This is a genomic window from Ligilactobacillus sp. Marseille-Q7487 (assembly GCF_949152225.1).
Lineage (GTDB): Bacteria > Bacillota > Bacilli > Lactobacillales > Lactobacillaceae > Ligilactobacillus.
Genome location: NZ_CASCJC010000001.1, coordinates 57672 through 115342 on the forward strand (window position 1 = coordinate 57672; position 57671 = coordinate 115342).

General features: G+C 35.5%; 51 protein-coding genes (2 of these 51 cut by a window edge). 38 read left to right on the forward strand and 13 right to left on the reverse strand.

Annotated features, from left to right (window positions below):
- From QM017_RS00265 to QM017_RS00280, 4 genes are all read left to right on the forward strand, one after another.
- Positions 1-141, forward strand: the end of a protein-coding gene (locus QM017_RS00265; RefSeq protein ID WP_282708450.1) for a PTS transporter subunit EIIC. The gene continues 1191 nt to the left of window position 1, outside the view; 141 of the gene's 1332 nt are visible here — the last part of the coding sequence; its start codon lies off the left edge, out of view; the stop codon is at positions 139-141.
- 20 nt (positions 142-161) lie between these two features.
- Entirely contained in the window at positions 162-2771 is a 2610-nt protein-coding gene (locus tag QM017_RS00270; protein ID WP_282708452.1) for a glycoside hydrolase family 38 C-terminal domain-containing protein, read from the forward strand.
- A 25-nt stretch (positions 2772-2796) separates the two neighbouring features.
- Positions 2797-4062, forward strand: a complete 1266-nt coding sequence (locus QM017_RS00275; RefSeq protein ID WP_178196709.1) for a glycoside hydrolase family 125 protein — start codon at positions 2797-2799, stop codon at positions 4060-4062.
- A 110-nt stretch (positions 4063-4172) separates the two neighbouring features.
- Positions 4173-5204 carry a beta-eliminating lyase-related protein gene (locus QM017_RS00280; protein WP_282708453.1) on the forward strand — a complete coding sequence of 344 codons (1032 nt, stop codon included), beginning with the start codon at positions 4173-4175 and terminating at the stop codon, positions 5202-5204.
- A gap of 50 nt (positions 5205-5254) precedes the next feature.
- Here the strand turns inward: QM017_RS00280 and QM017_RS00285 are convergent, their stop codons facing one another.
- Together QM017_RS00285 and QM017_RS00290 are read right to left on the reverse strand one after the other, a co-directional pair.
- Positions 5255-5965 (reverse strand): GntR family transcriptional regulator, encoded by a 711-nt coding sequence (locus tag QM017_RS00285; protein ID WP_282708454.1) that lies wholly within the window; start codon positions 5963-5965, stop codon positions 5255-5257.
- Between the two features lie 14 nt (positions 5966-5979).
- Positions 5980-7227: an alpha-L-fucosidase gene (locus QM017_RS00290; RefSeq protein ID WP_282708455.1), complete on the reverse strand. Its 1248-nt coding sequence runs from the start codon at positions 7225-7227 to the stop codon at positions 5980-5982.
- A 166-nt stretch (positions 7228-7393) separates the two neighbouring features.
- Between QM017_RS00290 and QM017_RS00295 the strand changes: the two genes are divergently transcribed.
- Positions 7394-8731 carry a PTS transporter subunit EIIC gene (locus QM017_RS00295; protein ID WP_282708456.1) on the forward strand — a complete coding sequence of 446 codons (1338 nt, stop codon included), beginning with the start codon at positions 7394-7396 and terminating at the stop codon, positions 8729-8731.
- A 169-nt stretch (positions 8732-8900) separates the two neighbouring features.
- Here QM017_RS00295 and QM017_RS00300 read toward each other — a convergent pair whose 3' ends face one another.
- The gene (locus QM017_RS00300) at positions 8901-9677 is read right to left on the reverse strand and encodes a class II aldolase/adducin family protein (protein WP_282708457.1); all 777 of its coding nucleotides are present in this window, start codon (positions 9675-9677) and stop codon (positions 8901-8903) included.
- A 166-nt stretch (positions 9678-9843) separates the two neighbouring features.
- Here QM017_RS00300 and QM017_RS00305 point away from each other — a divergent pair, with 166 nt between their 5' ends.
- The 5 genes from QM017_RS00305 (at position 9844) to QM017_RS00325 (ending at position 16219) form a co-directional block, all read left to right on the forward strand.
- Positions 9844-10602, forward strand: coding sequence for a DeoR/GlpR family DNA-binding transcription regulator (locus QM017_RS00305; protein WP_282708458.1), 759 nt, complete (start codon positions 9844-9846; stop codon positions 10600-10602).
- Positions 10603-10736: 134 nt separating this feature from the next.
- Positions 10737-12524 carry an L-fucose isomerase gene (locus QM017_RS00310; protein WP_282708459.1) on the forward strand — a complete coding sequence of 596 codons (1788 nt, stop codon included), beginning with the start codon at positions 10737-10739 and terminating at the stop codon, positions 12522-12524.
- 17 nt (positions 12525-12541) lie between these two features.
- Complete coding sequence (locus QM017_RS00315; RefSeq protein WP_282708461.1) at positions 12542-13966, forward strand: FGGY-family carbohydrate kinase; 1425 nt, start codon at positions 12542-12544, stop codon at positions 13964-13966.
- A gap of 19 nt (positions 13967-13985) precedes the next feature.
- Entirely contained in the window at positions 13986-15185 is a 1200-nt protein-coding gene (locus QM017_RS00320) for an MFS transporter (protein WP_282708462.1), read from the forward strand.
- Between the two features lie 14 nt (positions 15186-15199).
- A complete protein-coding gene (locus QM017_RS00325) occupies positions 15200-16219 on the forward strand; it encodes an alpha-L-fucosidase (protein WP_282708463.1) in 1020 nt (339 codons plus the stop codon).
- A gap of 174 nt (positions 16220-16393) precedes the next feature.
- On the opposite strand, the gene QM017_RS00330 is transcribed toward QM017_RS00325, so the two are convergent.
- The 3 genes from QM017_RS00330 to QM017_RS00340 are packed head-to-tail and all read right to left on the reverse strand — an operon-like array spanning position 16394 to position 19111.
- Entirely contained in the window at positions 16394-16873 is a 480-nt protein-coding gene (locus QM017_RS00330; RefSeq protein WP_178196703.1) for a PTS glucose transporter subunit IIA, read from the reverse strand.
- A gap of 29 nt (positions 16874-16902) precedes the next feature.
- Positions 16903-18399: a PTS transporter subunit EIIC gene (locus QM017_RS00335; protein ID WP_282708464.1), complete on the reverse strand. Its 1497-nt coding sequence runs from the start codon at positions 18397-18399 to the stop codon at positions 16903-16905.
- A gap of 19 nt (positions 18400-18418) precedes the next feature.
- Positions 18419-19111, reverse strand: coding sequence for an N-acetylmannosamine-6-phosphate 2-epimerase (locus QM017_RS00340; RefSeq protein WP_282708465.1), 693 nt, complete (start codon positions 19109-19111; stop codon positions 18419-18421).
- Positions 19112-19271: 160 nt separating this feature from the next.
- Here QM017_RS00340 and QM017_RS00345 point away from each other — a divergent pair, with 160 nt between their 5' ends.
- Positions 19272-20087 carry a MurR/RpiR family transcriptional regulator gene (locus QM017_RS00345; protein WP_178196697.1) on the forward strand — a complete coding sequence of 272 codons (816 nt, stop codon included), beginning with the start codon at positions 19272-19274 and terminating at the stop codon, positions 20085-20087.
- Between the two features lie 129 nt (positions 20088-20216).
- On the opposite strand, the gene QM017_RS00350 is transcribed toward QM017_RS00345, so the two are convergent.
- Positions 20217-21101: an AraC family transcriptional regulator gene (locus QM017_RS00350; protein ID WP_178196695.1), complete on the reverse strand. Its 885-nt coding sequence runs from the start codon at positions 21099-21101 to the stop codon at positions 20217-20219.
- A gap of 153 nt (positions 21102-21254) precedes the next feature.
- Between QM017_RS00350 and QM017_RS00355 the strand changes: the two genes are divergently transcribed.
- The 6 genes from QM017_RS00355 (at position 21255) to adhE (ending at position 32102) form a co-directional block, all read left to right on the forward strand.
- A complete protein-coding gene (locus tag QM017_RS00355; RefSeq protein WP_178196693.1) occupies positions 21255-22535 on the forward strand; it encodes a PTS transporter subunit EIIC in 1281 nt (426 codons plus the stop codon).
- A gap of 45 nt (positions 22536-22580) precedes the next feature.
- Positions 22581-24794 carry a beta-glucosidase BglX gene (bglX, locus tag QM017_RS00360; protein ID WP_282708466.1) on the forward strand — a complete coding sequence of 738 codons (2214 nt, stop codon included), beginning with the start codon at positions 22581-22583 and terminating at the stop codon, positions 24792-24794.
- A 234-nt stretch (positions 24795-25028) separates the two neighbouring features.
- Positions 25029-25253 carry an uberolysin/carnocyclin family circular bacteriocin gene (locus QM017_RS00365; protein WP_282708467.1) on the forward strand — a complete coding sequence of 75 codons (225 nt, stop codon included), beginning with the start codon at positions 25029-25031 and terminating at the stop codon, positions 25251-25253.
- Between the two features lie 395 nt (positions 25254-25648).
- Positions 25649-27043 carry a tRNA uridine-5-carboxymethylaminomethyl(34) synthesis GTPase MnmE gene (gene mnmE / locus QM017_RS00370; protein ID WP_282708468.1) on the forward strand — a complete coding sequence of 465 codons (1395 nt, stop codon included), beginning with the start codon at positions 25649-25651 and terminating at the stop codon, positions 27041-27043.
- 16 nt (positions 27044-27059) lie between these two features.
- Entirely contained in the window at positions 27060-28973 is a 1914-nt protein-coding gene (gene mnmG, locus QM017_RS00375; protein WP_282708469.1) for a tRNA uridine-5-carboxymethylaminomethyl(34) synthesis enzyme MnmG, read from the forward strand.
- A gap of 456 nt (positions 28974-29429) precedes the next feature.
- Positions 29430-32102, forward strand: coding sequence for a bifunctional acetaldehyde-CoA/alcohol dehydrogenase (gene adhE / locus QM017_RS00380; protein WP_282708470.1), 2673 nt, complete (start codon positions 29430-29432; stop codon positions 32100-32102).
- A gap of 90 nt (positions 32103-32192) precedes the next feature.
- Here the strand turns inward: adhE and QM017_RS00385 are convergent, their stop codons facing one another.
- Complete coding sequence (locus tag QM017_RS00385; protein ID WP_282708471.1) at positions 32193-32870, reverse strand: DUF4811 domain-containing protein; 678 nt, start codon at positions 32868-32870, stop codon at positions 32193-32195.
- On the reverse strand, positions 32870-34351 hold the full coding sequence (locus QM017_RS00390; RefSeq protein ID WP_282708472.1) for an MDR family MFS transporter: 1482 nt from the start codon (positions 34349-34351) through the stop codon (positions 32870-32872). Before QM017_RS00390 ends, QM017_RS00385 begins: the two co-directional genes overlap by 1 nt.
- Positions 34352-34540: 189 nt before the next feature.
- Here QM017_RS00390 and QM017_RS00395 point away from each other — a divergent pair, with 189 nt between their 5' ends.
- From QM017_RS00395 to QM017_RS00415, 5 genes are all read left to right on the forward strand, one after another.
- The gene (locus tag QM017_RS00395; protein WP_282708474.1) at positions 34541-34984 is read left to right on the forward strand and encodes a MerR family transcriptional regulator; all 444 of its coding nucleotides are present in this window, start codon (positions 34541-34543) and stop codon (positions 34982-34984) included.
- A complete protein-coding gene (locus tag QM017_RS00400; protein ID WP_178196679.1) occupies positions 34984-35373 on the forward strand; it encodes a VOC family protein in 390 nt (129 codons plus the stop codon). The genes QM017_RS00395 and QM017_RS00400 overlap by 1 nt, the downstream gene beginning before the upstream one ends.
- A 159-nt stretch (positions 35374-35532) precedes the next feature.
- Positions 35533-36105: a hypothetical protein gene (locus QM017_RS00405; protein WP_178196677.1), complete on the forward strand. Its 573-nt coding sequence runs from the start codon at positions 35533-35535 to the stop codon at positions 36103-36105.
- A gap of 10 nt (positions 36106-36115) precedes the next feature.
- Positions 36116-36769 carry a class D sortase gene (locus QM017_RS00410; RefSeq protein ID WP_282708475.1) on the forward strand — a complete coding sequence of 218 codons (654 nt, stop codon included), beginning with the start codon at positions 36116-36118 and terminating at the stop codon, positions 36767-36769.
- A gap of 14 nt (positions 36770-36783) precedes the next feature.
- Positions 36784-37632, forward strand: coding sequence for a hypothetical protein (locus QM017_RS00415; protein ID WP_282708476.1), 849 nt, complete (start codon positions 36784-36786; stop codon positions 37630-37632).
- A 61-nt stretch (positions 37633-37693) separates the two neighbouring features.
- Here the strand turns inward: QM017_RS00415 and QM017_RS00420 are convergent, their stop codons facing one another.
- Positions 37694-38254: a M15 family metallopeptidase gene (locus QM017_RS00420; RefSeq protein ID WP_178196671.1), complete on the reverse strand. Its 561-nt coding sequence runs from the start codon at positions 38252-38254 to the stop codon at positions 37694-37696.
- 180 nt (positions 38255-38434) lie between these two features.
- Here QM017_RS00420 and QM017_RS00425 point away from each other — a divergent pair, with 180 nt between their 5' ends.
- The 6 genes from QM017_RS00425 to QM017_RS00450 all read left to right on the forward strand — a co-directional run bounded on the left by QM017_RS00425 (position 38435) and on the right by QM017_RS00450 (position 43407).
- Positions 38435-39016 (forward strand): DUF1700 domain-containing protein, encoded by a 582-nt coding sequence (locus QM017_RS00425; RefSeq protein ID WP_282708477.1) that lies wholly within the window; start codon positions 38435-38437, stop codon positions 39014-39016.
- Positions 39017-39029: 13 nt separating this feature from the next.
- On the forward strand, positions 39030-40010 hold the full coding sequence (locus QM017_RS00430; protein WP_282708478.1) for a DUF4097 family beta strand repeat-containing protein: 981 nt from the start codon (positions 39030-39032) through the stop codon (positions 40008-40010).
- Positions 40011-40036: 26 nt separating this feature from the next.
- Positions 40037-40354, forward strand: a complete 318-nt coding sequence (locus tag QM017_RS00435) for a PadR family transcriptional regulator (RefSeq protein ID WP_282708479.1) — start codon at positions 40037-40039, stop codon at positions 40352-40354.
- Positions 40355-40368: 14 nt separating this feature from the next.
- Positions 40369-40629 (forward strand): PspC domain-containing protein, encoded by a 261-nt coding sequence (locus QM017_RS00440; protein WP_178196663.1) that lies wholly within the window; start codon positions 40369-40371, stop codon positions 40627-40629.
- A gap of 554 nt (positions 40630-41183) precedes the next feature.
- Positions 41184-42851: an aryl-sulfate sulfotransferase gene (locus tag QM017_RS00445; protein ID WP_282708480.1), complete on the forward strand. Its 1668-nt coding sequence runs from the start codon at positions 41184-41186 to the stop codon at positions 42849-42851.
- A 61-nt stretch (positions 42852-42912) separates the two neighbouring features.
- Positions 42913-43407 (forward strand): hypothetical protein, encoded by a 495-nt coding sequence (locus QM017_RS00450; protein ID WP_178195164.1) that lies wholly within the window; start codon positions 42913-42915, stop codon positions 43405-43407.
- A 37-nt stretch (positions 43408-43444) separates the two neighbouring features.
- Here QM017_RS00450 and QM017_RS00455 read toward each other — a convergent pair whose 3' ends face one another.
- The gene (locus tag QM017_RS00455) at positions 43445-43750 is read right to left on the reverse strand and encodes a metalloregulator ArsR/SmtB family transcription factor (RefSeq protein ID WP_178195162.1); all 306 of its coding nucleotides are present in this window, start codon (positions 43748-43750) and stop codon (positions 43445-43447) included.
- Between the two features lie 149 nt (positions 43751-43899).
- Here QM017_RS00455 and QM017_RS00460 point away from each other — a divergent pair, with 149 nt between their 5' ends.
- Positions 43900-45774, forward strand: coding sequence for a heavy metal translocating P-type ATPase (locus QM017_RS00460; RefSeq protein ID WP_178195160.1), 1875 nt, complete (start codon positions 43900-43902; stop codon positions 45772-45774).
- Between the two features lie 72 nt (positions 45775-45846).
- On the opposite strand, the gene QM017_RS00465 is transcribed toward QM017_RS00460, so the two are convergent.
- Positions 45847-46788 carry a nucleoside hydrolase gene (locus tag QM017_RS00465; protein WP_282708481.1) on the reverse strand — a complete coding sequence of 314 codons (942 nt, stop codon included), beginning with the start codon at positions 46786-46788 and terminating at the stop codon, positions 45847-45849.
- Positions 46789-47028: 240 nt separating this feature from the next.
- On the opposite strand from QM017_RS00465, the gene QM017_RS00470 reads away from it, so the two are divergent.
- The 7 genes from QM017_RS00470 to QM017_RS00500 all read left to right on the forward strand — a co-directional run bounded on the left by QM017_RS00470 (position 47029) and on the right by QM017_RS00500 (position 54484).
- A complete protein-coding gene (locus QM017_RS00470; protein ID WP_282708482.1) occupies positions 47029-48057 on the forward strand; it encodes a BMP family protein in 1029 nt (342 codons plus the stop codon).
- Between the two features lie 129 nt (positions 48058-48186).
- Positions 48187-49701, forward strand: a complete 1515-nt coding sequence (locus tag QM017_RS00475) for an ABC transporter ATP-binding protein (protein ID WP_282708483.1) — start codon at positions 48187-48189, stop codon at positions 49699-49701.
- Positions 49702-49731: 30 nt separating this feature from the next.
- Positions 49732-50802, forward strand: coding sequence for an ABC transporter permease (locus QM017_RS00480; RefSeq protein ID WP_282708484.1), 1071 nt, complete (start codon positions 49732-49734; stop codon positions 50800-50802).
- Positions 50802-51761, forward strand: a complete 960-nt coding sequence (locus QM017_RS00485; protein ID WP_282708485.1) for an ABC transporter permease — start codon at positions 50802-50804, stop codon at positions 51759-51761. Before QM017_RS00480 ends, QM017_RS00485 begins: the two co-directional genes overlap by 1 nt.
- Positions 51762-51970: 209 nt before the next feature.
- Complete coding sequence (locus QM017_RS00490) at positions 51971-52552, forward strand: DJ-1 family glyoxalase III (RefSeq protein ID WP_282708487.1); 582 nt, start codon at positions 51971-51973, stop codon at positions 52550-52552.
- Between the two features lie 149 nt (positions 52553-52701).
- Positions 52702-53568: an endonuclease gene (locus tag QM017_RS00495; protein ID WP_282708488.1), complete on the forward strand. Its 867-nt coding sequence runs from the start codon at positions 52702-52704 to the stop codon at positions 53566-53568.
- Between the two features lie 79 nt (positions 53569-53647).
- Complete coding sequence (locus tag QM017_RS00500; protein ID WP_282708489.1) at positions 53648-54484, forward strand: hypothetical protein; 837 nt, start codon at positions 53648-53650, stop codon at positions 54482-54484.
- A 51-nt stretch (positions 54485-54535) separates the two neighbouring features.
- Here QM017_RS00500 and QM017_RS00505 read toward each other — a convergent pair whose 3' ends face one another.
- Positions 54536-55624, reverse strand: a complete 1089-nt coding sequence (locus QM017_RS00505) for an Mbeg1-like protein (protein ID WP_178195138.1) — start codon at positions 55622-55624, stop codon at positions 54536-54538.
- A 173-nt stretch (positions 55625-55797) separates the two neighbouring features.
- On the opposite strand from QM017_RS00505, the gene QM017_RS00510 reads away from it, so the two are divergent.
- Positions 55798-57123 carry an MATE family efflux transporter gene (locus QM017_RS00510; protein ID WP_282708490.1) on the forward strand — a complete coding sequence of 442 codons (1326 nt, stop codon included), beginning with the start codon at positions 55798-55800 and terminating at the stop codon, positions 57121-57123.
- Between the two features lie 129 nt (positions 57124-57252).
- On the forward strand, positions 57253-57671 hold the beginning of the coding sequence (locus QM017_RS00515) for a MupG family TIM beta-alpha barrel fold protein (RefSeq protein ID WP_178195134.1). It continues 670 nt past the right edge of the window; 419 of the gene's 1089 nt are visible here — the first part of the coding sequence; its start codon is at positions 57253-57255; its stop codon lies off the right edge, out of view.

The following is a 57671-nucleotide window of genomic DNA, read 5'->3' on the forward strand; positions in this document are numbered from 1 at the left end:
TGGATTTTAGGGGCATTCCATATAAGTCCAGTTATTTTAACGTTAGTCTTAGTAATTTTAGACGTTTTGATTTATTCACCATTTGTGATTATTAACCAAAGAAATGAACGTCAATTAGCTCATCAACAAGGTTTAGTTTAATTAGAAAAGAGAGTTAAACAATGAAAAAAGTACATGTTATTGCACATACACACTGGGATTTCGAATGGTATTTTACACGCCAAAATGCACAGATTCAATTTGCTTATCATATGGATGAGGTTTTTAGAGCTTTAGAGCAAAATCGATTGGATTATTATTTATTAGATGGACAAATGTCGATTATCGATGATTATTTGAATGCTCAACCAGATAAAAGAGAGCTTTTAGTTAAATTTGTTAAGGCTAAGCGCCTATACATTGGACCTTGGTATACGCAAATTGATGAAATGGTAACTTCAGGTGAAGCTATTGTGCGTAATTTACAATTAGGCCATAAGCTAGCTAGTGATTTAGGTGGCGTAACTAAGTTAGGATATTTACCAGATTCATTTGGTCAAGGCCAGGATATGCCTAAGATTTATAATGGCTTTGATATTACAGCAACCGTCTTTTGGCGTGGTATGCCTAAAGAAAAAAATGCGCGTTACTTCTATTGGACCTGTGAAGATGGCTCAAAAGTCTTGGCTGCTAACATTAAAAACGGCTATTACGCAGGGATCGAATTAGTCGAATCTGATGATTTTAATGCTTTGTTAACGAAAATCAGCACGGATACGGACGTTGATGATTTAGTTGTTCCGGTGGGTGGCGACCAAAGACCTGTTGATTTCAATCTTAAGCAGCGTTTAGCATTGGCAAATGCAAGTCAAAATGACTATCAATTAGTTGAAAGCACCTATCCACAATACTTTGAACAATTAGCTAAAAATCAAGATTTGCCAATTTATAGTGGGGAGTTCGTTGATCCTAGTGCTTCTAAAATTCATCGAGGAATTTACTCTTCACGTGTTGATTTGAAGTGTATTTATGATGAATTAGAACGTGTAATGACATACGTTGTTGAACCTTTAATGACGATGGCACAATATCATGGAATTGAACAGAAATTTGGTATTGTTGATGAAATTTGGAAGACCATTGTCCGTGGGCAAGCACATGATTCATCTGGTGGATGTAACAGTGATGAAACCAACAAAGATATTTTTAACCGTGCTGTCAATGCGTTACAATTGGCTAATTCCTTGCGTGATTACCTTTTACGTAAATTAAGTAGTAAGGTACCTGCTGATTTGGACTTGTTCTTTTGGAATCCCCAACCAGTTGCACAAAAACAAGTTTTAACATTTAAAGTAAATACGCGCAGTGAAACATTTAAGTTATCCGATGTGCATGGCAAAGAAGTTGTTTTTGAAGTTTTACAACAAGAAAAAATTGATGCAGCTGTTACACGACGTGATGTTAGTCAAATGGTGGCAGATATTTTTTATGAAACAACAATTGCGCTTGAAACGACGCTTCCAGCAACCGATTGGATTGGGTTTAAGGTGGTTCAAGAACCAACACAAATGTTAACACGCCAAAATGCAACATTGATTGAAAATGAGTTTTACACGATAAACTATACCAATGGTGGCTTAGAGTTGTTTGATAAGGCGACAAATCAAGTATATGCTGACTTTTTGAACTTTGAAGATGGTGGAGATGAAGGCGATACCTATGATTATTCGCCAGCGTTTGAAGATTGGATTTTAACATTAGACCTTAAAAACGTTAGTGTCCAAGCTTTAGCGGGTAAATTTAGCAGTCAATTAACTATTAATGGAAGCTGGCAGCTACCTTATGATTTGAAGCAACGTGCTGCTAAAGTAGCACAAACTAAGGTTGATTACTGCTTGCATCTAACCTTAAATAAAGGTGATAAGACGATTGGCTTTGAGTTTGAAATTGACAATACTGTTTTAGATCATCGATTGCGTTTAGTTTTAAATACTAATGTTTTAGCTAAGTTTAGTTATGCCGATACACCGTTTGGGACAATCAAGCGTCCAGTTATGGATATGCATTTGAATGATTGGCAAGAGATTGGTTATCATGAAGAACCAACAGCGCTGCGTCCGATGATTCATTTTGCTAACGTACATGATGATGTTAAGAGTTGGTCGTTTATCGGTCTAGGGCAAAAAGACTTTGAAGTAATTGGCGAAAAATTTGATAAGTTAGCCATTACGATGTTACGTGGAGTTGGATTCTTGGGACGTCCTGATACCAAGCGACGTCCAGGAGATGCCTCTGGTTTACAGACTAAATATGTACCAACTCCAGATAGTCAATTAAATGGTGTGCATACTTTTAAAGGTGGGATTTGCTTGGATGAAAGCTATATGCCAACTATTTTACAAGCAAGACACCGTCAACTCGCGGTTGGGACGTTAGGCTACCAAAATCAAGCCGTAAACCGCTTTACAACCCCAATTCAGTATTTTATGATTAATGAGAATCCAACTGCTTTACAACACTATCCATTATGTGAAGTCAAAGCTACGGGGTTAGTCATCAGCTCATTTAGTGTGACAAGTGACTACAGTGGTCTAGTGATTCGGTTATATAATCCAAGCAAGGAAATGTTAAAGAATCCAGGGCATTTGCAATTAGCTCAAACAAGCAATGTGAGTGCTTTGAATTTAAACCATGAAGTGCGCAAAAACTTAGCGACAGAAGTTGAGTGTTTTGAATTACCAGACTTTGCTCCCGGAGAGATTCAAACCTATGGAATCTATCCATTAGGTTAGTAGAATAAAGATTGGAGATAACCAGATGATTGAGATAACAAAAGTGGCTCAAAAACTCGATGAATATGCGGCACAAAAAACTTTGCCAAGTAAACGTAGTACAGAAATGTTTCATAATATTTTTAGCGATGCAATTAAAAACGCAACTGAAAAAGGACCAGATGACACTTATTTTGTAGCAACTGGTGATATTCCAGCAATGTGGCTCCGTGATGCGACTTTCCAAGTGTTACCTTATTTAGAAGTTTTAGATGAAATTCCTGAATTAAAAGAAATCATCTTGGGTGTTTTAAAATTGGAATTGCGCTACGTACAACACGATCCGTATGCTAATGCTTTTAACCAAACGGCTAGTGGTGCACACTGGAGTGATGATGAAACTGATATTGCGGTATCTGATTTAGTGTGGGAACGTAAATTTGAGATTGATTCGCTTTGTGCACCAATTTTTCTAGCACTTAAATATCATCAAAAGACCGGTGAAACAGCTTTGTTTGATGATGAATTTTGGCAAACCGTGGCATTGATCATGGATACCTTTGAAACAGAACAACATCACGAAACGTCACCATATTATTTCAAACGTGTTGATTGTCCGGCGACCGATACGTTGGTAAACGATGGGCGTGGAACACCGGTTGGTTATACTGGGATGATTTGGTGTGGCTTTAGACCAAGTGATGATGCGTGTGAATATGGCTATCATGTTCCAAGTAACATGTATGCAATTAGTGTTTTACGGCCACTTTTGACTTTGATTCCAGCAGATTTGGTGGATTTAAAGCAACGCATCGAACGCTTGATTGCTGCAGTAGAACAAGGTATCAAAGATTTTGCAATCGTAACTTTGGAAAATGGCCAACAAATTTATGCCTATGAAGTCGATGGTTTAGGCAATGTGAATTTAATGGATGATGCCAATGTGCCAAGTTTGTTATCCTTGCCATTTTTAGGTTATCTTACTAGCGATGACGAGTTGTACCAAGCGACACGCCAATTCATTTTAAGTGCGCAAAATCCTTATTATTACAGTGGTAAGATTTTAGAAGGCATTGGTAGTTCGCATACACCTGAGCATTATGTTTGGCCTGTTAGTTTAGCGATGGAAGGTTTGACAACGCCAGATGTGTTAGTCAAAGCCGCTAAATTACAAGCAATCGCAATGAGTGATAATCAAACAAAACAATGCCATGAAAGTGTTCAAGTCGATGATCCGACTCAATATACACGTGAATGGTTCTCTTGGTCAAATATGACATTTTGTCAGTTAGCATTGGAAATTTGTAAATAAATTAAAGGCTACAATCTTTTTTAGGATTGTAGCCTTTTTATTGGCATTTTGTGAAATATTTTGCTAGTATATTCTAAAAAATAATTTAACTATTAGAAAAGAGGGCCATCATGCTATCATTTGAAAATGATTATTCAGAAGGGGCACACAAACAGATTTTAAAACGTCTATGTGAGACGAATGAGCAACAAATGTTGGCGTATGGTAGTGATCGTTATTCGGCGCGAGCGGCCGAAAAAATAAAGGTCTTATGCCAATGTCCGAGTGCCGAAGTTTATTTTTTGATGGATGGTATTCAGGTTACAAAGATTGTCGTAAATACCTTACTTAAAACTTATCAAGGAGTAATTGCGGCAGATATCGATCGAATTGTGGCGCCAGATGCAAGTGCAGTTGATTTTACTGGCCATAAGGTTTTACCAATTAAACAAAATAAAGGTAAGATTGATATTGAAGCTTTACGTGTATATTTGGATAACTTTTTTTCGCAAACTACTAGTTATGAGCAGTTAGTTGAGCCGGGGATGGTATATGTTTCGCAACCAACAGAATGTGGAACATTATACAGCTTAGATGAATTGACTCAAATTGCTAGTCTATGCCATCAATATCAATTGCCGTTATACTTAGGCGGAGCACGCTTAGGATATGGATTGATGAGTTCGCAAAATGATGTGAGTTTAGCAGATATTGCGCGTTTATGTGATGTTTTTTATATCGGTGCGACACGCATTGGTGCATTATGTGGTGAGGCGCTTATTTTTACTAAGCATAATTTACCTGCCAATTTCAATTTATTGATTAAACAACATGCGACATTATTGGTTAAGAGCCGTTTATTAGGAGTTCAATTTGATACATTATTTGCAACTGATCGTTTGTATTTTGAATTGAGCAAAAAAGGCGTACAAGCAGCATCCTTACTTAAGGAAGGTTTAAAACAAAAAAATTATCAACTTTGTTTAGATTCACCTACTAATCAAGTTTTTGTTATCATAGACAAGAAAAAAGCCCAGCGTTTGGCTAAACACGTTCATTTTAAAACACCTAAGATTTTAGATGAACAAAGAGTTGTAGTTCGTTTCATGACAAGTTGGGCAACAAAACAAGAAGATATTAGGAAATTACTGTCGTTATTGTAAAAAAACGTTTCATCGTGATGTAAAAATCATGATGAAACGTCTTTTTATTTTTAAGGAGTTGTTTGAATTTTAAATCCCCAATATTCAGGAAGTTTATAGCTGATGACATAATCTAATACGCGGTTTTTCTCGGGTAAGAAGGTTTGTCTTTCTTGAATAATTAGGGCTAAATTCTCATTAGTTTGAAAATGTTGTAACACCTCTGGTTCACTTACAATTCTGGCGGTTGTTTGTTGGCTATACGGCAAAGTATAAGGATTTAAATCAAAATCATCATGAATTCGCTGATAAAGTGAACTGAAAGATGTTAAATCATGTAATTTGTTTACATCGATGAAGTCCGGTATAACATATGAAATCGTATATTGCACAATTTTACGGTCGATATATCGCAGACGCTTAACTTCAAAATAGTTAGCCCCTTTAGGGAGATACAGTTTTTTAAGTATTTGAGTATTATTTTTGAGTGCAACACTCAAAACTTTAGTAGATTCTGCTTTGCCATTAGCCATATTCAAGTCAGTATATGTCACTGGCGCATCATGATTTTCTTTAGAAACAAAAGTTCCTTTTCCTTGGATGCGAGTAATTTTATTGGAACTAGCTAAGATATTAAGTGCTTTAACGGCTGTAGTGGAGCTAACGTTAAAACGATTTTTAATATCTGCTTCACTATAAAAAGGATCGCCTTGATGGAAAAGTTTACTGTCTAGTTCGGCACACAGTGTATCGACAATCATTTGATATTTTGGCACTGGCATAAATTCTCAACCTTTCAAGCTAAAGTGGCCTTGGCTACACGCACGACATAATCACATCCATAACGGTACCCGGTGGCATCTAAGGTTATTATACCTTTTATTTCATCTTGAACATAGGAAAGATTTTCTTCATTATCTATCCATTTTAAATCACTTATTTTAGAGTTAAAATTGAAAAATGTTCGCGGATTGGTATTTTCTCCACCTAAGACAACATTGCTGTTACCAACAACGCGTAAATCATGGATAAAAATATAAGCCGTTTTAGAATTTGTTGTTAAAATAAAATCTTTAGGATTAGTAGAAGATATTGCCAAACTTGGACGTCCGTAATAAAAGGCAGATCCATAAAGCTTAGTCCATTTTCCAATTAATTCCATATAAGCTTCATCGATTGGAGGGATTGAACCATCACCGTTTAAACCGATATTAATTAAAATATTAGCTCCAACTTTACGAGCATGGCAAATATTTTCAATGACTTCTTTAGGTGATTTGAAATCAATATCATTAGAAGCTACGCCCCAGTGTTGATTTAAGGTTAAAGAAATTTCACCAGCAACATATTTTTGACCACCGATACCATGGTTAACTGTATCAGGAATATGGCGTTCATAAGTAACTGCATCAATTTCGGGATTACTGATTTTTCCGCGATTTTTTAAACCGGTATTATTGATAATCATGGCTTCAGGTTGATATTTTCGGATTGTCCCGTAAAGTTCATCTAGTTTCCAATTAGCTTCTTTTTTATTCCAATTGCCATCAAACCAAAATCCTCCAACTTTACCATAGTTTTTACAAAGTATTTCAACTGATTTACGTAAATATTCTAAGAAGTTATCGAAATTTTTTTCATAATCTGGATGATGCCAGTCATAACTAGCCATATAAAAGAAAGGTTTGATGTTTTCTCGATTGCAAGCATCAACAAATTCTTTAATTAAATCACGTTTAGCAGCACTGTGGAGAGCATCGAATTGGCTAAGTCCACAAGTGTCATATAAAAAGAAACCTTCGTGATGTTTAGTTGTTAAACAAATATATTTAGCTCCCATATTTTTGGCAACCTTTACAATCTTTTGTGGATCAAATTTTTCTGCAAAAAACTTAGCTGTCAGTTGTTCATATTCTTGTTGAGGCAGTTCGTGAATAAATTCAGTCCATTCGCCTTGGTCTAATAAAGAATAAAGTCCCCAGTGAATGAATAGTCCCAATCCCATGTCTTCGTATTCTTTGATTCTAGGTAACGGTTGTAACATAAGCAAACCTCCTTGATAATAACTTACAATGTTAATATTAACACAATATACAATTATTATCTACAAAAAGTTATAAAATATATATTGTAAACGGATACATTGTGTGTTAATATTTCTATATAATAAAGTTAACGTGTTAACTTGTAAAAGAAAGGAGAAATTTCTTATGAATTTTACTGACAAAATGGAAAAATATTTAGTCCCTGTGGCTGCGAAATTAAGTGCTAACAGGTATTTAATTGCATTACGTGATGCTTTTGCTTTTTTAGTTCCTTTTGTTATCACGGGATCTATTTTTGGACTAATCAGTTGGGTTGTTTTAGATCCCAGTGGCACAGTTATGGGTGATGTTGGGTTAAATATTGGTCATATGATAACTGGTCTTTCGGGTAAAGCATATTTAGCATCAGGATTTGTAGTAATTTTAAATAAATTAATTTATATGTGTAATGCAGTTATTACAGGTAGTTTTAGCGTCATCGCTTTAATGTTGACATTATCATTATCAATGAAAGTCGGTGAATTAAATGATGCTGACCCAAAGATGACCAGTTTGATAGGCCTTTGTTGTTATCTAATTTTGTTACCACAAAGTATCGTTCAAACTTTAGCAAATGGTAAAAAAGTAACTTTTGATAGTGCGTATAGTGTAACTAATTTTAGTTCTTCTGCAATTGTAACAGCTATTATTGTTTCGTTTGTATTCGTAGGATTATTTACAAAACTACAAAAAAATAAAAAATTGCGAATTGTTTTACCGGACTCGGTTCCCCCAGCTGTTAGTGAATCATTTTCAAGCTTGTTACCAATTTCGTTGACACTTTCTTTAGCTGGTTTGGTTTGTGGTCTTCTTTATTGGTTAGGCTTACCTTCTTTGAATGATTTAATTTACAATATTATTCAAGCGCCGTTGACCGGATTTTCACAAGGTATAGGATTTGGCATATTATATGTTTTCATTCAACAAATCCTTTGGTGGTTTGGGATTCATGGTGGTAATATTACATCACCAATTGAAGGTGCCGTTTATTTACCAGCACAAGTTTCTAATATGACTGAACATACACATTATATTTTTACCAATTCCTTTTTTGGAGCAATCGGTTGTCATAATTTAGGTTTATTACTTGCGATTTTTGTTTTTTCAAAGAAGGCAGATTGGCGTGCAATTGGTAAATTGGCTATTGGACCTACAATCTTTAATATTGGGGAACCATTGATGTTTGGATTGCCAATCATGTTAAACCCTATTTTATTAATTCCATCTATTCTTGCTCCAATAATGAATGTAATCATAGGATTTCTTGCGATGAGTCTTAAATTGGTGCCAGTGTTTAAATTTTCTGTTCCGTGGACAGTTCCTGCAGTTTTGAATGGTGCGTTGGGTACTGGATCAATTAGTGGCGGAATCATGCAAGCGGTATATGTGCTGTCTTCTTTCTTGATTTATGCACCGTTTGTAATTGCGTATAACAAAATTGATTTAAAAAATAGTGTATCTTAATTTTTATATATTTCTTAAAATAAAAAGGGGTTGGTAGTTAATATACCAACCTCTTTTCGTATATGTATCGCATTATCTTGTTTAAATATAATTAAAATGAGATAATTAAATTAGTGGAAAACTATGTGATAATATAAAAAGCCAGGAAGTTATCCTGGCCTTTTGGTTTTTAAATTTCAAAACTAGTACGTGTTAAATTATCTTGGAATTTTTGAGGAATATTAATCTTGTTATATTCAGGTAAAGCAATTGGTGGAATTGTGCCATCTGGCAATGCTTCTTTATAATTTTGTCCACAAGATTGATAATCATCTAGCAGGCCAAGCTTAATAAAGATAGTTTGTTGATATGCAATTTTTGCATTCCATTCTAGTGTTTCCATAATACGAGCTGCGATGTGTAATTCGGAAGCTGTAATTAAAATGCCATGACTATTTAACAAAAAGACATTTTCTACAGCTTTATCTCCTAATTCTAGCAATCCATTATAGACCGTGTCTGCCAATTGTTGGGTACAGGCAGGCGCGAATGGTAGACAACGAATGCGTCCTAGTTCTCTGGTAACTTCGGTAACATTTGGCATATCTTGTCCGATAGTTGCCCAAAACATTGATTCAGGAGCATGTGAATGATAGACGCATCGGATATCTGGATGGGCTTTATATGCTTGTTCATGCATATTAACTTCGCGTGTTACGGTACCAACACCATCAATTTTTTCTAATGTTATTGCATCGATAACTAAGATTTGAGCTGGATGTAAATCTGAATAATATGTTTCTGACATAAAACTTGGTGTCATTAAAATATAGGGATGACCGGTTTGGTCAAATACTTTAATTGACATATTTCCACCAGCAACATTAGTGTCTTTGCGATCGAACATTTTTTTGACAGTGTTCGCCAAATCTGCACGTTCAGTTTCAAACATCATTTTCATAAGCAAAAACTCCTTTAAAAAATTTTGCGGATAAAAGAAACCGCTTTATTTATAATTATAGCTTTTTGAGAATAGAAAAGAAGTTGGGCCAATGCTTTTGGATAAATTTCAAAATAATCAACTAAATATGTTTATTTGTGTTTAAAAAAGTTCAATATAGGGGGTTAAAGAAGTGTATCAAAAGGAAAGACTTAGCAAGTTAATGGAAATTATTGGTCAGAAGAAAATAGTTGATATTAAGGAACTAGAAAGAGATTTGTTTGTAAGTCGTTCGACATTGCGTAGAGATTTGATCGTTTTAGAAAAAGAGCACAAAATTATTAGAAATTTTGGCCAAGTTGAATTAAGTACTAATACTAATATCGAATTTGGTTATAATGTGCGCAGTAATGATCATGAATGCGAAAAAAGGCTAATTGCATCGGCGGCTAGTAATTTTATTGGTCAAAACCAAGCGATTTTTATTGACTCTAGTAGTACATGTAATGCCTTATATCCATATTTGAAAAATAAGCGTTTGGTTGTAGTAACAAACGGCTTGAATTTAGCTCAATTACTAGTTGAAGAGCCAAGTATTGAAACGTTTATTTGTGGGGGGCATATTAAAAGTATGTCTGGTTCAATTTTAGGACAATCAGCCGAGAAATATTTAGAAAATTTTCATGCTGATATTTTATTTTTATCATGTTCAGGAGTCGATGAGACCGGAGTGTATATGGCAAGTGAGGAACAAAGTTTTATCAAACGCAAAATGATGGAACTATCAGATCAAGTAATCTTGTTGTGTGATTCATCAAAAATAGGTAAAAAAGATTATTTTCGCATGTGTATGTATGATGCAATAGACGTATTGATTACTGATAAAGAACTAAATAAACGATTTGCTGCGACTTTAGAAGATTGTCAAGTTGAGCTTTTGGTAGTTGAATAAGTTTGATTTTTTTTGAATATAAAAAGCAATGCAATTTGGAGTGAGTTCAACAAGATTGAACAGTCTTGCTCCTTTTTGAGAAAGCGTTTTATACTTGTGGATAGAAGATAAATGATGAATGGAGGTTGTAATTTATGTTAAGTTTTAAATATCCTAAAATTGGTATTAGACCAACGATTGATGGTCGCCGTAAGGGTATTAGAGAATCATTAGAACAGCAAACGATGGCGATGGCAAAAGCAGCAGCGTCTTTGATTGAAAGTGCTTTAAAATATCCTGATGGTACGCCCGTTCAAACTGTTATTGCAAATACAACAATTGGTGGGGTTAAAGAAGCTGCGATGGCAAAGACTAAGTTTTCGCAAGAAAATGTTTGTGCAACGCTTACGGTAACACCATGTTGGTGCTATGGTAGTGAAACTATGGATATGACAAATGATATCCCTCATGCGATTTGGGGATTTAATGGTACAGAACGACCAGGTGCTGTATATTTAGCTGCTGTATTAGCATCGCATGCTCAAAAAGGGATTCCAGCATTTGGAATTTATGGTCATGATGTTCAAGATGCTAGTGATATGTCAATTCCACAAGATGTACAAACTAAGATTATTAGATATGCCAAGGCAGCTTTGGCTGTTGGACTAATGCGAGACAAAGCATATCTTTCTATCGGAAATGTAGCGATGGGTATTGGAGGTTCAATTGTTGATGCTGATTTCTTCCAAAATTATCTAGGTATGCGCAATGAATATGTTGATATGACAGAAATTGTACGACGTTGGGAAGAAAAGATTTATGATTCAGAAGAATTTGAACGTGCATATCAATGGGCTAAGGTACATACACCTGTTGGACCAGATATTTACAACGAAGATAATCCTGAAAAATTTACTGCTGAACAAAAAGATGAACAATTAAAGAAATGTATTTTGATGACAATGATTGTTCGTGACTTAATGGAAGGCAATCCACGTCTGGTAGAATTAGGTTTTAAAGAAGAAGCAGATGGACATTACGCATTAGCGGCAGGTTTCCAAGGACAAAGACAGTGGACTGATCATTTTCCAAATGGTGATTACATGGAAGCGATGTTAAATTCACAATATGATTGGAATGGTTTACGTGCACCGTATATTGTAGCTACTGAAAATGATGCTTTGAACGGAGCATCTATGCTTTTTAATTACTTGTTAACTAATAGACCGCAAATATTTGCTGATGTTCGGACGTACTGGAGTGCAGAAGCGGTTAAACGTGTGACAGGACATAAACTTACTGGGATTTTAGAAAGCGGTTTCTTGCATTTGAGCAATTCTGGAGCGCAAACATTGGATGCGACGGGTTGTGAAATGGAAAAAGGAAAACCAGTTATGAAGCCGTTTTATGAATTAAGTGAACAAGAAGCTAAGCAAAATTTGGAAAATACACGCTGGATACCTGCTAATATTGGGTATTTCCGAGGTGGAGGTTTTTCAAGCAACTATTTAACAAAAGGTGGCCCTGATGGGATGCCTGTGACAATGTGTCGATTAAATCTTGTTAAGGGTTTAGGACCAGTATTACAAATTGCAGAAGGTTATGCTGTTGATTTACCAGAAGATGTGTTTAGTAAAGTCAATGAACGTACAGATCCAGGTTGGCCATCAACTTTCTTTGTTCCGAGATTAACTGGAAAAGGAGCATTTAAGTCAGTATATGAAGTAATGAATAATTGGGGTGCCAATCATGGAGCTATTAGCTATGGACATATCGGTGGTGATTTATTAACGCTAGCTTCAATGTTAAGAATTCCCGTTAATATGCATAATGTAGCTTCAGAAGATATTTTTCGTCCAAAAGCATGGTCATTGTTGGGAACAAGTGATTTAGAAGCTGCTGATTTTAATGCTTGCCAAACGTTTGGTCCACTATATAAGTGATTAAGGAGTTGGTGGGTGTGAACATAACGAATGTTATTGCAGTTGATTTGGGTGCTAGTTCGGGGAGATTGATTTCAGGATCTTATGACGGTGAAAAGATTACTTTGGCTGAGCAATTCAGGTTTAGCAATCAACCGATTGAACTTTTAGATTCACTTTACTGGGATTATTTACAGATTCTCCAAAAGATTAAGGAAGGTCTAGTTTGTAGTGAACGCACGCTTGGTAAACTTACTAGTTTAAGTGTCGATACTTGGGGTGTTGACTATGGATTGATAGGAATCAATGGAAATTTGTTGCAAGCACCTTATAGCTATCGTGATGGACGTGCAACAAAATATCTAACCGAATTTACAAAAAAAGTATCTGCTGAAAACTTATTTGCATTGACTGGTACACAATTAGATGCAATTGACTCAATTGTGCAATTGTTTGCAGATTTACAACTTAATCCACATCTTGAAAGACAAATCGCTCATGTTGTATTCATGCCTAATCTAATTAAGTATTTTTTGAGTGGAAATTTAAGTTCCGAATGGACAATCACTTCAACCAGTGGATTATTAGAACAAAAAACACGCAAGATAAGTTCTGTTTTGTGTGAAAAACTAGGATTCAATAAAGAGTGGTTTATAGATTTTACAGATAACCAAGATTTAGGTCTGCTAAGAGACAAGATACAAACTGATATGAATCTAAAATCGGAACTTAAAATCTTAAATGGTGTGGGGCATGATACCGCCGCAGCTCTGGTAAGTTTGCCAGTTAAACCCGATGAATGGCAAAAAACAGCTTTTATCAGTTGTGGAACTTGGTCGATTGTAGGTACACAAACACCCGAAGCAATTGTGTCACAGGAGGCTTTTAGTGCGGGTTTAACTAATGAAGGTTGTCAGGGACAAAAAAATCGATTGCTAAAAAATATCACAGGATTATGGATTGTACAAGAGCTACAACGCGAATGGGCAACAAAAGGTGATAAATTAAGTTTTGAGGAAATGACTGCGCTAGCCATGGAAGCTTCAAGCATTCAAAGTAAGATTGATCCTAATGCACAAATTTTTACTGATTCTGGTAATATGCAAGAACGAATCAATGAGTATTTGAAGTTTACACAACAACCCCTTCCAAGAGATAAGGGAGAATTATTACGACTAGTGTATGAGAGTTTAGCAAATAGCTATGCTAAAGCAATTACGGAATTAGAGAAGATCACAGGTAATGAGATTGAAGACGTTTATATGTTTGGAGGTGGAATCCAAAATAAATTGTTAGTTGATCTTACTCGAAAATATACTAAACGTAATGTTAGTTTAGGAGCAGTTGAGGCGAGTGTTTTAGGAAATATAGTTGATCAGTTAGAGATTTTAGGGAAGATAACCTCCGCTAATAAAGAGAGTGTTTTAAAGAAAACTTATGAACAATTAGTGTTGGGGAAGTAATGGAAAGGATGGTTGATTTATGGATACAAACATTAAAGATACACGAATGCTGACGATAGGGATTTTATCGATATCATTTTTAATGTCGGTTAGTAACGCTGTTTCTGGGACCGTACCTTTGATGCAAGAACATTTTGCATCGATGTCCCAAGCAAGTATTGAAATGTTGGTCGTTATCCCAACCGGTGGGGTTTTGATTGGGACAGTTATCAGTGGGTTGATCTCTAATTATTTAGGTAAGAAAAATACTGTTTTATGTGGTTTGATTATTTCGTTGATTAGTGGCGTGTTACCAGCATTTATTTATAATTATCCGTGTTTGTTCATGTCGCGCCTTTTCTTTGGTGTAGGTGCAGGTATCTTTACACCGCTAAGCGTTTCTTATATCACCGACGTGTTTGCTGAAGAAAAACGTAATAAGTTACTAGGTTGGCGTAACTCGGTTGGAGCAATTGGGGACTCGTTGATGTTATTTATTGCAGGGTTTTTGATTAATATCAGCTGGCATACGACCTATTTAGTATTCTTAGCACTTTTGATCCCAATTTTCTTAGTACAATTTTTCGTGCCAAAATCATTAGATAATATTGAAAGTTCTAATGATGGTAAGTTAGAAGAAGTTTCAGCAGAAGTAAGTAAAAAGAAACCAACAACTAATCTTAAAGTTATTAAATTAGCAATGATTTTCCTTTTTGCACAACTATTTTATAGTGCAATTTCGTTGAAGTTTGCGACATATCTTGTTCAAAATGATATCGGAACTGCTGCTGATGCAACACGAATCTTTGGTGTTTTGGTCTTTTGTTCTATTATCTCAGGGATTATTTTTGAAAAGATTGTCAAAGCTTCTGGTAAATTTACCGTGGCTATTTTTGATATCGTAACTGCCCTTACAATGATGTTGATTCCATTTACAACCTCTATTCCATTCTTATTGGTTTTGGTTTTAATTTCAGGTTTTTGTAATGGGATTATCAATCCTGCTTTGACAGCACGGATGGTTGCTTATTCTCCGGAAGGTTCAATGAACTTGACTACTTCAATTATTATTATTGGAATTAACATTGGTTCATTGGTTTCACCATATTTCTTCCAATATTTAGGCGAATTAATTAATAATTCTGGTGCTGCAACATTGATTTTTTGGGGTGGTGCGTTGTATATCTTGCTGGCATTATATGATGTCTTTACGGTTAAGAAAGATAAATTAACCTTATAGGAGGATGTTAAAAAATGAATGAAAATATCAAATGGTTCAAAGAAGCACAATATGGCATGATGATTCACTGGGGATTATATTCGTTATTAGCCGGTGAATATCGTGGTCAATCATCAAGTTCATATGCAGAATGGATTCAATCTAAATTACAAATTCCTAATGCTGAATACGAAAAATTAGCAACAATTTTTAAGCCAATTTACTTTGATGCTGATGAAATTGTAGCTTTAGCTAAAGAGGCTGGAATGAAATATTTGGTAATAACAACCAAGCATCATGATGGCTTTGCAATGTATCATTCTAAAGTTGATACTTATAACATTTATGATGCAACACCTTTTAAACGTGATATTATTGGCGAATTAGCACAAGCTTGTCAAAAAGCTGGACTTAAATTTGGCATTTATTATTCACAAGATTTAGATTGGCATGATCCAAATGGTGGTGGTTATTTATCCAATGACATTGAGACTGCCGGTACGACTTGGGACAATAGTTGGGACTTTACTGGTGATAAAAACTTCGATATTTGTTTTGAAAACAAGATTATGCCACAAATCGAAGAAATCATGACTAACTATGGTGAAATTGCTACGGCTTGGTTTGATGTACCAATGACTTTAAGTGATGAACAAAGTCAGCGAATCTATGATACGGTCAAAAAACTACAACCAAATTGTTTAATCAATTCACGCTTAGGTAATGGTAAATATGATTATGTTTCTTTAGGTGATAATGAAATTCCGCAAGATTTAACCCAAACAGAAGGTGAAGTTGATTATAATGCAGTTGATGGCTTGAAACCATCGCCAACTGGCTTATATGAAACAGCTGCAACAATGAATGATTCATGGGGCTTTTCATACCATGACCAAAACTGGAAGAGCCCACAAACAATCTGTGATTATCGCAAGCATCTTGCTGATTTAGGCATCAACTATTTATTAAATGTTGGCCTAGATGGTCTAGGACGTGTACCACTGATTGCACGAGATAACTTATTAGCTGCTAAAAAGTTGATGGATGAAAAATAAAGATATTAAAAAGAGATGTGAAGTAACTCTTTAAAAAAATTAAGTGAACCTCTAATTTGTATAAGCAAGTTAGAAGTTCACTTTTTTATATAAATAGGACTTTTAAGGAATATTATAAAAATCCTCCTTATTAGAGTTTTTTGATAGTAAGGAGGATTAAGTTGGAAGACGTTTTTATTTTAGAACAACGTCCCCACATATATTTGAATGAGTTATATTTTGGGTAACAATATTTAAATCGTTAATCTTGTCTTGTGATGTAAATATTGTTAAAACAGTATCTTGTTTACCAGAATTTTTAATTTCTTCTCGATTCATCTTAACTAATAGTGTTTCAGAAGTAACTTTTTGTCCAACAGTAACTTTCACTTCAAATGGTGCACCTTTTAACTCTACCGTATCAAGGCCGAGGTGTAATAAAACTTCTATTCCTTCTGCGTTTTTCAGTGTAATAGCATGTTTTGTTGGGAAGATTGAAATAACTTCACCATCGATAGGAGCGTAAATATCATCACTTGTCGGAATAACTCCAAAACCATCACCCATTAATTTTTGTGAAAAGACTTCATCTTCAACTTTGGAAAGCTCAATAATTTGACCATCAACAGGTGAAAAAATATCAATTTTCTTTTTTTTCTTTAATAAACCAAACATTATTTTTTCTCCTTAATAAAAATGTTTTTTTACTCTTGACCTAAAATTTGATTAATTTCTTGACTTAATAAATCAGCTTTACCACCAAATACAGCTTGAATTCCACCGTTTACTTCAAAGACAGCGGTGGCGCCTAATTTTTTAATGGTATTTTTATTTACAATTTTGCTATCTGATATAGCAACACGTAAACGAGTTGCACAAGCTTCAACTGATTCGATGTTTTCTTTACCACCAAGAGCAGAAATAATGATTTTAGCTTCTTCATTTAATGAAGAAGGTTCTTCGGTAAGTTCAATTTCTTCTGAATCCTCACTTTCCATTCCTGGAATGGCCACTTTAAATTTGCGAATACAAAATGAAAAGACTACATAGTATACGATTGCCCAAGCAATACCAAACGGAATAAGTTTCATCCAATTTGTTTTGTCTTCACCTTGTAAGATACCAAATAATAAGAAATCAATGAAACCACCAGAAAATGAATTACCGATACGAATATTTAAAATATCAGCAAAGAAGAAAGAAAGCCCATCCAAAAATGCGTGAATTACGTATAACCAAGGAGCTACGAATAAGAAAGTGTATTCCAATGGTTCGGTAATTCCTGTCAAGAATGAAGTCAAACCACCACTAAAGTAGAGTCCACCGTTTGCTTTACGATTTCCTTTAGGAATTGCATGATACATTGCAAGAGCTGCAGCAGGTAAACCAAACATCATAGTAGCAAAGCGACCAGCAAAGAATCGAGTACCATAGGTGAATAAACCAGTGTGATTTGGATCTGCTAGTTGTGCAAAGAATATATTTTGTGCACCAGAAATGGTATGCCCTGCAACAACTTCAGTGCCACCTAAAGATGTATACCAAAAGAGTGGATAGATAGTATGATGTAAACCAACAGCACCAGTTAAACGAAGTAAGAATCCATAAAGGAATGTTCCAAAAGATCCCATATGAGCAATTTCTTCACCCGTAACTTTTAAGACTCCTTGAATAGGTGGCCAAATGATATAAAAAATACCTGCAATAATAATTGCTGCTAAAGAAGAAACGATTGGAATAAAACGAGAGCCACCAAAAAAGCCTAAAAATTGAGGCAATTCAATTTTTCGATAACGATTATGCAAATAAGCAACGGTTCCACCAATTACGATTGAGCCAACAACACCAGTATCAATCGTTGCATTTTTAGCAGAAAACATTTGTAACAATCCACTAATTGTAGCTGTATAAACTAAATAAGCAACACCACCAGCTAAACCAGCAGTCCCTTTGTCGCCTTTTGCTAGGCCAATAGCTATCCCAATTGCAAAAATAAGTGCAAGATTAGTAAAAACAGCGTTACCTGCAAAGTTCATCATTTTCAAGATGGTTTGTAGCCATGCCTGATCTAAAAAAGGGTATGCTTTTACAGCACTATCATTACTTAAAGCACCACCAAGTCCTAGTAATAACCCTGCGACTGGTAAAATGGCGATTGGCAACATAAAGGCTCGTCCAAGACGAGAGAAATTTTTAAACATAATAACAACCTCCTAAAAATTATTTTTTTAATTCATTAACAAAACGTTGAGTAATTTCCATTGGACGTGTAATCGCCCCACCGACAACAACTCCAGAAACTCCTAAATCATGCATCTTCTTAGCTTCTTGTGGAGTATGAATTTTACCTTCAGCAATAACTGGGATATTTTTATTTACAAGTTTTTCTACTAGTGCAAAGTCAGGGCCATCAAGTTTAGGGCTTTCATCAGTATATCCACTTAACGTTGTACCAACAAAGTCAATTCCTGCTTGAAATGCATTGAGCCCCTCTTCGTAATTAGAAATATCTGCCATAAACAATTGATTAGGATATTTTTCTTTGATTTGTCGAATAAAATCATTGATGTGTAAGCCATCAAATCGTTCTCTTAAAGTACAATCAAGCGCAATAACCTCTACACCAGTTTCAACAAGTTCATCAACTTCACGTATAGTGGCAGTAATAAAAGGCTTTTGAGGAGGATAATCACGCTTGATAATCCCAATCACAGGTAAATCAACTACTGCTTTGATTTCTTTGATATCTCGTACGGAATTTGCACGAATTCCAACTGCTCCACCACGCTTGGCCGCTATTGCCATTAGTGGCATAATCCCACCTTTATCAGTGTAAAGTGGTTCTCCGGGTAAGGCTTGACACGAAACAATCAAACCATTTTTGATAGTGTTAATAAATTCTTCTTTCTTCATTATCCAACAACCTCCAAAAAGAATTAACTATGGATAATTTATCCAAAATTATTATATCTTTATTTTCACTCCATGTAAACCTTTTTTTGGATTTTTTTGGAGGGTGATATAATGTATAATATAAAATAACTAGAAGCAAACAAGGGAAAGGGTGCTAAAAATGAGTTTTGCGACGTTAGTTCAACAAAATTATTACACCTTGACACAATCCGAAAAAAAGGTAGCCGATTATATTTTGGTGACGGGCCCAGAGATTGTTTTTCAAACGATGGGCGAAATCAAAAAGCATATCCGGGTTGGCGATGCTACCATCATTCGCTTTTGTCAAAAACTGGGTTTTTCAGGTTTTTCCGATTTGAAAATCGAAATTGCCAAAGAAGATTTGAATAAAGGAGAACGGCTTCTTAATGAAGATGATTATTTAAAACATGTTAGTCCGTTGATGGAGATGATTAAACTAACGGCGGCAAATTTGGATAAGGTTCAAGTTAAGGATGCGGTAAAGTTAATTGCGCAGGCCAAACACATCTATATTTTTGGCGTAGGTGGCAGTGGTCACTCTAGTTGCGAATTGGAGAGCATGTTTTTGCGGGTAGGAGTCAAGGCCCAAGCCGTAACCGATCCGCATTATCAAGCGCAATTAGCCTCGATTCTAACGCAAGACGATGTAGTAATTGCATTTTCACTTTCGGGCAAAACGATTGATGTCTTAGATGCGGTCGTGACCGCTAAAAATAATCAAGCTAAAGTGATTGTAGTCACAACGTATTTGCATTCACCTTTGGCCCAACAAGGTGATATTGTTTTAAAGACCTCGGTTGACGAGTTTTTAAACGGCGGTTCGTTGGTCGGTAAATTATCCCAACAAGTAGTTTGTGATTTGTTAGTCTGGGAATACGAGCAAACGCAAAACATCGATACGATTTCTTTGCGTGAGAAAGTTTTACGGTCGATTTTGAATAAACGAACAGATTAGTTTAATGAAAATAAATTACTATGTGTAAAAGTTGTAATTTTAATTTATGTCCAGTGATTATGTAGTTAATGTAAGAAGAGAAAGCCTATAAAAAATATTTTTTATAGGCTTTCTCTTTGTTTTTTAGAACTATATATTATTTTTGTAAAAGTCTTGATTGTTATTGATTGAACTTTGAGATTTATAGAACTTTCGAATTTGACTAGGAGATTTCTTATAGTTTTTATAAAAGACATTATATAAATTTCTATAATTATTAAATCCAGATTCAATAGCTATATCTTCAAAATTAAGATGGGTATAAATAATTTTTTCATATGCATCATTAAGACGTACAGTCTCTAAAAAATTATGAAAATTCATTCCGATGCTATATTTTATTAATTTGGAACAGTAGTTTTCAGAATAACCTAAATAATCAGCAATATTTTTTAGACTTAACTTTTCTTTAAAATGTTCATTAATATAGTCAATTATTTTATTTGTAAGGAAGATATCTGAGATTGTTCCAGAATCAGCTGTATTTTCGCAGTAATTATCATATAACATTGTTAGAAGTAAAAAAATATAAGCTTGTGTGATAAGTTTATCGCCGATATTTCTCGAATTTGTATCACCAAGTCGGGTTAAATTATTTAATAGTAACAAGTCTGATTTGGTAAGAGTATTTTTTATAACGGTGTTTAAGTTAAAAATGAATTCTTGTCCATATTTTTGCTCAGTTAGATCTTTGAGTAAATTTAATGGAATCTGAATACATAAGATAGAATTATTACATGGACTTTTTGTAGTATGTGTGACATAAGGGTTTATAAAAATAGCATCATTCTTTTTGAGAACATAATGATTACCTTGTAACCAGACTTCTAATGAACCGTGAGAGCAAAATAAAAATTCTCCATTTTGATGCCAGTGTTGTGGAATTATTCTATTAGTATCTGAAGCATGAAATGTAAAAATTGTAAAATTTAAGTCATCACTCTTTGGAATAATTTCATGTGTTATTGATGTCAAGATAAATCACCTCTTTTAAGTAGGTGTTTTTATAATACACTAATACTGTAAAGAAGACAAAATATTACATAAATCATTATATAAAAATACATATACCTAAAAAAGGAAAGGGTTTACAATCTTTGTTGAAAACGATTTATGGAGGTTTTTATTATGAGTAATATTATGAACAAATTACAAAATGGATTAGACAAGCTTTTAGGTCCATTCGCAACATTTATGGGCTCAAATAAATACATAAAAGCTTTAACATCAGGTTTTTTAACAACAATGCCTGTTACTTTAGGAACAGCTGCTATAGCTATTTTAATTAATTTGCCAATTGGACCTTGGACAAAATTAATTCAAAATATAGGATTATATCAAACTGGGAATGATTTTATTTCATTGACTTTGTCATTAATTGGTATTTATCTTGTAGGAGCTATAGCTTATCATTATACTAAAGCGGAAAATAAGAATCCTATTGTAGGATCAGTAATAACGTTGGCAGTTTATATTGCTTTAATGCCTTTACAATACGATAAAGCTGGGACAGCTTCATTGTTGACAAGTAATATGGGAAGTAATGGTATTTTTGTGGGAATAATTTGCGGTTTATTGGTGCCGACTGTGTATTGTTCGCTAATGAAAAAGAATTTGAAATTAAAACTACCTTCATCTGTCCCACCAATGGTCACAGAATCTTTAGAGCCAACTTTTGTTGCTATGATTATTTTTACTGTTGTATTCTTCATTAAATGGATTTTGTCTTTAACTTCCTTTAATGATGCATATCAATTGATTACAACAATTATTTCCAAACCTATTATGAATATTGGTGCGACACCGCTAGCTTTAATTCTTGTTTACAGTTTTGAAAATTTATGTTGGTTTTTTGGAATTCATCCAGCAACTTTGCAAAATTGCTATACGCCGGTTCTAGCAGCAGTTGGAGTTGCCAACACACAAGCTTATTTGGCAGGTAAGCCATTACCATATCTAACATTTTCAGTACTAATGACAGCTGTATATATTGGTGGGAATGGAAATACTTTAGGAATATGTGCGGCAAGCTTTTTTGCTAAATCTGAAAAATATAAGGCAATGAGAAAACTTATTATTCCAGCAAATATTTTCAATATTAATGAGCCGATAATCTTTGGCTTTCCATTGATGCTAAATCCTATTTACTTTATTCCGATGGTAGTAACAACAGCTATTTCTGGTGGAGTTGCTTGGATATTAGCAAGCTTTTTGCCTATTAATTTTAATCCAACTATTTCATTACCATGGGTAACACCTGGATTTATTAGTAGCTTTATGTGTGGGGGATTCTGGTTATTCTTAATATGGTTAATTTCATTTTTACTTTGCTTTATTATATATTTACCATTTTTTATGTTGGATGATGCTAGAACTTATGCTGAGGAACAAAAAAATGCGTTAGAATAAGATAGGGAGACTATTTTAGGATAATTAATGAGAGGAATACATTAATTGAAAACTATCGAATTAAAAGAATTATTAATGGATATGTCTGTGTTAGAGAAGATAGGACAGTTAGTTCAATTTTCTGGAGAATTTTTTGAAAGCCAAGATGTTACGTATGGACCTCAACAAAAATTGGGAATTTCACAAGAAATAGTTGATTTAGCAGGTTCAGTCTTAAATGTAACTGGAGCAGAAACTACGCGTAAGATTCAAATGAATCAAATGGCTAAGCAACCACATCATATTCCAATGTTGTTTATGTCGGATATTATTTATGGATATAAAACTATATATCCAAATCCATTGGGGTTAGGAGCAACTTGGAATCCTGAATTGGTCGCACAAGCATGTGAGATGGCAGCTAAAGAAGCTGCTGCATCAGGAAATCATGTGACATTTGCGCCAATGGTAGATGTAATTCATGACGCTCGCTGGGGGAGATGTTTAGAATCACCCGGAGAAGATCCGATTTTAAATTCTAGTATAGCTCAGGCGATGGTTTATGGTTTTCAAAAGAATTTATCTACAGGCAGTGGACAGATTGCTTGTTTGAAGCATTTTGCTGCATATGGTGGAGTGGAAGCTGGTCGTGAATACAATACTGTAGATATGTCTATGAGTAATTTGTTTCAGAACTACTTACCACCATATAAAGCAGCAATTGATGCAGGATGTAAAATGATTATGACTTCACTAAGTTCATTGAATGGAATCCCATGCACAGCAGATAGTTGGTTGTTAAAGGATATTTTACGTGAAAAATGGGGATTTGATGGAGTTATTATTAGTGATTATGCTGCAATCCGTGAGTTAGTCAGTCATGGTGTAGCAATTGATAACAAAGAAGCTAGTTTAAAAGCTTTAATGGCTGGTGTGGATATTGATATGCAATCCTCATGTTATTCTAATGAATTAGAGTCTTTAGTTACAGATGGAATTTTGGATGAAGACAAAATAACAGAAGCAGCTTGGAAAGTGTTGAAATTAAAAAATGAATTAGGGTTATTTGAAAACCCATTCTATGGAGCTTCAAAAAAACTTGAAGATAAAAATATATTATCACAAGAAAATCGAAAATTAGCACGTAATTTGTGTGAAGAGTCACTGGTATTGTTAAAAAATGATAATAATGTTTTACCATTAGATATAACCAAAAAGATAGCATTATTAGGCCCTTATGCTGATTGTCAAGATATGTTAGGAATGTGGGCAGTTCATGCGGATAATAGTAAAACAGTGACTTTAAAGGATGGAATAAAAAAATATTTGGGTAGTAATCTTAATTGTACTAAGGGTGTTGATTTAGTAGATGATATAAAGTATCTACAAGGAATGTGGGATTTCACATCTGAAGAAGTTCAAGATATTTTATCAGCTTCAAAAAATAATGCTAGTGAGATGAATGTAGCTTTGACATTAGCAAAGGAATCAGACTATGTTGTTATTGCTGTTGGTGAACAAAGTAAAGAGTCTGGAGAAGCTGCTTCTAAAACAAATTTACATTTATCAGATTCACAAATTGAATTAATAGATAAAGTTCATAAATTAAACAAGAAGATTGTATTAATTGTTATTAGTGGTAGACCTCTGGTGTTGGAGGATATTTTAGAAAAGGTAGATGCATTATTATATGCGTGGTTTCCAGGGACGGAGGCAGGAGATGCAATAGCTAATATTTTATTTGGTAAAGTTAGTCCTTCAGGAAGGTTATCAATTAGCTTTCCTCGTAATGAGGGGCAATTACCAATATATTATTCACAATTGCCAACAGGCCGTCCGGCAAATTCGAATTCTGCTAGATTTACTTCGCGGTATATAGATAGCCAATTAGACCCGCTATTTCCTTTCGGTTATGGATTATCATATAGTGAAGTTCGGTATAAGGATGTACAATTAAGTAAAGCTACTTATTCTGTTGATGAGGAATTAGAAATTCAAATCACGTTAGTTAACGAGGGTGTAAAGAGTGTTAAAGAAGTAATTCAGGTTTATTTTAATGATCCAGTGGCTAGTCTTTCACAGCCAGTAAAAAGATTAGTGGCATTTAAAAAAGTTAAAGTTGATGCACAAAAACAATATAAATTAATAATTAGTATTCCAAGTTATAAATTAAAATTTTTTAACAATAAAGGGGATGCAGTTTTTGAGAAAGGTACATTTAATATTTATGTTGGTAGAAATGTACATGACTGTATAAAGTTATCTTGTGAATATATTTGATAAACATGAAAACTTTTTTCAGGTGTGCCAAAACAAAAAGGCACACCTTTTTTAGTTGCGCTTTGCTAAAGTAGATCGATAGAAACGTTATAAATTATTTATAGCGCTGAGGGTGTCGCGTTGAAACAAAATTAAGTTAACTAAAAATGTTAGGAAAAATTGTCGAGGAGTTCATAAAATATATTAAATTTCAACTGTAATTTAGAGTTTTTTTAAGCATTACAACTAACTGTTTTGATAAAATTTTCTTTTTTACATTCTTATCTCACATCAACATTAGGAATTTCGCAACATATTGCTAAAAAGATAATTGACATTATTTCAGGTGTATCCAATATTGCTGCTGTTGTTGGAATAATTGTAGCTATCGTTGGTGGTGGTGATGTTGGTGTAGCAATTGTATCTACAGCTAAAGCGATTGCTAAAAAATATGGGAAAGTATATGCTGTTGCTTGGTAATATTTACAAATACAAAAAATGGATAGCTTAAATATATTTTTAAGCCTTTTCATGTCAGTAAGTTTAGCTAATATACTCATAACGATAAATAGAACAGTCTTATCCGTTAGCACTCTTGTTCTTGAAATGCTCGTCTTTTTATTTTTTTAACCCGATAATTCTTAGATTTGATAGCATTAACATTTCTAGAAGTTACTGTGTCTTTTCTAATTCCTTAGTTGACTTTTTTGTCTTTAAAAAGTATATTGGTAGTAATCATTCTTATCTCATGATAGATAAAGTAGTCAAAGTGCTTTATCCACGTTTTTTTGTGTACAAATAAACGTGGAGTAGGCGCTTTTTTTACGGTCAAAAATAGCTTAAGTGTGAGTAAAACTAAAGATGGAGGGATTTTGATGGCGACAGTGCATACGACAGAATTTGATACGATTGCGGCAATTGCCACACCACCCGGTGAAGGAGCTATTTCAATTGTCCGTTTAAGCGGTGAAGAAGCTTTAACTGTCATTAAAAAAGTTTTTAAGGGTAAAGATTTAACCAAGGTTGCTAGTCATACGATTAATTATGGGCATATCATCGATCCGCAAACTAAAGAAGTAATTGATGAGGTAATGGTTTCGGTGATGTTAGCACCCAAAACATTTACGCGTGAAGATGTGATTGAAATCAACTGTCATGGTGGAATTGTATCGACCAACAAAATTTTACAGCTTGTTTTACAACATGGTGCACGGCTAGCGCAACCAGGTGAATTTACTAAACGTGCTTTTTTACACGGACGAATTGATTTAACTCAAGCGGAATCTGTAATGGATTTAATCAGGGCAAAGACTGACCGTTCAATGAAGGTAGCACTTAACCAACTTGATGGGAATTTGGCTAAATTGATTAGGGGTTTACGGCAAGAAATTTTGGATGTTTTAGCACAAGTGGAAGTTAATATTGATTATCCTGAATATGATGATGTTGAAACAATGACGACTAAGTTATTAGCTGATAAAGCTGATCAATTACAAGCTAAGATTGCTAAATTATTACAGACTGCTAATCAAGGTAAAATCTTACGTGAAGGCTTGGCTACGGCAATTGTTGGGCGGCCTAACGTTGGTAAATCAAGCTTGTTAAACTACTTGTTGCATGAAGATAAGGCTATCGTAACTGATATTGCCGGAACGACACGTGATGTGATTGAAGAATATGTTAATGTGCGTGGTGTTCCATTAAAACTAATTGATACAGCTGGGATTCGGCAAACAGATGATAAAGTTGAACAAATTGGGGTGCAACGTTCTAAAAAAGCAATCGAGCAAGCAGATTTAGTGATGCTAGTTTTAAATGCTAGTGAAAAATTAACTCCTCAAGACCGTCAATTACTAGAATTAACACAGGATAAAAAACGTTTGGTTATTTTAAATAAAACTGATTTGGCGCAACAATTAGAAATTGAAGAGGTCAATAAATTAGTTGATGCTGATCCTATTTTAACGACATCTGTTTTGACCCAAGATGGCTTAGATGTGCTTGAAGAAAAGATTGCCGCGTTATTTTTTGGTGGCATTGAAAACTCGCAAGAAACAGTATTAGTAACCAATGCGCGGCATATTGCTTTGCTTAATCAAGCTAAAGATTCGCTAGCAGAGGTTTTAAATGGGATAAGCTTAGGAATGCCAGTGGACCTTTGTCAAATTGATATGACTAAAGCATGGGAATTGTTAGGTGAAATCACTGGTGAATCATATCAAGATGAATTGTTAGATCAGTTATTTAGTCAATTTTGTTTAGGTAAATAGAAGGGAAGAATAAATAATGCAATTTGGGAAACAATACCATGCTAAAAGCTATGATGTGATTGTCGTGGGAGCGGGTCATGCTGGTTGTGAAGCAGCTTTGGCAGCAGCACGTTTAGGTAATAAAACATTATTAATGACTATTAGTTTAGATATGGTGGCATTTATGCCATGTAATCCATCAATCGGGGGTCCGGCTAAAGGAATTGTTGTACGTGAAATCGATGCTTTAGGTGGACAGATGGGCAAAAATATCGATAAAACCTATGTGCAAATGCGTATGCTTAATACGGGGAAAGGCCCGGCTGTACGTGCCTTACGTGCTCAAGCCGACAAACATCGCTATTCACTAGAAATGAAACATACGTTAGAAAAACAACCCAATTTGACATTGCGTCAAGGCATTGTTGATGATTTGATCGTAGAAGATGGTCAAATTAAAGGGGTTATCACTAATACTGGTGCACGTTATGGTGCTAAAGCAGTGGTATTGACAACGGGGACTGCTGCACGTGGAAAAATTATCATTGGTGAATTGATGTATTCTTCAGGACCTAATAATACCCAAGCAGCAATGGAATTGTCCAAAAATCTTGAGAAATTAGGATTTGAACTCAAACGCTTTAAGACAGGAACGCCACCACGTGTTGATGGAACCACGATTGATTATGCCAAAACAGAAGAACAACCTGGCGATGAAAAGCCTAATCATTTTAGTTTCATGACACCAGATGAAGCATATTTAGCACCGCAGGACCAACTTTCTTGCTGGTTGACTTATACTAACGAAAAGACGCATCGTGTGATTCGTGATAATTTGGATCGTGCACCGATGTTTACCGGGGTTATTGAAGGTGTAGGACCACGTTATTGTCCATCTATCGAAGATAAATTAGTGCGTTTTGCAGATAAAGAACGCCATCAATTATTCATCGAACCGGAAGGCAAAACGACAGATGAATACTATATTCAAGGTTTGTCAACTTCACTACCAGAAGAGATTCAACAAGAAATGGTGCATTCGATTGCTGGTTTAGAAAATGCAGAAATGATGCGTCCGGGTTATGCGATTGAGTATGATGTTGTTTCTCCTTATCAATTGCGTCCAACTCTAGAAACTAAGTTAATCAAGGGATTGTATACAGCTGGTCAAACCAATGGAACTTCAGGATATGAAGAAGCTGCAGGGCAAGGTTTAATTGCTGGAATTAATGCCGGGAGACATGCTTTAGGCTTAGAAGAGATTGTTTTAAAACGTAGCGATGCATATATTGGAGTGATGATTGATGATTTGGTGACTAAAGGGACCAATGAACCGTATCGTTTATTGACTTCGCGTGCCGAGTATCGTTTAATTTTACGCCACGACAATGCTGATTTACGTTTGACTGAGCTTGGACATGAATTAGGTTTGGTTAACCAAGAACAATATGCGGCTTTTGAAGCTAAAAAGGCAGCTATTTTAGCCGAACAACAACGACTTGAAAGCATTCGGATTAAGCCAAATCCAGCAGTTGACGCATATTTACAAGCTCATAACGATAATCCTTTAAAAGATGGCGTTTTAGCCAGTGATTTTTTACGGCGTCCATATGTCAGTTATGCGGATCTAAGTCAATTTATTCCAAGTGCTCCAACACCTTTAGATTCACGTGTGATTGAACAAATTGAAATCCAATATAAATACGAAGGCTATATTAAGAAGGCTTACGAGAAAGTTGAAAAATTAAAGCGGATGGAGGCCAAAAAGATTCCTGTAAATATCGATTATAGTGCGATTGAAGGATTGGCAACAGAAGCTCAACAAAAATTGACAAAAATTCAACCAACGACACTTGCTCAAGCTGGACGGATTAGTGGTGTTAATCCGGCTGATTTATCTATTTTGGCAGTTTATATTGAACAAGGAAAGATTGCTAAGGTTATCAAATAAATATTATTCATTGAAAAACGCTTCTTAAGAGGGAGCGTTTTTTGTTTTGTGTAAAGATAAAAAGATTAATTGAATTGCATGATGCATTGATTTGTGTTAATGCTATTAAATTTAAATAATCGTGAAAATTTGAGCAAATAATGATTGGTAATAAAATTATTTAAATTGGAGTTATATTTCACCGAAAAATTCTATTTGATATGTGAAAAACAAAACAAAGTTCAAAATGCTGCTACAAAAACAATGTAAGCCCTTAAACAACTAGTAAAATCAAGGTTTTGTTTTATAGATATTTTTTATACATTAAAAAATTCACCGTAAAAAAGTTACAAAAAAAATAAAAAAAGTATTGAAATCGATAACACATAGTTGTAATATAATAAGTGAAGTTTTTCACATTTAGTGTTAAGCTGGTTTGTTAAAAATAACCTGGCTATATCAGGAGGAATCTTAATTATGGAAAAAGATAAGAAAGTTTTATCAGAAGAAGAAAAGATGCAAGCCGCACGTGAATACACAGACGGCTTAGTTCAAAAGGCACTTAAAGCCGAAGCACAATATGCAACATTTACCCAAGAACAAGTGGATAAAATCGTTGCAGCAGCAGCTCTAGCAGGTTCAGAAGCAGCTTTAATGTTAGCGCATGAAGCAGTTGATGAAACTGGCCGTGGGGTTGTTGAAGATAAAGATACCAAAAACCGTTTTGCAACAGAAAATGTTTATCATGCAATCAAACATGATAAAACGGTTGGTGTGATTGAAGAAGATAAAATTAAAGGTCAAGTTAAGATTGCTGCACCACTTGGAGTTTTAGCAGGTATCGTTCCTACAACTAACCCAACTTCAACAGCAATGTTTAAATCTATCTTGGCATTAAAAACACGTAACGCAATTGTATTTGCATTCCATCCACAAGCACAAAACTGTTCTGTGCATGCAGCTAAGATCGTTTATGAAGCAGCTGTTGCCGCAGGTGCTCCAAAAGATATCATTCAATGGGTAGAAACACCATCTATTGAAAACACAACAGCTTTGATTCAAAATCCTAAGATTGCTTCAATCTTGGCAACTGGTGGTCCTGGCATGGTTAATGCCGCTTTGAAGTCTGGTAACCCATCTCTTGGTGTAGGTGCTGGTAATGGTGCTGTGTTTGTTGATCATACAGCTCATTTGGATCGTGCGGTAGAAGATTTATTATTATCTAAACGTTTCGATAACGGGATGATTTGTGCAACTGAAAACTCAGCAGTTGTCGAAGCTCCTATCTATAAGGAATGGTTAGAAAAGATGCAAGCTAACGGTGCTTACTTAGTACCTAAGGCTGATTACAAGAAGATTGAAGATTTCGTCTTCAACGATCGTCATGGTGTTAACGGTCCAGTTGCTGGTCGTCCAGCTCGTTGGATTTGCGAACAAGCAGGTGTTAAATTACCAGCTGACAAAGATGTTTTATTATTTGAACTTGATCCAAAGAATATTGGTGAAAAATTATCTTCTGAAAAATTATCTCCACTCTTGTCTGTTTACAAGGCAAAAGACCGTGAAGATGGAATCAAGATTGTGGCTGCCTTGTTAGATTATCAAGGCGCAGGTCATAACTCTGCTATTCAAATTGGTTCACAAGCAGATCCATTTGTTGAAGAATTTGCTGACAAGACCAAAGCTGCTCGTATCTTAGTAAATCAACCTGACTCTGTCGGCGGTATCGGTGATGTTTATACAGATGCATTGCGTTCAAGTTTGACACTTGGTACAGGTTCATGGGGGAAGAATTCATTGTCACATAACTTATCAACATCTGACCTATTGAACATCAAGACAGTTGCAAAACGTCGTAACCGTCCTCAATGGGTTCGTTTACCAGAAAAAATCTACTATGAAAAGAATGCTATTTCATATTTGCAAGATGAATATGAAACAATCGAACGTGCATTTATCGTTGCTGACCCAGGTATGGTACAATTTGGCTTTGTTGAAAAGATTTACGACCAATTAAACGCACGTACAACACCTGTTAAGACAGATATTTATGGTTCTGTTCGTCCAGACCCAACTTTAGGTCAAACAATTGAAATTGCAAAACAAATGCAAAGCTTCAAACCAGATACTGTTTTAGCTATCGGTGGTGGGTCTGCTTTGGATGCTGCTAAGATTGCACGTTATATCTATGAATACTCCTTAGATCAAGAACCAGGCTTCTTAGATAGTTATGAAAAAGTTAGTGAACTCTTCACTCGTTTACAACAAAAATTCTTGGATATCCGTAAACGTATCGTGAAATTCCATCACGCAACTGAAACTAAATTATTTGCGATTCCAACAACATCTGGTACAGGTTCTGAAGTTACACCATATGCTGTTATTACAGATGATAATACACATGTGAAGTACCCATTGACCGACTACGAATTGACACCACAAGTGGCAATCGTTGATCCAGAATTTGTTATGACTGTTCCTAAGAGAACTGTTGCTTTATCTGGTTTAGATACTTTATCTCATGCTTTAGAATCCTATGTATCTGTGGCAGCATCCGACTTCACACGTCCATGGGCTTTACAAGCAATCGATTTAGTAATCAACAACTTAGAAGAATCTTACAAGTTTGATCCTAAGAATCCTACACTAGCTGGTGAAACAGCACGTGAAAATATGCATTATGCAGCTACTTTAGGTGGCATGTCATTTGCTAATGCCTTCTTGGGTATCAACCACTCATTGGCTCACAAGACTGGTGGGGAATTTGGCTTACCACATGGTTTAGCAATCTCAATTGCAATGCCACACGTAATTCGTTTCAACGGTGTAACAGGTCGCGTAAAACGCACACCATTCCCACGTTACGAAGTATATCGTGCTCAAAAGGATTATGCAGATATCGCACGTCATCTTGGCTTGAAAGGCAAGACAGATGCAGAATTAGTTGAAGCATTGTGCGATCGCATCCTTGAATTGATGAAGGCTATCGATGTTGAACCAACCTTATCTGCAAATGGGGTAACAAAGGAACACTTCGATAAGTCATTAGACAAATTGGTTGATTTAGTTTACAACGATCAATGTACTTCAGCAAACCCTCGCCAACCAGGCTTGGATGAATTACGTCAAATCTTAATCGATCAATTTTAAAGATGTTTTCCATTTAAGATAAACTCTTAAAAAATAGCTCGCTTTACTGTTATTTAGTAAAGCGAGCTGTTTTTTTGTTTAGATAATAAGTTATTTAACTAGTTTATTAATAAAGTCATGAGTTGCTTGTTGGCTGACAACTTGTTGTTGTTCTTTAGAAAGATGAGGATCTTTTTGTAAAGCACTTTGCAAGGCTTGACTGATAGCGAGTTGTAGTTGTTGTTGTGTGTTTTTATCAGCCATGGCTTTGCCGAGTTTTTGTGCTTGTTTTACGCTTAAAACATACCAATCACTACCAACTTTAAAGGTATAGCTACGATGCTTTAGCTCGTTGTTATTGCCTAAAATGCCAAATAATAATTTGCTTAAAGAGTTCTTATAAACATAGCGTTGTTCGCTAATAACAACTTGTGGCTTAGTAGTTGTCGTCGTCGTTTTAGCACTCATGTTCTTAGTTTTAATGGCTTGTGGTTTCTTTTGTGTTGTTTTGGTTTTGTATAAATAAATTTTTTGTTGACCGCTTGTGCCTAATGGTTGATACAACAAGATTGGCATTTGGCCATCGACAGAAGAAACTAAAGGTTTAACCGTGGTTGTCTTTTGAACTTTCATGCCCATGTGGTAGGTATCATTAGCGATCAAAGCCGCTCCGCATAAGATAGCCAAGATTAAAAAGCAACCGGCGCCGATAAAATGACGTTTGCCCAGTGGTAAAACCATAAATAAGAAGAATAAAACGACAAAAATTACTAAGAGGAAGATTAACATTAGTGATTACCTCCTAAATCGCCAGATGGTTTGCGCACGTTAGTACCGTTGTTTAAACGGAAAGTTAACAATAAAGAAACAAAAGCAAAGCCAACAGATACCATGAATGCTGCATGATAGCCACTAACTGCGGCATCTAAAGCGTGATTTTGATAGGTTAATGGTTGGCTGTGAAGTAAGAACTTGCTTGGCATCGAGTTAAGTGTCACGTTAGTTAAGACACTCGTCAAAATGGCGGTCCCAATCGAACTTAATACTTGACGGAAAGTGTTGTTAACAGCAGTTCCGTGAGTGATTTTATCGAAAGGTAATGCATTCATCCCAGAAGTCGTTACCGTCATCATTGTCATTGAAACCCCAAAGATACGTACAGCATAGAAAATAATGATTAATAGTAATGAAGTATTTTGAGTGATAAACAAGAATGGCAAGGTCCCTAATGTCAACAAGGTTGTCCCAGTCATGGCCATATATTTAGCACCATAACGGTCAAATAAACGACCGGTGATAGGAGACATTACCCCTAAGACTAATGCGCCAGGTAAAAGCATTAGTCCAGAATGAAAGGCTGTTTCGCCACGAATATTTTGAATATACATTGGTAAGATCATTTCAACCCCAACCATGGCAAGGTTAGAAATCCCACTCAAGACAGCGGCTAATGAGAATTCAGCGTATTTGAAAACGGAAATATCCAAGAATGGAGCTTGCATCTTTAATTGACGCATGCCAAAAACGATGACAATCAAAGTCCCCACGATTAAGCAACCTAAAACGACACCATCGCCCCAGCCTTTGCTACCAGCTTCAGAAAAACCGTAAAGCATGATACCAAAACCAGCTGTTGATGTGATTAGTGAAAATAAATCCAAATGCGGGTTGGTCGTATTTAAAACACTCTTCATACAAAAGAAAGCAAAGATTAATACGGCCAACACGATTGGAATGATCAAACCAAATAAATCACGCCAGGTAAATGTATCAACGATCCATCCTGAAAGAGTAGGTCCTAAAGCAGGAGCTAAACCAATAACTAAGCCAACAGTTCCCATGGCTGTTCCACGCTTTTCAGGAGGGAAGATTGTCAACATGATAGTTTGTAATAAAGGCATTGAAACCCCAACACCTAACCCTTGGATTAAACGTCCACAAAGTAACATTGCAAAGCTACCAGAAAAATAGCAGATAACAGTTCCTAATAAAAAGGTAGCCATGGCGCCGATATACATGATACGCGAACCAAGTTTGTTGATTAAAAAGGCACTGACTGGAATCATAATCCCGTTGACTAACATAAAACCAGTCGTTAGCCATTGAACGGTTGAAGTATCGATATCAAAAGATTTCATAATTGCTGGAAAAGCTGTTGCTAATAATGTACCATTTAACACGGTACAAAATGATCCAACCATTAAAACAATTACTAAAAGATTACGGTTATAAGGTTTACCGTGAATATCAATTGGTTTATGCGCGTCCAAAATAAATTCCCCCTTATGCTTTATGGTATATTGTGTTTATTAAAGTTTAGTTGTAAACAATTAAATATTTTTTTTTGAACGAAAACAACTATACGCCTTTTTTAAAAAGCTGTCAATAAAGTTGACAAAAGTGTAAAATATTTTACAATTAGAGTACGAAAGTTGACAAAAGTGTGGAGGGGTGATGACATGAATGAAAAGCAAAGAATGGAATTTCAACAAAAAATTATCTTTGGTATCGGTGATTTGGCTAAAATGACGGGAGTTTCAGCACGCCAGTTACGTTATTGGGAAGAAAAAGGATATATCGAAGCAAGTGTTAGCAAAGATTGTAAGGTACGCAAGTATAGTTTACGTACTTACTTTACAGTAGCGGCGATAAAAAGTTATTTAGATGAAGGATATACCTTGAGTAAATCGGTAGAAAAAGCTCAGCTTAGTCGAGCACAAATCATAATTTGGAATAAATTTACACTGGGTGCCAAAAGTGTTATTGAAGTTAATGATATCGAACAAGAATATGGAAGGATTAATTTTGGGGAATTAAAAGTGCCTGGACATGAGCAACCGTTGTGTTTGTATGGTATTGTCGATCAAAATGGTAGCCATATAGAAATAAGTGAGGAAAGATAATGAAACTAGCAAAGATGCATCATTTGGCGATTATTTGTCGAGATGAGCAAAAAGCTAAAGATTTTTATATCAATAAGCTGGGATTTGAGTTATTAGATGAACATCATCGCCCAGAAAAGAAAGATGTTTTAATTAATATTAAAAAAGGTGAAATGGTACTTGAGTTGTTTATTAAGCCCAATGCACCTAAGCGAGTAAGTGGTTTACCACTTGGAGAAGCATGTGGTTTGCGCCATTTGGCTTTTAAGGTTGCTGATGTTGAAAAAACGGTAGACCAGTTAGAAGAATTAGGAATAAAATGTGAACCGATTCGTCAGGATGATTTTGATGGTAAGAAGATGACATTTTTTAGAGATCCTGATGGATTACCGTTAGAAATTCATGAATAAACTTCACTCTATTTTTTGTAAAAAAATAGGAAAATATCATTTTTTTTTGCAGAATTTCTATTTACCTATGTATATTTTAAGTGCTATAATTACTCTGCAAGACTAGTGTTATTTATGAATAATATTAGCTTGTAATCCAAATAAAATGGAGGTGTATTCATGAAGAAAGTTTTAGGTTTCATCGTTGCTTTAGTTGCAGCTTTTGTTTTAGTATTGCCTTCTGTTAAGGCTGATGGTGCTATCACATCTGAAGAACAACAAATCTTGGAAGCTTTGAAGCAACCAGTTAAGGTTGATGGTCAAACATTCACTTTACCACAATCATACTTAACACAAGCTGAAAACGAATTAAAGCAAAACAACTATTCTGCAGCACAAGTTGCTGATGTTTTAGCTAAGATTAATGCAGTTGTTAAAGAAGTTGAATCAGCAGATATTAAATTACCTGCAGGCGCAACATTTGATGACTTAGTAAAAGCTTTACCAGCATCTGTTAAAGCTTCTATCAAAGCTAATGTTGAAGCAGCAGCCAAGACACTTGGTTTGAAAGTTGTTATTACTTCAGCAGGTATTACTCTTGTTTCCGGTAACAACACAGCTGGTAACATCAGCACAGGTAGCCCTGTAAAACAAACAGGTGCTAACTACGTAGCAAGCGTTGTTGCAGCAGCTAGCCTATTAGTCGTAGCAGCAGGTGCTTTTGTAGTAGGTAAAAAGGCAAAACTTGCATAAGCGACATAAAATGTTAGGTAGAGTAGGGTCAATTTTAATTGGCCCTATTCTATTTTTAACATTAGGTTATTCATTGATATACGTTATTGGCCGACCTGTCATTCAATTTACGACATCTTCGTTGAATTTATTTTTATTATCAGATATTCCCAATTTTAAACAAACAACAAATGAGGATTTGCAATTAAGTGCAAATGATAGTAAAGAAATTGCCTCGAGTAAATTAAAGTATCCTAAACCAGGAGAAAAATATGGCAAGATCGTTGTAACGAAGATTAAAATGGATGAGCCATTGTATTTTGGTGATACCAGTGAGATTTTAAGAAAAGGTGCCGGACAATATACCGGCTCCGTGTACCCAGGTGAAATGGGAACAACAATGATTGGTGGTCACAACATCAGTAGCTTTGGTAAATTAATCGGGGTTGAAGATGGTGACATCATTCAAATCAAAACAACATATGGACGTTATAGATACAAGGTGAGTGAGACTAAGGTCTATCAATATAATGATGCAACGATTATGGAACGTTTGGATCAACGTGATCACCGCAAACTTATTTTATATACTTGTTACCCTATCGATGCGTTAGGGATGACAACGAAGCGATTATTCATTACGGCCGATTATGTATCGGGTCCGATTATTAATCCAAATAAGTAAGGTAGGAGGTCATTATGAAAAACGGAATTAATCTAAACAAGGTTGCCGGTTGGGTATTGGCTTTTATCGGAAGTTTAGTGTTAGTAATGACCGTGAGCCTAGCCATTATTAAGTTCACTTTGTTTAATGAACATTATATGTTACATGTTGCCAATAAGGTTGAATACAGCCAAAATATGGCAAAAGAAATTAACGATACGATTACTGACTTAGGACGTGGAAGTTCTGTGCCACCAAAAGTTTTGCAACATACTGTATCTAAAGATTTGGTACAGCAAGATTTTGAAAATTATGTGACTGCTATTTATAGCGGACAGACTTTTACTGCAGCTAACCAAAATGTGGTAGCAAATAAAGTTGTCGAATCTGTTAAAAATTATGCTAATGAAATTGGTCAAACACTAGATGAAGATACTGTGACTAATATTGACACTTTAGGAAAAGAAGCTGGCAAGCGTTATACAAGTTTGATTGCTATTCCTTATTTATCTGTCTATGCTCAAAAAGTAATGGCTTATAATGGCCATATTTGGATTCTTTTAATTATTACAGCCGGAATCTTTATCTTATTATTGCTAGGTGGAATGAGTTTAGCAAGCCGATTAAAGCACCGTAAGTTACGTTATTTAGCAACTATTTTTAATGGTGCAGGCTTAATGCTATTGGTTTTTCCAAGCTATTTATACTTTAGTAAACTCTTTTATCGTCTAGGGATTAGCTCTAAAACGTTATATGATTTTTTAACAACATACGTCAATGGTTTCATTGCAATGTTTTTATGGGCTGGTCTTATCAGTTTGATTATAGGGGCTGGATTATTCATTTGGAGCGAACAAAAGCGTAAAAAATTAATCCATCACTAAAATTAGAATAATTAAAATGCTTCTGTGAAATTTTCACAGAAGCATTTTAATTATTCTAAAGTTATTTATAATCGTTAGGATCAGCTGCTAATGGTTGATACTCATCCATCTGACTATCACGATAATCCCACCACTCATTTTCATAGCCGACAAACCCAGCTCGTGTCATCGCTTGATCTAAGATTTGATAATACTTATCTTGTGTAGGCGTGCGCTTAGCATCACGATGGGCTTGAGAACTAAAGTCATCAAATGCAGTTGGCATTTCACATTCGGTTCCATCAGCGAAAGTCAATGTGACATCAAAGGTAACGCCTTTTTGATGGCTGAAGTTAGGGTTGGGTTTAGCAACAAATTCAGGATCAGGATAAACTTCAAACAGTCGTTCTTGTGCTTTGACGGGCCGATATGCATCCCAAATTTTGAGACGATAGCCTTGCTTTTTAACAATGTCACTAGCAACAGCAAGTTTTTGTGCAGTTCCTGTTCTTGCAATCGCCGTAGTAAAATCATAGATAACATGGTTGGTAAAGTTATTAGTTGTGGCGTAACGTAAATCAACGATGATATCTGGATCTAACTTTTGAATATTGCTAAAACCAGTTAATTTTGGATCGAGCATATAAAAAACCTCCTTGTGAAAACGTTTATTTTAGTTAATTATATCACTGTGGTAAACGTTTGTGGTTTATATTTGATAGTTTTGATAAAATTTGAGAAATATTATTTGCAATATTACTTAACTTTTTATATTATATGACGTATAATATTATTGAAGATAATAAAAATGGGAGTGAGTATCATGGATAAAGCAAGGTATCTAGTCGAGCTCGAACAATTATTAGGTGATTTGAACGAAGAAGAACGCCAAGACGCCTTGGAATTTTATGATGAATTTATCGCAGATGCAAATTTAAAAACTAGAGCAGAGATTGAAGAAAAACTAGGCAGTCCTGACCAATTGAGTCAAAAGATCATTTTTGATTATTTAGGTAGAATATCAAAAGAAAAGGACACTACGCAAGAAAAACGACACTTTAGTTTTGGGCGTTTGTGTTTGTGGATAATTGCAATTTTAATTCTAGGACCGCTTGTTTTTGGGATAATTTGTGCAATCTTAGGTTGTTTATTGGGCTTAGGAATTACCGTTGTTGCAGTGGGTGGTTCAGCCGTTTTAATCTGTGCATTAGCTTTTTATACCGGGGTATGGCTTTTGTGGTCTGCACCGTTTATCGGGTGTTTTTATGTCGGTTTGTCGTTTGTGGCTGTAGGTGCGATTTTAGTACTTATTCCGGTAGCTATTTGGTTTGTGAGATTAGTGGCTAAATGGTGTAAAAATGTTTGGAATCTATTAGTTACTAGAGTTAAACAAATGCGCGCATAAGGAGGAAAAGACGATGAAAAAAACATTTAAATTTGGTTTAGGCGTCTTGATCTTAGGCGTAATTTTGGCCTTGATAGGTGTTTTGTCAGGTCAAAATTTAGGCGTGGTCTTTAAAGATATGCGTCCGGTTTTATATAGTGATTACAAAAAGAAAAGCTATCACGCATATCGCCAAAACTTAGATGCTACGGCTATCAAAAGTATGACGCTTGATTTAAAAAATACGGATCTAACGATTAAACGTGGGGCCAAGTTAGCCTTGAGATATCATAGCTGGGGTTCAAAACCAGATGTCAACATTATTAATGGTAATTTAAACATCAAGCAAAGTGGTGAAGATCGTTTTGTCGATAAGCTGTTGGTCTTTTCTTTTGGTGATTGGGAAAATCGCAACAAAGCAGCCAATAAACTAGAATTGACGATTCCTGAAAACTTTAGTTTAGATGACGTGCGCTTGGTACTTGATAGCGGATATTATAATACCAATGTGATGTTAGACGGATTTAAGGCTAAAAATATCACGTTAATCGGTTCGAGTTATGCTTTAAAGATTGCTAACAGCAGTTTTGATCAGTTCAATCTTGATTTGAGTGGGACAAATATCACCGTAGCTAATTCTATTTTGTTGAGTGGGCGGATTACAGTCGATGCTAATTTGTCGGTTAACTCATCTACCTTAAAAGATGTCGCGGTTGTAGGTAATAATGATATCCAATACAGCAATGTTTCCTTGGATTCAGGGAGCTTGATAAGCGATAGTAGTAATATCAAAATGAGTAATTCAAGTATCGCTAATGGATATCAAATAACTAATACAATCGGAACAACGACGGTTTTAAATACGACAGTCGATGGCTACTGGTTGATAGGGGGAGCTAAGAGTGCAAATTTGAATCTTTTTGGCAAAACAGGCCAAGGAGAATTGACGCAAAATCAAACGACCCCAAATTGTTTGAAGATTACTACGCAAGAAGGTAGGATTAATGTTAAGTAAACCAAGATGAAAGGAAGAAATTTGCAATGAAAATTCAAGTTACAGCCGATCTCTTGGATGGTTTGGTGTTGGCATTATTAAGTCGCAAAGATTATTACGGTTATGCGTTGACGCAAGATATGCAACAGGCGATCACGATTTCGGAATCGACGATGTATCCGGTGTTGCGACGCTTAAATAAAAATGGTTATCTGACGATTTACGATCAACCATACCAAGGCAGAAATCGGCGGTATTATCAAATTACAACAAGTGGGAAAGAACATTTACAAAAGATTCATAAGATGTGGGAGGACTATAAAAAAAACATGGATAATGTTTTTGATGGTCAAGATACACAGTAGAGGAGAAAAGCAAAATGAAAAAAAGGTTAACAAAGTCAAAAGATAAAGTTTTAAGTGGTGTTTTTGGTGGGATTGCAGAATATTTTGGTTGGGATAAAGCGTTGGTAAGAATAATTGGTGCTTTTATAATAATTGTGCCCGGAACAATTATTACAGGAGTTGTACTTTATTTTATCGCCGCTTTAGTCATGCCAGATGCTCCAAATGCTAATAACTATCATCGAGCTAATAATGATGATGTTATCGAGGGGCATTTTTATGAAAAAGATGAATAAGTAGTAAATTAAAGGGCTGGGAAAAAAGTACCAGTCTGGACATAAAAATAGCTGATTGAATTTCTAAAAATGAAATTTGATCAGCTATTTTTCTATTATGTCTATTTTGGGTTCGTTTTTTTAGGGATTTTATCCCTCTTTTTTGGAATAAATGCCATGATTTTGATATGTTAATCGCCAAAAGTAGTAATCCTAATTCATTTCGAACTGCTTTTTCACCTCTAAAATGAACTCGGCGCACGCCAATTTTTTGACGTGAGCCTTTTTTCTATATGAAGCTGAGTTTTTTCCCAGCCCCTTTTTGATAAAAATTAACTGTTTAAAGCATTAGAATTATGTAGCTAAAATTAAGTTTTTTTTAAAAATAGTCGATATAATACACTAATAAAAGTTGATAAATCAAAGAAAATTCTTTTTTGTCAAAAAATAATACGATTTTGTTTTAATTGCTTAGCTAAAAAATCCGAATTTATTTATATATAATTCATAATTAATTCATTTTTTTAGAGTACTTTAAAAAGGCAGAGTTATTTTTGGGAGGAAAGAGTGTATATATGACTAAAAAAGTGAATTTGAGCATCATTATATTTTTGGCAGCTATTTTAATAGCTGGTGCGGGCTATTTTGGATATCAAGAATATTTGGTCAAGAAAGACTTATTATCTAAAAAACAAATTATTAAAAATATAGGGAGTCACTTTACAGATACACACTCAAAAGGACAAGATAAGCTGACCGCTACTTATAAGCAAGCTTTAAATGATAAGAGCTACACGGTTCAGAATCCTTATGTTAAGATTAATCCGTATGAGACATCACCATTAACGGCACTTGTTTTATTTCAAACGGATACTAAAGCTAAGGTGAGTTATACGGTTAAAGGACAAAGTAAGACTACATCTTTGACTAATACTGTTAATGAAGGTTATACGACCAAGCATCAAGTGCCAATTGTAGGTTTATATGCTAATTATGAAAATACTGTTCAAATTAAAGTTGATTATCAAGATGGACATAGTGAAACTAAGACATTACAGCTAAAGACGGGTTCTTTACCTGAATATTTGGATGAAGATAATATTAAGGTTACCAAAAGCGATACTGCCAAGATGGATATAGGGGATAACAAGTTGACGGTTATTAATCGAACAACCAAAGAACCTTATGCAATCGATTCTGATGGTAAAATTCGTTGGTATTCGACAAACTGGTCGCAACATACGATTGAACAGCTTAAAAATGGCCATTTATTGCTACAAACTAAGTTAAATAATGAAGCCAAAGCATATAATTATTTACTAGAACAAGACTATTTAGGACGTGTTTACAAGGAATATAAATTTAATTCAAGTGCAGGTAATAAGGAACAAGCTGGTTATCCGGCTACTGTAATTCATCATGATGTAACTGAATTACCAAACGGTGATTTAATCGCAACGGTTAATGATGGTTCGGATAAATATGTTGAAGATACTATCGTGCAAATTTCACACAAGACAGGAAAAGTTGTTAAAGTTATTGATTTAAAACGACTCTTACCTGCCAAGATGTATTTGAAATATAAAGAAAAAACTGATTCGGGACAATACGATTGGTTACATGTTAATGCGGTTGATTATGATAAAAAAGACGGCAGTTTGTTGATTTCTGCACGTAACCAAGATTTAATTATGAAATTAGACTATAAGACTGACCAAATTGAGTGGATTTATTGCAACAAAGACAAGAAAGAATGGCCACGCAAGTATCGTAAAAAGTTATTGACCCCAACTAAAGGTACCGCCTATACTGGTGGGCAACATGGTATTTATGTTTTGTCAAATGATGGTAAGACAGAAAATATCTTGTTGTATGATAATAATATTGCGGTAACTAACGGTGATAAAGATACTTCTGGCAAGTATTCACAAGCTATCGAATACAAGATTGATAATGAAAACAAAACAATTACACAGGTTTGGGATTACGGTAAGGAATTAGGTGAAGATAATTTTACTTCGATAATTGGCTATGCCCAACGTTTAGATAATCAAAATACATTGATTGATTTTGGTTTCAAAAATCAAGGAGCAGAAAGTAACATCATCGAAGTTACCAAAGATGGCCAACAAATCTTCAATGTTACGCTTAAAACATCTGCAGCAGATAAAACGTATGTTTACCGTGCATATCGTTGGGAATTTTATTCAAGCAACTATGTTTTTGACTTGAATAAGGATTAATAAATGGTTAGTTTCTACGCTTGTGCTATAATGAACATAGGCAAATGGAAGGGTGATAGAAATGATCAAAAGTTTGAGTTTGACTATGGGGTCGCGTAAGACATTGGTTCAGATCAAAGAACAAAATAAAGATAGAGATTTGTTATTGTTTAGATGTGCAGATGACCACAGTAAGTATTTATTGGCTGATATTTCAGGACAACCTACAATTTTTAACGCAGGTTTAGAGTATCAGGTCAATAAAATGAGTCGCTTTAAAGCTGTTCAAAAAGAAGATTACTTTGAATTGCGCTATTTAACACTAGATGAAGATGAACAAAAAGTTTTTAATTCTATGATGGAAGGCTGGCACAGTGAACATACACAACCTTTAGGATTAGTAGAATCGCTAGTTTTACGTTCTAAATCAAAGAGTTATGAATATTTGTTAATCAATATCTGGCAACATGAACATGATTTCTTAGCATGGAATAGCTCTAAAAACAACGAACTAATTAATTTTGGCCATGGTGGCAATAAAAAACCTTTGATTTCTGAGTATGTTTTAGCTCAATAATAAAAACTGCATGCACTATCAGGTGCATGCAGTTTTTTTAGTCTTCATTGATATGTTCTTTAAGCTGTTCGAATATACGCATGATGTGTTGATCTGCCAAACTATAAAGTACTTTTTGGCCATCACGACGTCCACAAACTAGCCGTGCTTGACGTAAAATTTTTAGCTGGTGTGAGACTGCAGATTGTGAAAGACCAACGGCTTGGGCAATTTCATTTACGGAAAGCTGGTTGGTAAAAAGAACAGATAATATACGATAACGTGTTTGATCACCAAAAGCCTTGAATATTTCGACACTACGCGCAATTTCTGTTGGGCTTGGTAATGAGATTTGTTTAGACATGGCTGCCCAGTTCCTTTCGTTAAGTCTTTTTCTTAATTTTAAGGCAAAATCAAATAAACCGCAAATTCTAAAAAGCATTGTTGTCAATTGTAAAAGGTGATATACTATGATTGAAGATATGAACATATATTCATAAGAAGGTGAGAGACATGAAAAATGTTTTAGTAGAATTAGAACAAGATGAAAAGAAAGTACTTTTAGAAAGTGCAGCTAGTTTGGTTTTATTAGCTTTTGGTTTAGTTAATTCGGGGATGTGGCAATTACTTTTATGTTTAGTGGCGTATTTGATTAGTGGGTTTGCTATATTAAAAGAAGCTATTGAAGATTTGAGTAAAGGTGAATTTTTTGGTGAAACATTACTGATGAGTATTGCAACGTTAGGAGCTTTCGCTATTCAACAATATCCTGAAGCCGTAGCGGTAATGTTGTTTTATCGTTTAGGTGAAATGTTTCAAGATATTGCGGTGAAAAGGTCGAAACGTTCGATAACCAAGTTGTTAGATGTGCGCCCTCAAGTTGCTAATATTAAAACAAAAGATAAAGTGTGCAAAGTAGCTGCTAAAGATGTTGCGGTAGGACAAGTCATCGAAGTTAAACCTGGTGAAAAGATTGCGTTAGATGGAATCGTAATCGCAGGCGAAAGTTATTTAAATACAGCGGCATTAACGGGAGAAAGTACGCCTAGATTTGTACGCCAAGGACAAGAAGTTTTAAGTGGAATGATTGCGTTAGATGGGCGTTTGGAAGTTAAAGTTCAAAAAGCTTATGAAGATTCAGCTATTGCCAAAATCTTGGAGCTTGTGCAAAATGCGAGCGAAAAAAAGGCTGTTACAGAAAATTTCATTACGCGTTTTTCTAAAATTTATACACCATTAGTAGTTTTGGGAGCAGTAATCTTAGGCTTGGGAGTACCATTGTTTACTCAACAAGAATTTGCATCTTGGATCTATCGGGCTTTAGTTTTCTTAGTTATCTCTTGCCCATGTGCGTTAGTATTATCGATTCCATTGAGCTTTTTTGGAGGGATTGGAGCTGCTTCGAGTGCAGGTGTTTTAGTCAAAGGTGGTAATTATTTAGAAGCATTGACTGCTTTGAAAATTGTAGCTTTTGATAAAACCGGAACGTTGACTAAAGGAAAATTTTCAGTTAGCGCGGTTTGTCCGAGTCAAAACACGACCAAAGAAGAACTTTTGCGCTGTGTAGCGACAGCAGAACAATCCTCACTTCATCCAATTGGCCAATGCATTTGGCAATATTGCCAGTCTCAAGCAATAGCACCTTATAACAGCATGGTTGTTAACGAACTTGCTGGATTAGGCGTGATTGTGCAAACACCATACGGAGTTATTAGTGCGGGGAATATCAAATTGATGGCCAAGCAAAAGATAGATTTGATGGATGAACAAAAATGTGAAAATACAGCAGTTTATGTTGCTAAAGATCAGGAATTTTTAGGCCGAATCGAATTATCCGATACACTTAAAAATGATGCTAAGGCTGCTTTGGTAGGTTTAAAAGAGCTAGGAATTGCTAAACTAGTGATGTTGACTGGAGATAAAAAAGAGCCTAGTCAATTATTGGCAAAGCAGGCAGGAATTGATGAAGTTTATGCACAATTATTGCCGGCTGAAAAGTTAAAATGGTTGGAACGTTTTAAATATAACCTGGGAAATAATGAAAAAATTGCCTTTGTTGGCGATGGTATTAATGATACTCCAGTCTTAGCAAGGGCAGATGTTGGAATTGCAATGGGTGGATTAGGTGCAGATGCGGCTATTGAAGCAGCAGATGTCGTTTTGATGTCTGATGAACCAAGTGCATTAGTACGAGTAATCAAGATTGCTAAGAAAACAAAACGCATTGTTTGGGAAAATATAGCTTTGGCTTTGTGTGTGAAAGGATTTTTCTTACTATTAGGAGCCTTTGGAATTGCGACTATGTGGGAAGCTGTTTTCTCAGATGTTGGCGTGACGTTATTGGCAGTTTTAAATGCGTTGCGCTTGTTGTATCGTTTAGATAAATAATAAGTTAATTTAAGTTATAATTTTGCTGTAAAAAAAGTGAACGCCACAGTTTAGGTTGTGGCGTTCACTTTTTTAGTTAGCATTTTTTGCCAATTCTTCGATTAAGCTAAAGAAGCGCGGATTATCAACATCATGAATCAAGGTGACAGGTCGTCCGGTATCGCTTAGGATAGTGCGTCCATCGCTTGGATGTTGGGTTAAGACATCACATTTGATTTCTGATGTTTTGACTAGGCTTGGTTCATAGAAGTAACAAGTTGTCAAAACATCCCAAAGATAATAAGTTGAGTTGGTTTCAAAATGACTCAATTCAGGCACGAAAGCATAGCTGTTGCCAATGAAATCCAATCCGATATAACGTCGGTCTTTGGCCCAATCTAGGCGATTTTTCTTGGTCAATGGAACGTTGTTTGTACTTTCAAGTGCCACCATATCAATTTTTATTGAACTATCAAAAACAGTTTTGACTGCTTGAGGATCCCAAAATGCATTCCATTCTTGGGTGCCGTCACTATCTGGTTCTGCGACATTACCACGTTCTAAAAAGCTACCTCCCATCCAGATGAGACGTTTGATTTTAGTTGTGATATCCGGTTTGATTTCTAATGCGCGTGCTAAATCGCTTAGTGGACCTGTGAATAGTAAGGTGATGGCTTCGGTTTGTTGTTCTAAACAATCAATCAAGTCTAAATGCGCAGGTTTATCCGCTACAGGTGTGATGATCGTACCACTTTCATTTAGGATAGGTAAAGAATTTTGTGAGTATGCATCCATACGCCATTTTTTAGGGAAAGGATGTTTAGCTCGTGAATTGGAATAAGCAACTGCAAGTTTTAAGCCGTTACCAAAACGATCGATAACTTTACGGGTTGCTTCGCCTGCAGGATGTAAATAACTATCAGCTCCCATTACGCCTACACCGATTAGTTCGACGTCTTTCATTTGTAACAGTAAGAATAATGAGATGATGTCATCAACTCCACCATCATGATTAAAATAAACCTTGTTTGTCAAAATTGGACCCCTCCAAAAATATCAAAATCCGAACTTTGGTATTATAAAAGTTATTATCAATATATTTTTTAAAGTTCGTTAAGCTTTACAAAAACTATTATACCATGCTTTAAAACGTTTTTACATATACTTAAAAACGAACGTTAGTATTTTTTTTAGATAAAATGTATTGATTTTTATAAAAAGTAAGGTATACTAGGAAATGTAAAAAACGTGAAGATTTTTTGGAGGGTGTACCAAATGAGAAAAAGAGTAGCTGCAGTTTTAGCTGCAACAGTAATGTTAGGAACAGTATTAGTAGGATGCGGTAATAAATCAGCTTCGTCTGATAAAGGTGACACTAAGCATACTGTTGCGTTAGTAACTGATGGTGGTGGGATTGACGACAAGTCTTTCAACCAATCTGCTTGGGAAGGTTTAAAAGCTTGGGGTAAAGAACATGATTTAACTAAGGGTGTTAATGGGTATAACTATGCTCAATCCAACTCTGATGCAGATTTTACACCAAATGTTAATAAGTTAATCAAGGCTAAATATCAAACAATCTTTGGGATTGGCTACAAGCTTGATAATACAATTTCTACAGCAGCTAAGCAAAATCCAGATGTTAATTTTGCAATTGTTGATTCTGTAATTGATGGTTATAAGAATGTGGCATCTGTAACATTCAAAAGCGAACAATCCTCATTTTTAGCAGGCGTTGCAGCTGCTAAGACAACTAAGACAAACAAATTAGGTTTTATCGGCGGTATCAAGAGTGATGTCGTACAAACATTTGAAAAAGGCTTTATTCAAGGTGCCAAAGCTGTTAACCCAGATATCCAAGTCGATGTTAAGTATGTAGGTTCATTTACTAAAGCTGACGTTGGTCAATCCTTAGCAACAGCAATGTATAACAACGGTGCAGATATTATCTTCCATGCTGCTGGTGGTTCTGGTGCAGGTGTATTTACAGCTGCTAAAGATGCTGCTAAGAACGGTAGCAAGGTTTGGGTTATCGGTGTAGACCAAGATCAAAAAGCAGATGGTGCTTATGATGGCGGTAATGTAACTTTAGCATCTGCTGTTAAAGAAGTTGGGACAGCCGTTAAAGACCTTTCTAACAAAGCTATGAAGGGTAAATTCCCTGGTGGCAAGGTTGTTTCTTATGATTTGAAAGATGGCGGTGTTGCATTGATAAATGACAATATGTCAGACGATGCATGGAATGCTGTACAACAATACAAAGACAAAATTATCAACGGTGAAATCACAGTTAAAGATAAATAATTAAATGGTTGACAGGAAAAGTTTCCTTAAAACCACCGGATAACCGGGATGAGGTGAAGCGTTGGGCAACCAAGACTTCACCTTTTTTATCGTCAAGACACCCACCAAAAAACACAGTAGGAGGAAACGATGGAAAAAAATGTCGTTGAAATGAGACATATCACGAAACAATTCGGAACGTTTAAGGCAAATGATGATATTTCATTGGAGTTAAAACAAGGTGAAATTTTAGCATTACTTGGTGAAAACGGGGCAGGTAAATCAACTTTGATGGGGATGTTATCTGGATTGTTGGCACCTAGTGCAGGTGAAATAATCGTCAATGGTCAAGTTGTTAAGATGCAAAGTCCACGTGATGCTAAGAACTTAGGTATAGGCATGGTGCATCAGCACTTTATGTTGATTCCTGCATTTAGTGTTTTGGAAAATATCATTTTAGGTGATGAACCAATAAAAGGTGTTGGTCGGATTAATTATGCTAAGGCAGCTAAAGAAATTGAGGAATTGGCTAAACAATATCATTTGGATATTGATTTAAAAGCTAAGGTAGCTGATATTACGGTTGGGATGCAACAGCGTGTCGAAATCATGAAGGCATTATACCGTAAGGCAAATATTTTTATCTTTGACGAACCAACAGCTGCTTTGACACCACAAGAGATTGAGGAATTAATGAAGATTTTTCATGCCTTAGCCGCTGAAGGAAAATCAATTATTTTTATCACACATAAGCTAAAAGAAATCAAAGAAGCAGCCGATCGTTGTGTTGTTATTCGAGCTGGTAAGGTTATCGATACTGTATTGGTAGCTGAAACGTCAGAAGAAACGCTAGCAGAAATGATGGTGGGCCGCAAATTACGAAATAGCGTTGATAAACAGGCAGTTGATCAGTCTAAAGTAGTGTTAGAAGTCAATGGTTTAAACGTTCAAAAAGGACATTATTTAAAAGTTAAAGACCTTGATTTGACGGTTCATTCAGGTGAAATTGTAGGTGTCGCAGGTGTCGATGGAAACGGACAAAGTGAGTTAATTGAAGCGTTAACCGGATTGCTTAAAGTTAAATCAGGTAAGATTAAGCTTAATGGTCAAGAATTGCAAGATAAATCTGTTCGTAAAATCTCTGAAGCAGGGGTAGCTTGTATTCCTGAAGATCGTCAGCATGTAGGTTTAATATTGCCATTAACAATTGCAGAAAATATGGCATTAAAAAATTATTACCAAAAACCAATCAACAATCATGGCATCTTAAATTACAAGCAAATTAACCAGCGTGGTCAAGAATTAGTTACAGCATTTGATGTGCGGACGCAAAGCCAAAAAGCCATGGTCGGCTCACTTTCTGGAGGTAATCAACAAAAAGTAATCGTTGCACGCGAAATTGCTAGCGACCCAGAAGTATTGATTGCCGCAAATCCAACGCGTGGTGTCGATGTGGGTGCGATTGAGTATATTCACGAAAAAATCAATGAACAACGTAATATGGGTAAGGCTATTTTGTTGGTAAGTTTTGAATTAGATGAAATTTTGAAGCTTTCAGATCGAATTGTCGTTATGCATGCTGGTGAAATTGTTGGACAAATTGATCCAAAACATACATCACCAGAAGAATTAGGCTTGATGATGGCCGGCAAAAAGGTTGGATAAGACCAATCAAGAATCTAGGAGGACAGATTTGTGTTTAAAAAAACAGCAATAGTAACACCTTTGATTGCCGTGGTTTCCGGGTTTATCGTGGGTGCGATTATCATGTTAATCTTTGGCTATGATCCACTACAAAATTACAGCAGTTTATTTTTGGGAGCATTTGGAGATGCTTACTCAATTGGTGAAACCTTGCGTAACATGACACCGTTGATGTTGACTGCTTTAGGATTTGCCGTTGCAAGTAAGGCAGGTTTTTTTAATATTGGAGGCTCTGGCCAATATTTGATGGGATGGTTTGGTGCTGTCGTAGTAGCTTTGAAGTTCAATCATTTACCAGGCTGGTTATTAATCATTGTTTCTGTTTTGGCTGGAGCAATTTTAGGTGGTTTATGGTCCGCTTTAGCTGGATTTTTTAGAGCATTTTTTGGGACCAGTGAAGTTATCACGACCATCATGTTAAATTATATTGCCCTATATTTCATTAACTTTGCTATTAAGAGTTGGCTGGCTTCAGAAGGCGCAGATTCATCAGCTAATATTCCTGCAAAAGCTAGCTTACGGACGCCGTTTTTACAAGAAATTACGGCCAATTCAACCTTACATTGGGGCTTTTTGATTGCTTTATTAATGGCTTTAGTTATTTGGTTTTACTTCAATAAAACACGCTCTGGCTTTGAAGTGCGTAGTGTAGGTTTAAACGAAGAAGCATCACGTTACGCAGGGATGAACGTTAAAAAGACAATTATCGTTGCGATGCTTATTTCAGGCTTGTTGGCTGGGTTAGGCGGGGCTCTTGATGGTTTAGGAAACTATCAAAATATCTCAGTGTCAAATGCTTTACCACAAGTGGGATATGACGGAATGGCTGTAGCTTTATTGGTAAGTTACAATCCATTAGGCATTATTTTATCAGCCCTACTATTTTCAGCCTTGCAAATCGGTGGTTTGAGTATCTCAGTTTACTCAACGACTCCTTCTGAAATCGTAAGTATCGTGACCGCCTCAATTATTTTCTTTGTAGGTATCAAGTATGCCTTTGAAATTTTAGCTAAGAAATGGACGCAAAAAAAGACGACAAGTCTTAAGAAAGGAGCAGAATAATGAATTTAACAACAATATTAATGACGGTTGTTTCAACCACTTTGGTTTATGCTGCCCCTTTGATTTTTACGGCTTTGGGTGGAACTTTTTCTGAACGTAGCGGGGTTGTTAACGTTGGTTTGGAAGGAATTATGGTTGTTGGTGCTTTTAGTAGTTCGGTATTTACCTTATCGTTTGCCAAAACTTTAGGTTCGGCTGCTCCTTGGGTAGCTTTATTAGTCGGAGCATTTTTTGGTTTGCTGTTTTCAATTTTGCATGCTGTAGCAACTATTAATTTTAGAGCCGACCATATTATCTCAGGAACAGTTTTAAACTTGATGGCACCAGCTTTATGTGTCTTTTTAACACGTATTTTATATAGTGGAAAGGGCCAAACCCCCGTTTTGGATCAAGGCTTAGGAACTTATACGGTACCAGGTTTATCCAAGATTCCTGTTTTGGGCTCAATTTTCTTTACACGAACCTCAATTATCGCATATGTAGCAATTGTTATTGGTATTTTTAGTTGGTATTTCTTATATCGAACCAATATTGGTTTGCGCTTGCGTTCTGTCGGCGAAAATCCAGTTGCTGCAGATACTTTAGGGATCAATGTGTATCAATATCGCTATCTTGGCGTGTTAACGTCAGGTTTTTTAGGTGGCTTTGGTGGAGCTGTAATGGCACAATCTATCACCCTTAACTTCTCTGTAAGTACTATTTCTGGTCAAGGGTTTATGGCATTAGCAGCGATGATTTTTGGGAAATGGAATCCGCTAGGCGCAACCGGCGCAGCTATTTTCTTTGGCTTAGCGCAAAGTTTACCAATTATTGGCGCTTATATACCAGTGTTGGCACATGTGAACTCAGTTTGGTTCCAAATTGCTCCATATCTGATTACCGTCATTGTCTTAGTCATTTTCTTTGGTAAGGCAGTTGCACCAGCGGCAGATGGGCAAAATTATATTAAGAGTAAATAAAAATTAGTTATAAAAAATCAGGTAGTTGAGTCAATGTTAAATTGATTGGACTACCTGATTTTTTTATTTGTATTTATTTTTTTGATTATTGCCAACAAAAATGATTGGGCTTACATATAGAATATAATATTGAGGAAGTATATTTTCCCTTTTGCCTAAGTGATTTTTAAGTGCTATCCTTAATATATAACAAGAAAGGGATGGTTGAGATGACAAAAAAGGCAGCTGTTTTAATCGCAGATGGTTGCGAAGAAGTTGAAGCCTTAAGTCCAGTTGATGTTTTACGTCGTTTAGGACTTGAAGTTGATATGGTGGGCTTAAATTCTAAAAAAGTAATCGGCGATCATGATATTGTGTTGGCTTGTGATAAAATTTTGGATGTTGACTTACTTGAGTATGATATTGTGATTTTTCCAGGAGGCTATCCAGGAGCAGAAAACCTTAAAAACAGTAATGTTTTAAAAGGATTGATGCAACGACGTGCGCAGGCTGGTAAATGGAATGCAGCAATGTGTGCGGCGCCGCTAGCTTTCGCAGCCTATGGTTTGTTGGATGGAAGTGAGTACACATGCTATCCAAGTGTACATGATCAAATTAAAGATCAAATTACAGATGGTCATTTCAAAGAAGATATTGTTGTGATTGATCATGACAAACATATTTTAACTAGTCGAGGTCCTGCGACAGCATGGGCTTATTCATATGCGATCGCTGAAATTTTAGGTGCGGATACGACACAATTAAAAGAAGCGATGTTATATAACTTTTTGAGTGAAAATATTGCGCGTTAAGTAAGACACCAAGTTGGTTTAGCTAACTTGGTGTTTTTTAGTAATTAAATTAAGAATAGTGGATAAATATTTTACTCAACTTGAGAAATCGCTTTCTTTGATGTATAGTTATTTAGTAGAAATTATGTTATGAAAAGAGGGGAAGCTTAGTGAAGATGTTGACACTAAACTGTCATTCACTTCAAGGATTTGATACAAATAGGCAAATTAATGAATTTGTTGATCAAGTCGTACGCGAAAAGATTGCGATTTTTGCCCTGCAAGAAGCTAACCAACCTCAAAAATCAGCCTGTGTGACAACTGAAGAGTTAAGAGATTTAAAGTATGTAAAACCTTGTGAAGAAGAACAAGTTCCTGTTAGAATAGGAAATTTCGCTTATTTATTGCAAAAGGCTTTGCGTAAGGTCAAGCTTGATTTTTACTGGAGTTGGTGTGCATGTCATGAGTTATTGGGAAGTTTTGATGAAGGTTTGGCTTTGTTTTCATTAGTACCTTTAAGTGAAGTGACAGCTGATATTTTAGTGCCTGAGCGAGAAATTGGTTATCAAGATATTCGCAGACATAAAATTTTGGCAGGAAAGTTGGCCAATACTGAGGGCTCTTTAGTAGTAACGACACATTTGGATGGCCAATTGAGCAATCATTTTAACGTTGAATGGGATACTTTTTCTAAAAGATTGCAGTTTTTAGGAGCTAAAAAGCGGCCGACCTATGTATTGGCTAATGTTAATGTTGATGCAGAAGAAGATGTTATTGGATATGAATACATGTGTCGGAGTTTTCAAGACACTTATGTAGCAGCAATCAGTAAGGGTGATGGCTTAACGATTCGTGATAATTTAACGGAATGGGGACAAAAGAGTTTAGCTAGACGAATAGATTATATTTTGACGAATGCTAAACATGAAATTGTTTCAAGTCGTGTATGTTTTGATGGACACGAAAGCCAAAAAATTTCCGATCATGCAGCTGTGATTATTGAGATTGAAGACCAAGAAGGACAATTATACGCATAAGGACTAATTTCTTGGTGAAGGCCTGGTAAAATAGTATACTTAAATTGAGTAAAGTACCAAAGTTAAGGGGTGATTTCTGATGAAGAAGTCGAATATATTGATGCTTAGTCTCTTGGCCATTTTGTTAGTAGGGTGTAGCTCTAAAAACGCGGAGCCTAAAAATTCCGATGTTGAAAAGAGTAGTCAAACGTCAGCCAAAAAGGATAAAGATAAGAATAAAGATAAGAGCACTAGTTCAAAAGATGATAAAAAAGACGATGTAAATTCTTCTCAAGATAACTCAACGACTGGTACAACTGAGCAGTTATCGCGTCTTGAACAACTCAATCAAAGTTTACGTCAAAATCTTGGACAAATTCCTTTGCCACAAGTCGATGGCTTAGGCTATAATCACGATAAAGTTAACGTTAGATATATTGGAAATGAAAATGACTATAGTATTTATTACAGTTTAGGCTATAATGCTTATCCGTTTAATGATGAAGCGTTAAAGACACACGTTCCATACGCTACTTTGATTAAAAGTACCTATGCTTCTAAAGATGAGGCACGTCAAGCGATTCAAATCTATGATCAAAACCAAGCAACACACTTGCCAGCTGTTGACTTAGGTTATCAAATCGAAGGTACACTCGATTCAGGAGCAGGTCAAAGTTACTTGCAGTGGCGCGAAGGTAACTGGTCGTTATATGTACACGCTTCGGCTTATAATGGGCAAAACACAATTCCAACTGGACAAGCGGTTGTTAAATTATTGGAACAATATATGTTACCGATACCAGATGATCAAGCTAGTTTGACGGTGGATTTAGTTGCCGATCATACCACTTTAAAGTGGATGAAAGGTAATGTCGTTTACACGTTAGAAGGTAAAGATTATAACGCCTTGATTCCAATGGCAGCAAGTATTAAATAAATATAAAAAAGGTTCATACTAAGATAAAACTTAGGATGAACCTTTTTTTGGTTAATTGTCTTTTAAAACCGAGCGATTCTTGATGCCAGTTTGAAGCAAAGATTTAGCTAGACTTAAGACAAGAGCACGTTGCTTTTTATCAAGTTGTGTTAACTCAGAGACGACCGTGGTGATTTTAGAGAAACGATCAGCGGTCAGCTCTTGCATGCGTGTGATTTGAGTGGCATTTAAGACGTCAAAGACAACGGAAATGAATTCTTGACGTTTTTCATTTGAAATTTCGTTAAGCCAATCTTTAAGGGTTTGCTCGATGAAAACACTGCTAGCATCGACATTTTTTTCACAGACAAAACTATGTGGTGCAGCGATGTCCCAGCTATATAAATCGTGTTGTAAGATGCTGGTTTGTTGGCTGTGGACAACCGTATAATCTTCGACATGACCAAGTAACATTCCAATGATAGAAGATTGTGGCACATAAGCTGAGATTAAGGGCTTGATACGTTTAATATCAGCTCTTTCAAGTGTATTAATGGCAAATCCAGGCCCGTCAAAACTATAAACATGTTTGAGGCGTTCAATGAGTTTATCTGGACAAAATAAGGCTACAAATAAGGCGATGTTTCCACCTTTGGAGTGTCCAGCTAGATAAAATGGTCCATCTAAAGCTTTAGCAGCATCTTTAAAGTAGTTAAGACCTGCACTTTGGCAAGGAACAGTTTGCATAAAACTCATGTTGAAGTCTTCTTTTAAGCCGACTAACGTATCGTCGGTGCCACGATAAGCGATAAGATTACCCCCTAAGAACTTAAAGGTCAGGCAAGCAAACTGTTTTTCAGCTTGTGCATTGATATCGTTACGAAAACCGCATAATTCAATGTTCTTAAAGCGTTGGCACTTAGCTAATGTTTCTAAGAGTGCTTCATCGGTTGCTTGTTGTAGGTAAGGAGTGGTTTTTTGTGCTTGATATTTTTGCCAACATTTTTCTAAAGTGAGCGTGTCCGTAAAACTTGTAGGTACAATGTTATCCAGTTGTAGATAGCTGAAACGACTGAAAATCAAACAATCGACCTCATTTAAAGGTGCTTGTGCAAAGGTTAAATCACCACGCCAAGTCAAATAGTCAAAAAGATTAGCCATTTAAATCACCACCTTAAGAGTATTTCTAGCTTAATTGTACTCTGAATTGTTCTTTTTTACCAAATTAAAAGCTGTTTCACGTGAAACGATTGCTAATTTTGAAAAAAGTTCTTACAAAACAGGTTTGAAATATGCTACATTATAAAATGATTTTTAAAAAGGAGGACGAACTTGTGGATGAACTTTTTGCAAAGGCTCCGGTTAAAAAAGTCTATTTTCAATTGGCTTTGCCGGTAGTTTTAGGAATGTTTGCTAGCATGGTATATAATTTAGCCGATACATTTTTTGTTGCAAAGACCGGTAATACGGCTTTAGTTGCCGGTGTTGCATTGGGTACACCATTGTTTTCATTTATGCTAGCAATTGGAGACATTTTTGGATTAGGTGGTAGTGCTGTGATTTCGCGGTTGCTAGGCGAAAAAAAGTATGCCCTCAGCGCAAAAATTAGCAGTTTTTCATTGTATATTACGATTGCTTTTAGCTTACTTTTAACAGCGATAATGTTAATTTTTGAACGCCCAATCTTAAACCTTTTGGGTGCGACTCCCCAAACCTATCAATATGCTGCTGATTTTTATCGAATCTTGGTAGGAGGCAGTGTTTTTATTATTGTATCGTTAGTGCCAGGAAACATCATTCGTACCGAGGGTTTAGCGGTTAAATCGATGATTGCTACTTTATCTGGGACGATTTTGACAATCATCTTAGATCCGTTATTCTTATTTGTTTTTGATATGGGCGCAAAAGGAATTGCGTTGGCTAATGTTTTAGGCTATGCGGTAAATTGTGGGATACTCTTTTATTATATGAATAAAGATTGCAAGATATTGTCACTTAAGTTGCGTGATTGTCAAATTAACTTGCATAATTTGAAACTAGTTTTAGTGATCGGAATTCCAGCTTCGTTGACTAATTTAATGCAAAGCTTTGGTGTTGCGTTATTAAACAACCATCTTTCTAAATATGGAGCAAGTGCGGTTGCTGCTAATGGGATTGTTGCTAAAATTTATATGATTGTTATCTTGGTGATGGTTGGTTTTGCATTTGGGGCACAACCATTAATTGGTTATAATTATGGAGCTAAAAACAAGGAACGTTTCAAAGAAATTATGCGTTTTGACTTTTTGGTAGAAGTTGTTTATTCCTTAGTGTTAGCGGTAATCTTGATGGTGTTAGCACCTGTTTTAGTCAAAATTTTTATGACAGATACAAAGATTATAGAGCAAGGAACATATATGTTACGGGCTACGCTTTTGACTGCGCCGTTTGTTGGAGCTATTTTAGTTTTTACGACGGTTTTTCAATCGGCAGGCAAAGCATGGAGCGCTTTAATCATGGCATTAGCGCGCCAAGGGGTCGTATATGCTCCTTGTATGGTAATTTTAGCTAACAGTGTAGGTTATCATGGCATTATTTGGGCGCAACCAGTGGCTGATGCAGTGACATTTGTGATTGGTTGGGTATTATACCGCAAAGTAATTAAGGATTTTAGCGCATAAAAATAAGTATCTGATTAGAGTTTTTTCTAGGTAAATATTACTTTACAAAAAGGTATAGACCTATTATCATTAAGGTAGTAAAGTAACCGTTTTAAAACAAGCTAAGAACTAGGAAGGGAACTAAAGACGATGCAAACAAAAACGTTAGGAATTTCTATTTATCCATCGCAATCAGATTTTGAACAAGATAAACTTTATTTACAAAAAGCACATAAGTTAGGTTATACACGAATTTTTACGTCATTATTAGAAATTAACGATGATAGTGATGTCGACAAATATCGCCAAATTATTGAATATGGTAATCAATTAGGCTTTAAGACAGTGATCGACGTTAACCCTGGATTATTTGACAAATTAAAGATTGACTATGATGATTTAATCTTCTTTAAAAATTTAGGCGTATATGGTTTACGCTTAGATGTAGGTTTTACTGGAGCAGAAGAAGCACGTATGACTCGCAACCAATATGGTTTGGTGATTGAAATTAATATGAGCGCTGGGACAAATTACTTGGATAATATTATGTCATATCATCCAAAGACCGA

Coding starts and splice junctions, on each gene's coding strand:
- QM017_RS00485 (WP_282708485.1), top strand. CDS start 50,802: ATGAATTTAACAACAATATTAATGACGGTTGTTTCAACCACTTTGGTT.
- QM017_RS00355 (WP_178196693.1), top strand. CDS start 21,255: ATGAGTAATATTATGAACAAATTACAAAATGGATTAGACAAGCTTTTA.
- QM017_RS00400 (WP_178196679.1), top strand. CDS start 34,984: ATGAAACTAGCAAAGATGCATCATTTGGCGATTATTTGTCGAGATGAG.
- QM017_RS00405 (WP_178196677.1), top strand. CDS start 35,533: ATGAAGAAAGTTTTAGGTTTCATCGTTGCTTTAGTTGCAGCTTTTGTT.
- QM017_RS00440 (WP_178196663.1), top strand. CDS start 40,369: ATGAAAAAAAGGTTAACAAAGTCAAAAGATAAAGTTTTAAGTGGTGTT.
- QM017_RS00455 (WP_178195162.1), bottom strand. CDS start 43,750: ATGTCTAAACAAATCTCATTACCAAGCCCAACAGAAATTGCGCGTAGT.
- QM017_RS00410 (WP_282708475.1), top strand. CDS start 36,116: ATGTTAGGTAGAGTAGGGTCAATTTTAATTGGCCCTATTCTATTTTTA.
- QM017_RS00385 (WP_282708471.1), bottom strand. CDS start 32,870: ATGTTAATCTTCCTCTTAGTAATTTTTGTCGTTTTATTCTTCTTATTT.
- QM017_RS00340 (WP_282708465.1), bottom strand. CDS start 19,111: ATGAAGAAAGAAGAATTTATTAACACTATCAAAAATGGTTTGATTGTT.
- QM017_RS00280 (WP_282708453.1), top strand. CDS start 4,173: ATGCTATCATTTGAAAATGATTATTCAGAAGGGGCACACAAACAGATT.
- QM017_RS00470 (WP_282708482.1), top strand. CDS start 47,029: ATGAGAAAAAGAGTAGCTGCAGTTTTAGCTGCAACAGTAATGTTAGGA.
- QM017_RS00505 (WP_178195138.1), bottom strand. CDS start 55,624: ATGGCTAATCTTTTTGACTATTTGACTTGGCGTGGTGATTTAACCTTT.
- QM017_RS00310 (WP_282708459.1), top strand. CDS start 10,737: ATGTTAAGTTTTAAATATCCTAAAATTGGTATTAGACCAACGATTGAT.
- QM017_RS00430 (WP_282708478.1), top strand. CDS start 39,030: ATGAAAAAAACATTTAAATTTGGTTTAGGCGTCTTGATCTTAGGCGTA.
- QM017_RS00325 (WP_282708463.1), top strand. CDS start 15,200: ATGAATGAAAATATCAAATGGTTCAAAGAAGCACAATATGGCATGATG.
- mnmG (WP_282708469.1), top strand. CDS start 27,060: ATGCAATTTGGGAAACAATACCATGCTAAAAGCTATGATGTGATTGTC.
- QM017_RS00500 (WP_282708489.1), top strand. CDS start 53,648: ATGAAGAAGTCGAATATATTGATGCTTAGTCTCTTGGCCATTTTGTTA.
- QM017_RS00450 (WP_178195164.1), top strand. CDS start 42,913: ATGATCAAAAGTTTGAGTTTGACTATGGGGTCGCGTAAGACATTGGTT.
- QM017_RS00460 (WP_178195160.1), top strand. CDS start 43,900: ATGAAAAATGTTTTAGTAGAATTAGAACAAGATGAAAAGAAAGTACTT.
- QM017_RS00335 (WP_282708464.1), bottom strand. CDS start 18,399: ATGTTTAAAAATTTCTCTCGTCTTGGACGAGCCTTTATGTTGCCAATC.
- QM017_RS00445 (WP_282708480.1), top strand. CDS start 41,184: ATGACTAAAAAAGTGAATTTGAGCATCATTATATTTTTGGCAGCTATT.
- QM017_RS00285 (WP_282708454.1), bottom strand. CDS start 5,965: ATGCCAGTGCCAAAATATCAAATGATTGTCGATACACTGTGTGCCGAA.
- QM017_RS00395 (WP_282708474.1), top strand. CDS start 34,541: ATGAATGAAAAGCAAAGAATGGAATTTCAACAAAAAATTATCTTTGGT.
- QM017_RS00415 (WP_282708476.1), top strand. CDS start 36,784: ATGAAAAACGGAATTAATCTAAACAAGGTTGCCGGTTGGGTATTGGCT.
- QM017_RS00290 (WP_282708455.1), bottom strand. CDS start 7,227: ATGTTACAACCGTTACCTAGAATCAAAGAATACGAAGACATGGGATTG.
- QM017_RS00330 (WP_178196703.1), bottom strand. CDS start 16,873: ATGTTTGGTTTATTAAAGAAAAAAAAGAAAATTGATATTTTTTCACCT.
- QM017_RS00295 (WP_282708456.1), top strand. CDS start 7,394: ATGAATTTTACTGACAAAATGGAAAAATATTTAGTCCCTGTGGCTGCG.
- mnmE (WP_282708468.1), top strand. CDS start 25,649: ATGGCGACAGTGCATACGACAGAATTTGATACGATTGCGGCAATTGCC.
- QM017_RS00490 (WP_282708487.1), top strand. CDS start 51,971: ATGACAAAAAAGGCAGCTGTTTTAATCGCAGATGGTTGCGAAGAAGTT.
- QM017_RS00420 (WP_178196671.1), bottom strand. CDS start 38,254: ATGCTCGATCCAAAATTAACTGGTTTTAGCAATATTCAAAAGTTAGAT.
- QM017_RS00425 (WP_282708477.1), top strand. CDS start 38,435: ATGGATAAAGCAAGGTATCTAGTCGAGCTCGAACAATTATTAGGTGAT.
- QM017_RS00275 (WP_178196709.1), top strand. CDS start 2,797: ATGATTGAGATAACAAAAGTGGCTCAAAAACTCGATGAATATGCGGCA.
- QM017_RS00345 (WP_178196697.1), top strand. CDS start 19,272: ATGAGTTTTGCGACGTTAGTTCAACAAAATTATTACACCTTGACACAA.
- QM017_RS00270 (WP_282708452.1), top strand. CDS start 162: ATGAAAAAAGTACATGTTATTGCACATACACACTGGGATTTCGAATGG.
- QM017_RS00435 (WP_282708479.1), top strand. CDS start 40,037: ATGAAAATTCAAGTTACAGCCGATCTCTTGGATGGTTTGGTGTTGGCA.
- adhE (WP_282708470.1), top strand. CDS start 29,430: ATGGAAAAAGATAAGAAAGTTTTATCAGAAGAAGAAAAGATGCAAGCC.
- QM017_RS00475 (WP_282708483.1), top strand. CDS start 48,187: ATGGAAAAAAATGTCGTTGAAATGAGACATATCACGAAACAATTCGGA.
- QM017_RS00320 (WP_282708462.1), top strand. CDS start 13,986: ATGGATACAAACATTAAAGATACACGAATGCTGACGATAGGGATTTTA.